We start from the raw sequence: 57,671 nt of genomic DNA, 5'->3' as shown, positions 1-57,671 counted from the left end.
ACTACGGATAATCAAATAATTGTCAATAGCCTGGCCGTCATCCTTGGAATAATGTTGTGGGATACGCTGATGGCCGCTATATCCAGTGGAGCCCGCAAATTATTATCGACCGGATTCATAAATACGATTTCCATCATCTCATCGCTTGCAATGATCGGATTCGGTATTTACTTTGGTGTTCAGGCTTTTCAAGCATTATTTTGAGCTTCTTCCTTCTTCCATTTTTTTCGCATAAAAAAGACTATACTACCGATTACTGCGAGAAATACTAAACTTATAAAAAAGCCTGGACGACTCGTCTGATGTAAAAGTGTTCCGCTAACTGCAGAACTGATTAGTAATATTCCAATAATTCTTTTCACTTTATCGAAAGTAGTCGTCTCAACTAACCTCGGGTACATGACTAAAATAAACAGCCAGTTGTAAAGTAGCATTAATGCTGCAGCAGTCGTTATATATTCGTATACTTTATCCGGCAGTAATAAGGACGTAATGATAGAAAGTACAAGCCCCAAAGATGTTAAAGCAATTGCAGGTAATGGCATTTTGAGCTTCTTTTTCTTTTGTTTACTGAAGATTTTTGGAGCGTCTCCGTCCTCTGATATTGTCACAAGTATGGTGGTAACCGAAAACAATGATGCAGACATTGTTGAAAACCCCGCAATAATAATTGCTGCGATAAATACATGCGGGAAAAAATCGATATTATGGACGCCTGATAAAGCCTCGACAAACGGACTCTTGCTCTCCTTGAACTTATCATATGGCTTCAGTAATAGTGCTAACGAAAGTGCGGTCACATAAATGATTCCAAGCAGCCCAAGCATCACTTTACCTGATTTAGGTGCATCCTCTTTATTTTTAAGATGGATCGCCATTATGCTCATTACTTCGATCCCGCCATGGGCATAAAATGCGAATATTAAAGCGCTCCAAAATCCGATGAAGCCTTTCGGGAAAAATTCATTCACGGATTGGGGGAGGTCCGGAGTTGATTTTTCGCCAATCACACCTGTCAGCGCTAAAGTTGCAATTATAATAAACATAAAAATAGCTGCAATTTTCATCACAGCGAATACGCTTTCCAATTTTCCAAATGCTTTTGCTCCTATAAATAGAACAATGAGACCGAGAACTGCATAGATTGCTGCGAAAATCCACAATTTAATATCAGGAAACCAAAATTCAGTTAATAATGAAATTGCGGTAAGTTGACTGCCTATAATTAAGATTTCTGAACACCAGTAAACCCAACCACTGCTAAAACCAGCCCAACGTCCGTATGCTTTTTTAGCATAGGTACGAAAAGATCCTTTCTGTGGATCCGATGCAATCATTTTAGCAAGAGCCTCAAACACAATATATGTTGCTGTAGCAGCCATTATAAAGGCCAAGATAACAGAAGGACCTGTCATTTTAATCGCTATACTTGAAGCAAGAAAAAACCCTGTACCAATAGTGCAGCCTACTCCAATAAGAGATAATTGCCACCAAGTAAGATTTGCTTTTTCGTCGTTAGCACCCGACGCTTTATTCCCCATTTCTACACCTCCACATGAAAATAGCCTTCCACAAAAAAGTGGATTTATGTGCTATTGAGATGATGAAAGCACTTCTAATAAGGGAATAAGTTGGACATTGCTAAAACAACAATTTATTATGCTGTCTCCATTCACTTTCCCACCTATCTTCTAAACTCCTTTATGCGCGTGATTTCAAAATTCTTTAACCATACTTAAGCAGTCTCCCCAATCTGACCTGATAATTGTATAAAAAGTATGAGTGTTGAGAAGAATGCATTTACTTAGTTTTCTTAATACTTCTTATAAAATTTTGATACACACAAACTGGAGTTGGTATTAAATAAGGTAATTTCTAGTATGAGCAACTAACTTGAACACTAACTTAAATAGGAATAATATAGTTATTGTAAGATAATCTCACTATTCGGAGGGGTTTAGTATGAATAATACACCAATTACAGTTAACGCTATTATTAATGGCGAAAAAATACAAACAGATAAAAAAATTACGCGTGAAAATCCAACACACCCGGAGCAAATTGCTGGTTACGCTCCAAATAATACGAGAGAGGAAACAATCCAGGCAATCGATGCGGCATACGAAGCCTTTAAAACTTGGGCTTGGAGTGATGTGGAAGATCGTATCGCAAGAATGCAACGTGCCATTCAGAAGTTAAAAGAAGCAACGCCTGAAATCGCTGAGTTATTATCTCGTGAACACGGGAAAGCGCTTTATGATGCTCAAGGAGAAATTGCTGTTTCTCTTATGTGGATGGAATTCGCCGTTGACAATGTGAAAAAAGTGACAGCTCCCGAAGATCGTAAACATGAAACAGGTCGAACAATCATTACACATGATCCAATCGGTGTTGTATCCGCGATTACGCCATGGAACTATCCGATTTCCCTTTCAACAATCAAAATTGCTCCTGCTTTGTTAACAGGTAATACAATGGTACTAAAACCAAGTCCTTTTGCCCCTTTAGCGGTAAGTCGTGTAGCTGAAATTATTGCGGACGAATTCCCTGCTGGTGTACTGAACTTAGTTAACGGAGATGCAGAAGTTGGAATTGAACTTACTTCCAACCCTAAAGTTGCGAAAATTGCCTTCACAGGTGGTACAAATACTGCTAAACATATTATGAAAGCAGCTTCTGAAACGATTAAAAAAATGACTCTTGAACTTGGCGGTAATGATGCAGCAATCGTATTAAATGACTTTGATGTTAACGATGAACGCGCATTACGAAGAATGGTTATTTCCAACTTCCTAACAGCAGGTCAAATTTGCATGATTGCAAAACGTGTCTATGTCCACCGTTCAATCTATGATGCGTTTGTTGAAAAATATATTGAAGCAGCAAACAAATGGATTAAAGTAGGCGACCCATTTAATCCAGATGTTACAGTCGGTCCAGTAAATAACAAAAACCAAGTAGAATATGTAAAAAGTTTAGTGGAGGATGCCAAAAATAAAGGAGCAGAAATTATTCCATTAGGGACAATTATAAACCCTGAATTAATGGATAACGGTTACTTCCTACAACCAACACTCGTATTAGGTGCAGATGTTCACGACCGTGTGGTAGTAGAAGAACAATTTGGTCCTACTGTTCCAATCCTTCCATATGATGATGAAGAACAAGTGATTCAATTACACAATGAAAGCATTTATGGTTTAACAAGTTCCGTTTGGGGAGAAGAAGAACATGCTATAAAAGTGGCTCGTCGCATTGAAGCAGGTACAACGATGATTAACACTGCCGCAATTCAAGGATTAGATGTTCGTTTCCCATTTGGAGGAGTTAAACAATCAGGTGTAGGTCGCGAATACGGATTAGATGGCATCAAATCTTACACAGAAACTCATGTCATCAACCTGCCAAACGACTTAGAATTACCTTACATTCCTGAATAAAAGTATTTCAAAAGAAAAGAGCATTAATCCCCAATTGGTTAATGCTCTTATTTTTGTCTATTTACTTATCTGTACCCTGTGCTTTCAGGATCTGATATGGGACATTTAATTTTAAGTACCATGGCTTAACCCATTACTGCTACCCTTCACTTCTTCTCCTGCTTCTTTGACTTTCCCTACGGTCTTAGCTTCTTCACAATTTCTTCTGCAATTTTGCGTATGCAGGGTATGGAACATCAACGAAATATGGGGTTGATTCTATTAATGGTGATGTATAAGGATGTGATAAGTATGCACAGCCATTTTCAGAGAGGTATTTGATAATTTTACATTTTACTGGAAATTTAATAGATTTTTTCTACTTTTATCAATTTATTACGGATATCTATAAATCTCTATCAAAAATTATTTGATTTTTAATATATTTTTATATAACAGTTTTCACTACATAATGTTTGTTTATCTATATTTTATTTATATATTTACACTTTTAATCAATATTTATACTGAATTTTCTAAAAATTGTGTTTACAAATGTAACCTTCCATTACTATAATTTGAGTTATCAGAAATATTGGAGGAAGATATATGTATACACTTCTTGGTTCGATTGCTCTATTAATTGTAGGGTATATCATATATGGAAAGTTTATTGAAAAAGTGTTTATTGTTAATGATGCAACACCGACCCCAGCTTATACAAAAGCTGATAATTTAGATTATATGCCCATGCCTGCCTGGAAGGGCTGGATGATTCAATTATTGAATATCGCAGGGCTTGGACCTATTTACGGTGCCATTGCAGGTGCATTGTATGGACCCGTTGCAATGGTTTGGATCGTATTTGGTTGTATTTTTGCAGGTGCCGTTCATGACTATTTTGCAGGGATGTTATCATTACGTCATGGAGGCGCACAATTCCCAGCACTTGTTCAACGTTATTTAGGTAAAGTAATGCGTGTCTTCACTGATATCGTTTCAGTAGTATTAATGGTTTTAGTAGCTGCTGCCTTTACTGCAGGACCTGCTGCTGTTCTTTCGTCAAAATTAGGATTTACATTTATGACAGCACTTATTGCGATTTTCATCTACTTCTTATTAGCAGCAATTTTACCGATCAATCAAATTATCGGTCGTATTTATCCACTATTTGGTGCAGTATTAATCATTATGGCCGGTGCGGTATTAGTATCACTAGTCACTTCAGGTATTGCGATTCCTGAAGTATCTTTAACTAATATGCATCCGAATGATTTACCGGTTTGGCCATTATTAATGATCACGATTTCTTGTGGCGCAATCTCTGGCTTCCACTCTACACAAAGCCCGATAATTTCAAGAACAATCAAGAAAGAATCGGAAGGTCGTAAAGTCTTCTACGGTGCCATGATTGGTGAAGGTGTCATTGCATTAATTTGGTGTGCGGCTGGTATGAGTTTCTATGGCGGTACAGAAGAATTATTACCAAAAATCTCCGAAATTGGTGCAGGTGGTGTAGTAGATGAAATTTCAATTGCATTACTTGGTACATTTGGTAGTATTTTAGCAATATTAGGGATTGTAATTTTACCAATTACAACAGGTGATACTTCATTACGTTCAGCACGCATGATTGTGTTAGACTTTTTAGGCTCTCGTTTTTCAAAAAATAGTACAACACCAATTTTTGCAACAGTTGCAGTTGCAGCACCCGCATTTTTCCTATCAACAATTGATTATCAATTCTTATGGCGTTATGTAGGGATGACGAATCAAATGGTTGCAACAGTTATGCTTTGGGTTGCAACATCGTATTTATTGAAATCAGGCAAGTTCCACTGGATTGCAGGTTTACCAGCCCTATTCATGACCTCTGTAGTATTTGTATACTCAATGGTAGCGCCAGAAGGATTTGCGCTTGCTTATGAAACTGGTGTCGTCATTGGTTTAAGCTGTACAGTCCTAGTTTCTTTCATTTATATTTATCAAATCTTTAAGCATAAAGCTTTTACAAATCCGGTATTTTTAACAGAGAAATAAGGGATTCAGACTTTTGCTAACTAAAAAATCTCGCTTTTTTATAATTCCTAAAAATGCGAGATTTTTGTTTTGAGTATGCTTCGACTTTATACTAAATGAATTCAAAATCTAAATTAATTTTACGTTAATCAATTAAAATTTCACGGAAGCTAAGCACTTTGGCTTTGCCCATTACTGCTTCCCTTCACTTCTTCGCCGGCTTCTTTCACTTTCCCACCGATGTCTTTTAATTCTGTCGTAGCCTCTTTGGCATGGGAAAGTATTTCACTTGACTCGTCCTTTACCATAGTAACTGGGAGAATAATATTCTCGTTAACTTTTTCATAAAGATTTTGAGCATCGCTTATAGCTTCTTTTAATACGGACGAAGCGGATTTAAGTCGCTCCTGCAAGTCATCCTTCACTTCTGAAGGATTATTTTTAACTTGGCTGTACATATCCATTGTTGAATCTTTCATATTTTTGGTTGTCACAGTTACTTTGTTTCTTGTATTTGCATCAAGCATTGAAAGCGCACCACCAATAACTGCCCCTATTATCATTCCTATTAAAAGCTTACCATTATTATCATTTTCAGTTGTTGTCGATAAGTTATTATACGAAGTTTGTGTCATAATGAATGCTCCTTTTTGGTTTGAATTTGTTAACTTATACCTTAGTTGCCCGATATTTTTCTCATCTAAACATTTTCAAAACCAGGTTATTCTTCTTTCCTTTAAAAGTAACCTAGAAGGATTTTTAAACTATATGAGCATATATCATCCATAAAGCGCCTTAACTCGATCGTTCATATTTATTGTTTTTGCTAGTATTCAGCCACTACGAAAAAAGGTACATCTCTTTTAAAAAAATAATAGGATTCATGCCTTTTATTGATTTTCTTTGTGTAAACCCTTATTTGAGTATGTTATATGTATAGCAATTTTTATTACTGCTTAAAATCTTCATAAGCACGGGAAGTTCTAAATAATCATCAATTACTCCATCTGCTTCTACATCAGTCCACTGATTATCTTTTTTCCAAACACTTGCCATACCTACACTTTGAGCAGCTCTCACATCGTTTTCAGGATGGTCTCCAATAAATAGGCTTTCTGAAGGTTCTATATTTAACTTTTCCAATGCATTTATAAAGATTTTGGGATCAGGTTTCTTGATTCCTTCCCATTCGGATACTAAAATTACGTCAAAATAACTTTCAATATTTAAAGCTTTAATGTTATCCATTTGGAACTGACCATATCCATTTGTAATCATACCTAAAGCGATTTTATTATTTTTTAACTCCTCCAGCATTTCATGAATATGAGCAAATCCCACACAATGATGTTTGAAATTGTCCAAATAATCTTCGAGAAGTTCTTCCCAAGTTACTGAACATATATTAAATTCTTCAATTAGTTGTTTGTACACTTTATCTTTCCATACATATCCATGATTATCTAGTTCAATAAACCGTGATACAAATTGCTCTTTTGGAATATGAGAAAGTATCTTATTCAGTCTTTCATATTGGTGGTTAATAAAAAAAGCTACTGACTTATCGCGATTTAATAAAGTTCCATCTAAATCAAATAATACAGCTTTAAACATGTTGAACTCCCCCTAAGCATATTATAGAATGTTATTCCACTATATAGCCGTGTAATTGAATAAAGCATATTTCTTATTTGCGAAAAGCGCATGATTGCGGAAATCTTATTCAGAATATCCAGCTACTATTTGAGAGCGTTGACTTTTCTCAGGTGCTATCTGAAATTCATCTACTACTATCTTTTATCCTTTTGGGTATATTACCTGCACAGTTTGTCTTAATTGTGTTTGCTTCTACACTGTTTACATCCATATGAAGTAGTTCCTCTCGATTACCAATTTTATGTCTCTCAATAATGGATGAAACTTTTATTGTTCATTATATTACCCTTCCGTTTCATTTCAGTTATACCAACAGTATAAAAATAACCCCATTTGTAAAAGCTTATCTACAGTTGGAGAGATTAAGAAGAACGTAGACAAGGAGAGCTTGTTATTCAAGCGATGAGTGACATTAATGAAAAACATGTTCAATATCAAACGAATGTTGTTGGTTATTTTATTATTAAATCTAATTGATGGCATTTGTACGGCTTGGGGACTCAGTAATGGATGGATTGAGGAAGCGAACCCACTGATGAGTTCGTTTTCGCCCTTAACAATCCTTGGAATAAAAGTCACCTTATCTGGTGCCATTTTGTTACTGTGGAAATCAAATTTCCCTGCAAGGTTAACCAATGTTTGGCGAATAGTTCTTTCTTTTGTTATGTTCTTATATACCGGGATATTTGTTCTACATATGACCTGGATAACTATGTTGTTGTAAAAAAGCAGAATTGATTCTGCTTTTTATTTTGGACAGCAATATAAATTCTCCTGTCCTCCCCTTCTAATCCCCCCTGATTTATTAAACAAAAACATAATCAAAATACTTCATATTCGTACTTTGTAACATGAATTTATTTTCTCAGTTTCCAAGCATTATTTTAAATAATACAACACCTGGCATTAAGACAAAATTCGACATTTCTAAAATTCAAATTCATTATGAAAAAGCGAAAGTTTAATAAAAACTTGAATACTAGTTCAATATATACAGATTTTTCACAAGGCTTTCTTCCCCCTCAAATTTATCGGTAAATTAGTTGAAAATAACATTAAAATAAACAACCAATTCTTTAACTCACTTTAATTCCTGAGTTTTCCAACAAACTACAAAAGAAGATTTTTCACTTTTTTGAATTAAGAATAATAATTAAATATTAGTTAGATACATAAAAAGTCCCTTATACAACCTAAAAGAAAAAAATGACCTTTAGACCTATTGCTCTTTTTATAGGTTAAACTAATCTTTTTGCGTAAAGGAAGATAAGATTTATTATTTTTACGTAATCTAAATAATCAGCTAAACCTTACCATTACTGATTTCCGCAATTATTCAACCATGTCCCATTGCCCTCTTTACCCTCTAAAAAATAGTTAATTAATTCCAAAAATATTTTCCAACTGAAATTTTCGACATAATACGATAAACAAATTTTTTTCCATAACCTAACATAGTACTTACATCTAGAGAATTCAAATTCAAAATTTAGTGATTTCTACCTTTATAACATAAAGAAAGGAGGAAAGGTTGTCCTTAAATTACAACCTACAGCTAAAAATTAAGTTTTAGATGTAGAAAGTGAATTAAAAATCGAAGGAGGAGTAAAATTGATGAAGAAAAAAAATTCTAAAAAAGCACTTAGTATTTTTGCTACTGCAGCGATGACGTTTTCTTTACTGACACCAGGTGTTGCTAACGCTCAAACAACTTCCAATCAACTCTATGAATCTTTTAGAGATTCGAGTTCGAGTAGTATTTTTAGTTCTGCACGCGAAAAATTGAATAAACGCTTACTTGAAAATTTCAAAGAGGATAACAGAGTAACATTCTTAGTAAAATTTAAAGATAAGGCAAATTCTACAGAAGTTGCCACGGCTGCTCGTCAAAAAGCGGTTGATTCAAACTTATCTGCTCTAAATGCAAAGTTGATTCAACGTTCTGCTGTTGTCTCTGAACTAAAGGCAACCTCTATTGAATCTCAACAATCAGTAATGCAATTCCTTGATAAAGAAGCGGCAAGTGGAAATGCAACAGATATAACATCCTTTTATATCGTAAATGCAATTGCTGTTACAGCAACTCAGGAAGTTGCAGAAAAAATCGCTACATTCGAAGAAGTTGAGAAAATTTTACCAAATGAAACACGTCAGCTCTTTACAACCAAAACTGAAAATGCTGTAACACCAAATGCAGAAGTTGCAAACGTTGAGTGGAATATTGAACGCGTCAATGCACCTGAAGTTTGGGAAATGGGTATAGATGGCTCAGGTACAGTAGTTGCAAGTATTGATACGGGCGTTCAATGGGATCATCCAGCTTTAAAAGAAAAATACCGCGGCTATAACTCAGCCACTGGAGAAGTTTCTCATGATTACAGCTGGTATGATTCGACTTCTGCAGGAAGAGCTACTCCATATGACGACGTAGACCATGGAACACATGTTACTGGTACAATGGTCGGTAGTGAACAAAATGGCTCAAATCAAATTGGAGTTGCACCTGGGGCGAAGTATATTGCTGTTAAAGCTTTCACTGCAAGCGGTGGAACAGATGCCGATCTATTAGAGGCAGCTCAGTGGATTTTAGCACCAACAGATGCTAACGGAAACCCGCGCGTTGATATGGCACCAGATGTTGTGAATAACTCTTGGGGCGGTGGCGCTGGATTAGACGAATGGTACCGTGATGTTGTTATTAACTGGCGTGCAGCAGAAATCTTCCCTGAATTCTCAGCAGGTAATACAACGTTCACTAATCCAGGTGGGGCTGGATCTGTTGCTGCACCAGCCAACTATCCGGAATCTTTTGCCACAGGCGCAACGGACATAAATAACTTAGTTGGTAATTTCTCTCTACGTGGTCCTTCCCCTTATGCTGAAACTAAACCAGACATTTCTGCACCTGGTGTTAACATTCGTTCATCTGTTCCAGGGGGAGGTTATGAAGGTGGTTGGAACGGTACATCGATGGCCGGCCCTGCTGTATCAGGTGTTGCTGCCCTCTTACGTCAAGTGAATGCAAATCTAACAGTAGATGAAATGGAACAGATTCTTCTAGACACTGCCAATCCACTAACAGACAGTCAATACCCTACTACACCAAACCATGCATATGGTTATGGATTAGTGGATGCATATGAAGCTGTTTCTTCAATTATTTCCGGATTAGGTACACTTGAAGGTCAAGTCACAAAAGCAGGAACTGATACTGAAGCACCTCAATTCGATCATACAGCACCACATGAAACTTATGCAGGGATGGATTTAAATTTAACCGTTTCAGTTAGCGATAACATTAGTGTTTCATCAGTTGTACTTAACTACAAAGATGAAAATAATACATGGCAGCAAATCCCTGCTGGACGTAAATCTGGTGATCATAAAGCTGGTGAATTCGCTGTAGTTATTCCGGGTGATTTAATCTCCGGCAATTCATTTACGTACAAATGGACAATTAATGACTTCGGTAACAATGAAGTAATCAGTGACGAGTACATTGTGGAAGTAAAACCAGGCATCACTGTTGGTTATTTCGAAAATTTTGAAACACAACCTATTGGCTGGTACTCATTTGGTACTAATGATAGCTGGGACTGGGGTGTACCAACATCTGGACCAGGAAATGCAGCCTCAGGCGAAAAAGTGTATGCAACCAACTTATCTGGAACATATGCAAACAGCATGAATGCGACACTCGTTGCACCTCCAATTGATCTACCTGAAGGAAACTCGTACCTCCAATTTAAACATTGGCATAACTTCGAACAAGCCAGCTCTGGTAGAGCGTATGATTATGGACATGTATTCGTGTCAACAGACCAAGAAAACTGGACACAATTATTAATGGTTCAAGGTCTATCAAATAGTTGGTTAGACGCAGAGGTTGATCTATCAGACTATGCCGGGCAACGTATCTATATTGGTTTCAATGCATTCTCAGATTCTAGTGTACAACGAGATGGCTGGTATATTGATGATGTAGCATTAGCTAACGTATCTCAAACTGGTAAAGTCTCTAAAGGTAAAAACAATAATAATGGAAACGGAAATGGTAAAGGAATTGACAACGGAAATAAAGGAAATACCAATGGCAACAATGGCAACAACGGGAACAACGGCAATAAAGGAAACGGGAAAGAAAAAGATGCATTAAAAGAAGCTGTAGATCCAAAAACAATTAAACCTGATGTACTTTCAAAAGATAAGGCACCTGAGATCGAAGTAATCAACAATCCAACACTTCTTCCATTAGGCGCTCAAATAAGTGTAATAGAGTCAGGACGTTCGGTTTATTCAAGCCCAGCAGACGGTTCGTACAAACTCACACATGGTACGGGCACATTTAATGTAAAAGCAGAGGCTTACGGTTTCGAATCTGAAGTACAAACAGTCACAATCGAGGCTGATAGCACTTCTACTGCTAATTTTACATTAGATGAAATTGAACAAAATACAATAAGCGGTACAATTACTGACGAAACAACAGGAGAAGCGATTGAAGGTGCAACAGTTATTTTAGTTGAAGACGCAAATATCGCTCCTGTACAAACAGATGCTGACGGTAACTTTGCCCTTACAGCATATGTAGGTACGTACTCATTAAAAGTAATTGCTCGTGGCTACCATGGAAAAGAAATCCCTGTTTCTCTTACAGGTGAGTTATCACCTATAAACATTTCACTTGAGCCGTTCTACACATATCCAGGTGGAGAAATAGGCTATGATGATGGCACTGCTGAAAATGCGCGTGCATTCAATGCAGCCGGAAATGCATGGGCAGTTAAAATGTCTCTTCCTGAAGGTAAAGAAAGCGGTATTGTAACAGATGGTGTGTTCCGTTTTTGGACAACTGAATGGCCTACTCCAGGCGGAACTGCATTTGCAGTGGAGGTTTGGGATGCTACCGGAGCAGACGGTACGCCTGGCAAACAATTAGCTGGCCCGATTGATGCAACGGCTCTTCGAAATGGTGAATGGACAGTCGTAGATTTAACAGATCACAATATTGTTGTAAATGGTGACTTCTATATGGTCTACCGTCAAACAGTTGCAAACCCGAATACACCAGGTCTAGCAACGGATGAAGATGGTAAAAATGCAGCAAGAAGCTATCAGCATGTATCAGGTGCATGGTCTACAGCTCCTGCAAGCGAAGGAAACTATATGATTCGCGCACGCGTTAGCTATGAAGTAGTTGGCCCAGTAATCACTTCTCCAGTAACAAACTCAATTACAAATGAGGCTGAAACAACAATTAATGGTACTGCATCTCCAACAACAACTGTTGAATTAAAACAAAATGGAGAAGTCGTTACAACAGCAGTAGTTGGAGACGACGGCAAATTTGAAATTAAAGCAAACCTAGTTGAGGGCGCTAATGAATTTTCAGTTTTTTCAAAATTAGATGGTCGCGTAACGGGCGAATCAACTCCGGTTTTAGTGACTTTAGATACGATAGCCCCTGAACTAACAATCGACAAACCTTCTAATGGCGAAAAAGTAAATCGTGAAACAGTAACTGTAGAAGGTTTAATTACTGATGAAAATATTGACACAGTAACTGTTAATGGCTTTAATGCAAAGATTAGTAACGGAAAATATTCGCACCGTATTCTTCTTGATAATGGAAAGAATGAAATATTAGTAGTTGCTACAGACAAAGCTGGCAACAGTATTTCTAAAACAGTTACTGTAACAGCAGATTTCGATGCTCCGATCATTTCAAATTTAACACCAGCTACAGACGTTACAATTACAACTGGTAGAACAGTTAAAATTGAGTTTGATAGTGAGCCAGGGTTAAAACCTACTTTTGTAATCCATATGCCACTAACAAACTTAGTTCAAAATGCAACTGAATTACCGATGATGGAACAAGGTAATGGTCATTATGTGGGCTACTGGACAGTTCCTGCTGATACCGTTGCAAATGGTGCAGTTATTGAAGTAATTGCAATCGATGACTTTAATAATGAAACTCGTCAAAAAGCTGAAGGTAAATTATATATTAATTTACCTGTAATTACAGAAGAATCTGGCGATGCAGCTGCTGAGGAACAATCTTCTAAAGAGGAAGATTTAATCGAAATGCCGAACTTAAATGATGAAAACTTAACAGTGACACCGTAACCAAAAATGAAAATATCCCAAGTTTAACCTACTAGAGCTACACCCCAAAAGTTTGAATAAAAACAGCCAGTATAAGTCGGAAAGGAAACCGAGCTTATACTGGCTGTTTTGTTGTATTTATAAAATAGTTATTGATCATTCTATATCTGACTTCTATGTTCGATTTCTGAATCAATATTTCTATGTTTAATTTAATAAATTATTTTTTAATAAACATTTGTGTCCAATAGTTACCATCTTCAACGTAACCTACACCAATATGCGTAAATTTTGCATCCATAATATTTGCTCGGTGGCCTGAACTATTCATCCATGCATCCATTACTTGCGCAGCTGATTTTTGACCTTTTGCAATATTTTCACCTGCCGCTGTATAGCTGATACCGAATTTTTTCATCATATCGAATGGTGACCCGTAAGTTGGGCTTGTATGGCTGAAATAATTTTTGTCATGCATATCTTGTGATTTATATTTCGCAACACGTGCTAGCTCCCAATCGATTTTAAGTGGTGCTAACCCTTGCTGTGCGCGTTCCTTGTTTACTAGGCTTACTACTTGCTCTTCTACTGCTTGTTGTTCATTTTCTGAAATAGTAATTTTATCTCCGACATAGATCATATCCGGATTTTTTAATGTAGGGTTTAAAGAAATTAATTCGCTTAGACCAATTTGATTTTTAGAGGCAATTTTCCAAAGCGTGTCCCCACTTTTAACTGTATAAGTAGCTGCAGATGCAGTAGCTGGTAGCGCAAATAGCATCATACTAAAGAACAACACGATACTTTTTTTCAACATTATTGAATCATTCCTTTCTAGTTGTCTGTTACAAGCTTACTAGAGAAAGATTGTGATTTCACTAGGGAATGAATGGCGCTTCTTTTGCAAATCCATAACAAACATTACAATTGTGACAATCGCTTGCTGAAAGTGGAAAATTCGTTTTAAGAATGGAAGCAAAAGATGGTAGTATGGGGTTTGATTTTGGTGGAACATACGATGAAGTAAAATTACATGAATTGATTTCTTATACAATGGGAGATGGAAGGAAAGTTAAAATCATCTTTAAAGGTCAAGGAGCCAACACTGAAGTAATTGAAACGTTTGACGCTGAAACTGAAAATCCAATCGAGTTTCAACAACAAGGATGGCAGGCTATTTTAGATCATTTCAAACAATACACAGAGCAAACTACCTAATAAATGAATATCTATGTTTACTCTGAAATATTGTTCTTAGATGATTTATCATTCTATCCAAATAAAAATCTAACAAAAAAAGCTGTATGAAAAGCTTATTTGCTCTTCATACAGCTTTTCTGCTTTTCATAATGAGTTAATCAACGTACTATTTAAATGCTTGCGCTGCCTTTACAGCTTTGCCCCAGCCTGTATATAAAGCTTCGCGCTCTTCTTCGCCCATCTCAGGCTCAAATTTATGATCTAAATTCCAGTAATTTGAGATGTCATCTAATGTCTCCCAATAGCCTACTGCTAAACCAGCCAAGTATGCTGCCCCTAAAGCGGTTGTTTCATTTACAACCGGGCGATCTACTGGCACATTTAATAGGTCTGATTGGAATTGCATTAAGAAATTATTTCTCACCGCGCCGCCGTCAACACGCAACGTGCTTAACGGAATTCCTGAATCCGCTTCCATTGCACCTAATACGTCACGCGTTTGATATGCAAGTGACTCAAGTGTAGCACGTACGAAATGCTCTTTTTCTGTACCGCGCGTTAAGCCGAATACTGCACCGCGTACATCCGAATCCCAGTAAGGCGTTCCTAGTCCAACGAATGCCGGTACAACATACACGCCTTCAGAAGATGTTACACGTGCTGCATATGCTTCACTTTCCTCCGCTTTACGGAACATACGTAACCCGTCGCGCAACCACTGGATAGCAGAGCCCGCTACGAAAATACTTCCTTCTAGCGCATACGTTACTTTGCCGTCTAAGCCCCATGCGATTGTCGTTAATAAACCATGATCAGATTTTACCGCTTTTTCACCTGTGTTCATTAACATAAAGCAACCAGTGCCATATGTATTTTTCACCATTCCTTGCTCGAAGCAAGCTTGCCCGAATAATGCTGCTTGTTGGTCGCCCGCAATACCTGCGATTGGAATTTCTTGACCGAAAAATTTATCTGCATCCGTATGACCGTATACTTCAGAAGAAGATCGCACTTCTGGAAGCATCGAAGCTGGAACTGTTAAAATATCAAGTAGCTCTTCATCCCAATTCAAATCATAAATATTGAACATTAATGTTCGGGATGCGTTTGAATAATCGGTTACGTGCACTTTACCGTTCGTTAATTTCCAAATGATCCATGTATCAATCGTACCGAATAAGAGATCCCCATTTTCCGCTTTTTCACGAGCGCCTTCTACATTGTCCAAAATCCATTTCACTTTTGTCCCTGAGAAGTACGCATCAATGAGCAAGCCTGTTTTATCGCGGAACGTATCATTTAAGCCACGCGCTTTTAAATCTTCACAAATTTCTGCTGTTTGTCGTGATTGCCAAACGATTGCATTGTAAATTGGTTTACCCGTATTTTTATCCCATACGACTGTCGTTTCACGCTGGTTTGTAATACCAATACCTGCGATTTGACTTGCGAGTACATTTTTCTCAGATAACACTGCCGCGATACATGAAAGCACGGAAGACCAAATTTGTTCCGGGTTATGCTCTACCCAACCTGATTCTGGGAAATATTGCGGGAACTCTTGCTGTGCTGTATGAAATACCGTACCATTTTTATCAAATAAAATTGCACGTGAACTAGTTGTACCTTGGTCTAGCGCCATCATAAATTTTTCTGTCATCTTCAAATCCTCCTACTCTTCTACTCTTCTACTTTCGATACTGTCATTTGTGCAGCTACGAATACCGCCGCTACTACTACACTGAAAATCCAGAATAATGTTGCATCTGCTCCATTCCAGATAAAGCTAAAAAATACTGCTCCGTAAACACCGCCGATAATCGGGGCAACTACAGGTACCCATGCATACCACCAAGCTGAATCTCCTTTACCTGGAATCGGTAATAGCGCATGTGCAATACGTGGACCTAAGTCACGGGCCGGGTTAATCGCATAACCAGTTGGACCACCCAATGCCATACCAATAACAACAATTAAAATACCGACTAAAAATGGATTTAATCCTGAAGTAATTTCGTTTGTCCCTAAAGCTAAAATCCCTAATACTAATGCGAATGTGCCGACCATCTCAGCAATCATGTTTGAAGGAATATGTTTTACTGCTGGAGTTGTTGAGAATACGCCAAGTTTTGCACCTTTGTCTTTTGTGCCTTTCCAATGCGGTAAATAAACAAAGTAGACTAACACAGCACCTAAAAACGCTCCTAATAGTTGTGCAACGATAAACAATGGCACATCCGCCCATGCAAAATTGCCAATTGTTGCAAGAGCAATTGTTAATGCCGGGTTTAAGTGTGCTCCGCTAATGCCCCCTACTGCATATGCTGCCATCGCTACGGCAAAGCCCCATGCAAAAGTGATGACGACCCAACCGCCACCTTGACCTTTTGATTTGTGCAATGAAACACCTGCTACAACGCCACCACCGAATAATATTAGCAGCATCGTGCCGACCAACTCGGCTGTAAATGTTGACATTCCATAACCTCCTTAGCTCATGTATATTCCGTTAATAAAATAGTTAGAAGAAAAAAAAGTCCGCAAGTAACAATTGTTTCACGTATTTACGTAAAACAATTGTACATGCGGACTCCTTTACTCAACCACGTATTTATTGACTTAGTAATCATAATAGTTTGAAATTATTCATTAGTCAACAACTTTTTGGAAACGTTTCCACAATTCTTTATTGGAGGTAGTAATGGCAATTGCCCCTGCATCAAATGCCAGCTTAATTTGCTCATCCGTTCGAATTAAGCCCCCTGTAATAACAGGAATACCTGTTTGCGTAGATACTTCCTCAACCATTTCCGGGATAACACCTGGAAGTAATTCAATAAAGTCCGGGGCCGTTTGTTCAAGGAGCGAATAACTTTTTTCAAGCGCAATTGTATCAATTAAAAAGACACGTTGAATCGCCAATATACCGCGGGATTTCGCTTTTAAAATCATATTGGAGCGTGTAGAAATAATGCCTGCCGGGCGAATATCATTACATAAATAATCCGCGGCAAAATTATCCGTCTTCAGACCGTGTATTAAATCTGCATGAATAATTAATTTTTTTCCATGACGATCGGCCTCTTGTTTTAGCGAGCGTAATTGACTTAAATGCACTTCTAGCAATACGATATATTCGAATTCACTTTTTACTACTTTATCAAACTGTTTAATTGTTCGGGCAGCAGGAATAATTTTCTGATCATTAAACGGCATAACATCCTCCTATATTTAGAAATCTGTTTATATTAATATGGCTCATCGGCTGCGTTAATTCAAATCTCCCACGCAATCGATGAGCCAAAATTATATCACAATATCATTTTACATTATTTTGCGGTTGTTGCACGCTTAATTTCAATGTTCAACAGTTCTGTATACTCCGATAATTGGGCATCTGACCAATTTAACTGCTGTGCCATATGTGCAATGACTGCATCCTTATGTGCCAATACCGAAGCAATATTAAAGAACATATTACCTGTACGGCGGACGAAGAAATCGACAGGTGTCGTCACAAGCTCATGCTCGATACCATATTGTAGCTGCGCAAATAAAGCTTTCGGCATCGTGTCTTTTGCTTTTGCCACATAGCTAAATACTTTTTCAACATTCGAGCCATAATGCTGTGCTAAATACGCCGCTTCTTCTTTCGTTAAGCCCGCTTTCACACCTAACTCTGTCTTTTTCGAAATAAACGTTTGGATATGTTTTGAGCCGCCTACTTCACCGCCAGAAATCGGGATGTTTTTTGTAATACAAGGTTTGCTCTCTACACCAAATTCCGCTTTTAGGCTCGCTGAAATTTTATCTACAACTGCTTCCGCCATTTTACGATAGCCTGTTAATTTACCGCCCGCAATTGTAACTAAGCCTGAATCAGATTCCCATACTTCATCATGACGGGAAATTTCTGATGGTCCTTTTCCTTCTTCATGAATTAACGGACGTACACCCGCCCAGCTTGATTCAATATCCGCATCCGTCACTTTTACATTCGGGAACATATAGTGGATGGCGTTCATAATGTAATCGCGATCGGATTGTTCGATATCCATATTGCGCGGATCCCCTTCATAAAACGTATCAGTCGTACCAACATACGTTTTACCGTTACGCGGAATCGCAAATACCATACGGCCATCCGGTGTATCAAAATAAACCGCCTGTTTTAACGGGAACTTTGACTCATCAAATACGATGTGCACACCCTTTGACAAAATTAAATGCTTACCGCTTGTTTTGCCTTCAATGCTACGAACATCGTCTACCCATGGACCCGCTGCGTTCACGACTTTTTTCGCATGAATTTGAATTGTTTCATTCGATAGTAAATCTGTCGCTTCAATGCCGATAATCTTTTTCGCATCATTATATAAAAAGCCTGAAGCTTTCGTATAGTTTGCTAAAACGACACCTTTTTCAATCGCGGTTTTTGCAACTTCAATTGTTAAGCGTGCATCATCAGTACGGTATTCAACATAAACACCGCCGCCTAATAAATCGCCTTGCTTAACTAACGGTTCTTTTTCCAATGTTTGCGCACTATTTAACATGTAGCGGCGCTCTGATTTTTTTACCCCTGCTAAGAAATCGTACACACGTAACCCAACAGATGTAGAAAATTTACCGAATGTACCACCTTTATGGAACGGTAATAACATCCATACAGGTGTTGTAACGTGAGGACCATTTTCATACACGATCGCACGCTCTTTTCCTAACTCGGCTACTTCTTTAATTTCAAATTGTTTTAAATAACGTAAACCGCCGTGCACTAATTTTGTTGAGCGGCTTGACGTACCTGCCGCAAAATCCTGCATTTCAACTAATGCGACTGATAATCCGCGCGTAATGGCATCGAGTGCAATCCCCACACCTGTAATACCGCCACCGATAACTAAAACGTCATATTCTTTGCTCTGTAAATCATTCATGATGACTGAACGTTGTAATGATGAAGCTGTTGACATAATAATTCCTCCTTAAATGTAGACAAAAAAAGAGAGACCTTAAAGCACCACACAAATATCGCTTTGTGCGTTCTTTAAGGTCTCTCTTTAACTCAAACCGGTCTATTAACTTGACCTTATCTTAACGCCACAGAAGGAAAAATGCAAGACATTTACATTATTAGTTCTGATTTGATCAAATCCGGTAAGTCAAAATTAACATTATATTTAATCTTTTAACCAAAAAACAGGTCAAAAATATTTGAGGCTGAAGACGATTTTTTATTATAGAACTCTGAATATCCACAGTTATTGCAGTAAACGACTATAAACTGATTGTGCTGAACATCAAACATTTTGGATAACCCTGTACCAGTCATCGCCACCTCTTTCTTGCTCGCATCCTTACTTCCACATTTTATACAGCCTTTTTCAGACATATATAGTCCCCTCTCCCACTTTACGATTTGTTATACTTTTATACGGAATCGAGTGGAAAAAAGTTTCAGTAATTACGAGTTCGATAAATGGAATCAACGCTATCCTTAAAACGCCTTGCTAATCGTTGTCATGATAAATATCGAATTCAAATTCCCCATTTACTTGATTGGCAAATGCAATTGCCTTTTTATTCATAACAAGCCCACGTGTTTGCTGACAATTAAAACAAACAACCGTAACTAATTTACATTTCAAATTGTAATTATCTTTATATTTTTTAATAATCTCTGTTGAGTTATATAGTGTATTTACAATGGTATGAATTTGTTCCTCAGGATGGTTTGTCATTATGTAATCTACCCCGTACTCCCATGCAGTTTCAAATCTTACATGTTTTGTTTTACCTCGAATACATTCCTCACCTTTTCTGTATGCTTCTGTTGGAATGATTCCTATTTCTCTAGTGAATTCCTCCAAAGGAAAATCCTCTCCAAATAAAGTAAAGTATGCTCTCGTTTCTGTACAATATTCTTCGATCTTGAACACCTCAATTTTATGCCCTCATTGGGTTCTGAAAAGACTTACATTCACTTCAAGTAGAGTTTCTCCAACCGATAATCCTCAATCAAGTCAATATTTCTTTTATTAGCAATATAGTTCTTTATTTGCTGTGTTATATTGGGCAGCAGCAAGATTGAGTCCAATTCTATTATAGGAATCCATTTCACCGCCGTTTGATTAAGGTCTGGATTTTCGGGTAATTTCGGGATCGATCGATTCTTTAAAGTACATTCAAAAATAAGGTGAAGTCCATGTTTGGCATTCACATCATAATCACCTGATTGCTTATGCGGTGGAAACTCATAAATTAATGCTAACGGTCCAACTTCAACTTCTGCCGTAGTTTCTTCAAATACTTCTCTAGCGACACCTTCAATTATTGTCTCCCCGGGTTCCAGCCCCCGCCTGGTAAATTATAATGGATTCCATTATCATCATACTCTACTAACAGTACCGAATTGTTTTCGATGATCAATCCTGTACATCGTATTCTTACATGTGACATTTTCCCACCTCTTTTTCTTCTATTTAATTAGATACTCAGTGTTTTTCCATACAGTACATTTTTGCCATTGTGTATGCATGTGATGTAAACAGTTGTGTATTGATCTGCTTCGACTTAATCAAACTATCCATTTCATTAAAATTAATTAAATTAATTGTAAGCTCTTCTGTGTCATCTAAATCTTGTTCGAATTTCTTAAAAGCATCAAGCAAGAGAAAAGTAATTACTTTGTTATTTTGTATAGCGGGGTTAACCATGAATTCTCCAAGTAAAATAGGCTTGCTTTCTGAAATATAACCGGTCTCTTCCTTTACTTCTCGGATTATCGCTTCCTCATACGTTTCATTTTCTTCGATTTTCCCAGCAGGGACTTCAAGGTAAAATTCATTGCCCGCATAACGGTACTGTTCAACAAGGACAATCTTGTTTTCCTTTGTTATTACGACACCGTTTACCCAATCAGAATATTCGTTTACATAATAATCATCTATCACAATACCGTTAGGAAGCTTGCATTCGTCTTTTCGAATATTGCCAAAAGGACTTTTATGTATATACTCTGATTTTAAAGTTTTCCATTTATCCATAATTACCTCCATAAATTCACGCCAAAATCCAGGCTTTTTAATCGAGCTTTCCATATGCAATACCTCATAAATTTTAACATATTTATCCAAATAATACTTGTTTTTCAATCCTTGATTCATAAAAAAACGAGCATGAATCCTTGTAGCAGGTTCATGCTCGTAAATAGATATGGATATTTGCTAAACCAAACCTCTAATAAATCCCTTTTGTCATTTCCGCCTACCCGCCTACTTCCAAAAGAAATTCAAAGGAAAAAGACATAGATTATTACGAATAATCTATGTCTTTTATGTCAATTATTTTGAAGATCATTTATACGATAAAGGCAAAGTATAAAAGAAATAACAGGCAAAGCACATACATAATCGGGTGAATTTCTTTAGCACGCTTTTGTGCGATGAGACAAATAGGATACAGCACAAATCCTAACCCAATCCCGATAACCACACTAGAAGTTAGCGGCATCATAATAATTGTTAAAAATGCCGGAATGACGATTTCTAACTTTGTCCAGTTGATTCTACGGATTTCCATGGCCATCAGTGCACCGACAATAATTAATGCGGCGGATGTTACTTCCACAGAAATAACGCTAACAAGTGGTGAGAAGAATAATGCAACGACGAAACATGCTGCAATAACTACTGATGTAAAGCCGGTTTTTCCTCCCACAGCAATACCAGCAGATGATTCAACGCTTGTAGCAGGTGTTGATGTACCTAATACAGCTCCAATAACACCGGCAGCTGAATCAGCAAGTAACCCTTTTCCGATATTCGGAATTTTATTGTCTTTCATCATGCCTGCTTGACTTGTTAGTCCAATTAATGCACCTGCTGTGTCAAAGAAGGCTACAATTAGGAACGTGAAAATCACTGTCAGAATTTCTGCTGTAAAAATTTCATCTAAATGACCAAACACAACACCAAATGTCGGTTCAAGGCTTGGAATACTACCAACGATTGAAGAGGGTACTTCGATTTTACCGAAAAGCATACCTACAATTGTTGTAATGACCATAGCGTAGAAAATACCGCCGTTAATGCCTTTTACTAACATGATGATTGTAAGGAAAATACCTAGAATTGCTAATAAAGTCATCGGTGAAGTTAAATCGCCAATCGCCACAAATGTATCTGGATTACCAACAATAATGCCACCGTTTTTCAATCCAACAAATGTGATGAAAAAACCAATACCAGCAGCGATTGCGAACTTCAAATCACTTGGAATAATATTAATAATTTTTTCGCGAATTTTAAATAAACTTAAAATCAAGAAGATGATGCCGGCAACAAAAACACCTGTTAACGTGACTTGCCAATCAATGCCCATCCCAATACAAACTGTAAAAGTAAAGAAGGAGTTTAATCCCATACTCGGTGCAATAGCGATCGGGAAGTTCGCAAGTATACCCATAAGCAATGTGCCGATAATAGCAGTTAGCGCAGTTGCAGTGAATACAGCTCCGTGATCCATTCCAGATTGACTTAGGATAATGGGATTGACGATCAAAATATAGGCGATCGATAAGAAGGTCGTGATTCCTGCAAGTGTTTCCGTTTTATACGAAGTACCCCGCTCTGCAAATTTGAAAAAGTTTTTCATGTTGTAATCTCCTAGTTGCTATAATGTTAGCAATTAATTTATTATCCTAGAACAAAAAAAGCTTTGACCAATAAGTGGCCAAAGCTTCTCTACAAAATGGAATAAAAATAGACTTAATTTCCCATTACTTGTAGTCAGCTATTATCGGTAGCTGGTAGAAACTTTCAAGCCATCTTCTTGAATTTATACAAGGTATATTATATTTTCTAAAAACAATAGTAGAATAATACCAAGTTAAATTTAAATCGTCAATAGAATAAATAACCATATTTTTTTGTTTTATTAATATATAAATATTCAAAAAAGAGCAAAAAATCAGCACTATCCAAAACTTGTAAGCAAAACCAAAATTCCGTTTTAATACCGTGAATCAACACAGACGGTCACATCGAATTCGTGTGCAAAAATGATTTCTCTAAAAAAAATTTACAAGCATCACATTATAAGCAGGGATAGTGGAGCTGATTACAATTGCTCTGTAAAATCCGATGCGAATGCGTACTCATCGATACTGAACGGTGCATTGAATATGCGTCAGCTAATGTGTGTAATTAATTCTTTGTAGACGCATCATATATCTTATAAAAAGGCTCGATGCCAGTTAATGCAATCGAGCCTCTAATTCATTATTTAAAGGTAGTTAACTCTTTTGATACTGTATTTATAAAATCATTATCAAACCTGTAAATGTGTTTGCCTTCAGTATTATTTACAGTAATTGCATCATTAATCATTCCGCCACTTAAAGATATTTGTTTGAAAGATTTAATTTCCTTTTCTAACAAATGTTCAAGAGATATATTGTTTAATGTACGTCTTAATGATTCTTTTAACTTAGTTGAAGAAGTTTCATTTTCCGCTTGATCTATTACTGCTTCCATCAGCTTTAAAAGGTTACCTTCATCTAGATTGTTAGGCTCTGTAGCAGCCATCATTAATGCTACGATCCCTTCTCCATTTAAATGATTTACCCCTTCTTTAAAATTCAATGACCCTTGAGTAATCCCTCTCACTGTAATATTATCCTGCAAACCATACTCTACACCACCTATAGAATCAATGAGCGAAGAAAAACTTTTCAAATCAATTACTGCATGACAATCAATCGGTATATCAAAAAGTTTAGAGACAGTTGTTCTTACATTTTTAGAGCCACCATAATTATAAGCAAATAACAGTTTATCATTATAAGTAGTCCCATCATTATTTACAGCGACAGGTGCATATGTATCATGAGGGATTGATACTACTTTAATCATTTGTTTGTCTGTACTGTACGAAAGTAAAAGATTGAGGTAAATTCGATTATCCATTTCTTCAGACATAACCGTAATTAGAGTTGTTAACACTTTTGCCTCTTCTATTCCTTTTGTGCTTGCAACTGTTGAATTCGTTTCTTTACTTAAACTAATGCTGTTTATTTCTTTATTAATAAGTCCAGGAAACATTGATGGAAGTAATAAAAATAAACAGAGACCTACAATTAATAAAGCGGTTGTGATCGGAATAATTTTGCTTGGTAGAATTAAAGACCTTTTTTGTATTCCACCTTTTTGTAAGCTATGAATTTTTTCGAACACTTCATTACGGTCCTCTTTAGTAAAGTTCAATTCTTCATCTGATATATCATTAAATTTACCTCTGAATCGTTTATCTCCCATTAAGTTCTGCCTCCTTTATCATCGGCTCTAACCGGTGTTTCGCTCTTCTTAACCGAGTTTTTACAGTATTCACAGAGATATCTAAAACACCGGCTATTTCGTCTGTGTTTAATGAATTATAGTAGTATAGAAAAACAACTTCCCGATATATTTTTGGAAGAGATAAAATGATATCTTTTATTTCTTCATCTTTATATTTATCAATTACTGTTTTTTCTATTGATGGTAGTACAGCCTTGGTTGTTTCATTAATAATGCTTTTAACCTGTACCATTTTGTAATGCCAGCTTTTTAAATAATCCTTGCATTCATTAATTGTTATTCGATAGAGCCATGTTTTGATTTGCGCTTCAAATCGATATGAATCCAGATTGTTATAGCATTTAATAAACGTATTTTGAACGAGGTCCTTCGCAATTTCTTTATCTCTCACATAGGATAATGCAAGCCGCACCAGTTCAGTTCCATATTCGATCATTATTTTTTCTAATAAATGATTCTTTTCTTCACAGTCCAATATACTGCCCCCCCTTACAATTAGTTTCAATTCCGTTATTAGACGATTGTCATTTAAATACAGGTTCAAATTTCCACTAAAATAATTATGTAATATTAAAAAAACCTGTATCTTTGATTATCGAGTAATCATAGATACAGGCCGTATAATCTTTTATTTCTTACTGTATTGCTAAAGAGATCATAACGATTGAAGTTCATCCACTGTTACAAATTTATAGCCTTCGTTCGTGAGTTCTCTTAAGATCGTTTCAACTACTTGCGAAGTCCCGCCGGTTCGATCATACATTGGGTGAAGCAAAATAATTGAGCCCGGTTTAACGTTTTCCAGTACATAATCTACTTTATCATCAACGCTTGTATAATACGTTTCCGGTTCTAAAGAACACATAATGGTCTCCCTGTTGTACTTATTTAAATAATACGGTAAGCCTATCAATTTTTTTCCGTAAGGTGGGCGAAAATCGATTTCTCCCTCATACCCGATGTCTCTGATTAGTTCATCTGTTTTTTCTATTTCTTTTTTTATAAATGAAGGCGATTTTAAAACCATTCTTTTATGCGAATAAGTATGATTTCCAATTTGATGGCCAGCTTCTACTAATTTTTTTGCTTCATCAGGATGTTTTTCAATTTCATTTCCGATAAGGAAAAACGTAGCTTTTGCCTTGTATTCGTTTAGTAGAGGCAAAATTTGATCCACATTCTTTGTTGGACCGTCATCAAAAGTTAAGGCTATTACCCTTTCCTTTGTTTCTGCTTGGTAGGTCAACCCTCCAAAAAATTGAAACGTTCTTAATTTCGTAACTTGGAATAGAACTGCAAATAAAAGAGCCATTAATATAAATGCAATTATTAATTTCTTTGTCATCTTCGGTTCCTTTCATTACAAACCTTTATACAAAACTACTGTACAAATATACGCATTATTATTAATAACGAGACCCACTACCATGCCAATAAACCAAAAAAATCTGTCGTAAACACTGCGAGTAAAAAAACTGAAATAACCACTAGTTGTACAGCCGTAAAAATGTAATCATTCTTGTTTTCTGCATATCTCTTCTCCATAATGATTCTAACTAGTTCTGTTAATATAATAAAACCGAACATAAGTATATGCGTTTGTAAAAACCAAATGTGCTTTGAAGGATCTTCCCTGACGTTAATAAAAAAAACGAATAACACAAAGACAATAAAAGTAATTCTAATGACCCAATCTATTTTTTTATGTTGTTCATTTACATGGTTATAGGAAAAGAATTTTTTCTTTTTCACGTTTAACCGTTTTCTTAAGAACTTGTTCATTAAAAATAGTACAAGTCCAAAAATTGATGATATTAAAACTAAATTTGTTATAACATTATCCACGATTTTTCACCACCTAATTTCTACTTCACAACTGCGCATTGTTTTTGAATTCATCTTTTAACAATCCATAGTAGGTCAAATCATAAAACTGTCCAAAGCGTGATACATGTTGTTTTAAAGTACCTTCATATTTCAAACCGATTTTCTCCATTACCTTCCATGAACCAGTGTTAGATGTAAATGAAGCTGCAAATATTTTATTTAATTTAAGCTGGTTAAAACCATATTCCAACAATGATTTAGCAGCCTCTGTGCCATAGCCAATTCCCCAATACTCTTTACCAATCCAATATGCTAATTCTCCTCTTAGATACGGAATGGATAAATTTAAATTTATCAGTCCAATTAACAGTTGTGATTCTTTATGAACAATCGCAAACATTATAACTTTATTATTTTGTTCTGCAGATTGGATGCTTTCTATAAACTGACAGGCAGAGCCTTTCGGGTATGGATGTGGTATGTTTAGTGTAGACTTTGCTACATCATACTCTCCGGCCAATTCTTCAATTCTGTCTGAGTCTTCTAATGTTAATGGTCTTAATAGTAATCTTTCGGTTTCTAATATGTGCATCATCATTCCTACTTTCTCTTTATATATATTGCTAGATGTTATATTAGTTTTAACGCTTACTTCGAATTTATATAGTAAATAAGATGATCTTTCCACTCGTCAAATTCATAGATAAACCCTTTTCTTATACATTCAAATTGAAGGCCAACACTTTCTGCTAGCTTAATGGATGGGAAGTTATCCAGATTTATGTGTGCTTCGATCCGATGATAATTCAGTTTATTAAAAGCTAGCGTAATCGCAGCTTTTACAGCTTCCTTTCCATATCCTTGTAACCAAAAATGGTTGTGGATCGTATAACCAAATCTTGCCCACTGAAATTCATCTCTCAACATTGTGGAAAAATCAACTGAACCAATATGCGCAAGATCCTCTTTCCGGAAAACCCCAAATACATAAACTTTATCCTCTGAAGCAAGCCTTTGATGGCGATCTACCAAATCTACAAACCAATCCTTTGTACAAATGCTCATATCTATTTTACCTTCATCGTATTGATGTTGTGATGGCAATCTATTTTCAAACGCGGAAAACCACGTTGTGTAATCTACTTCTTCAAGCGGTCTTATTACTAGTCTATCCGTTTCTATGCAGTCATTGAATTCCCTCAAAAAAACACCTCAATTTTTCAATCATTTTTCTATTTAGTCCTGCTTGTATTTTTTAATTTAATTTATATTTTGAATTGTTTATTATTTCACTTATCACATATTGCATATCATCAGACGAAGTATTGCTTGTATCAAAAATATGTTTTTCATTTAATCCTGATTCTATAAATTCATCCACCAATATCGCGCATCGTTCGCCCATTCTAGCGCTTGGCATCCTCATATTATCCCTAGTCAATAAAGTCTTTTTATCAGTCCATAAAACCACATAAATTACTTCCACATCTAAACTTTTAAGATTCTTGCTAAGCCTCTCTGCTTCTTTAGGGAAGGTTACATAATCAACGATGACGTCATTGCCATAGTTAATAAAGTTCATTGTCAGACTTAATATGTTATCCCAAATCAATACTTCTTCCGAGCTCTCCCATGGATTTTTTCTACCGTTTATGTGCATATGGCTAATATCATCACCAGAAATATAGGCACTGTTCCTAAATTTTTTCGTCAGTTCTTTTGAAGTAGTTGATTTCCCTACCCCAGCCGGACCTGAAATAATGTAGACCTTATTCGCTACTTTTTTGTTCATTTATTCAACTCCTTAAATTAGAGCATTCCTCAAGTCTGTTTCCCAATAAACCCATTTAAGTTATAATTTCCTTATTATTCTACTAGAATGAGGTGCGAAATGTTATCTTTATTTAAATATAATTGGCAAGTAAGGGAAGATTGGTTCAATTGGTGTGAATCATTACCTGAAGAAGAGTTTCATAAAGAACGGGTTGGCGGTATGAAAAGTATACGAGAAACACTTACCCACGTAATAGACTGTGAGTTGCTATGGTTGAATTCATTAGTTGATGAAAAAGTAGTTTTTGAAAGACGACAACTCCTTACTCATCTGAGTGAGATAAAAGAATATTCGACTTTTGTCCAATCGTTTACCGAACATTTAATTGAACAACTTCCTTCAGAATATGAAAATAAAATTATAGAAGTACAGCGACGAAACGGTTCAATATTAGAATTTACACAAAAAAAGATTCTCGCTCATATGATTACACATGAGATTCATCACATCGGCCAACTGTCGGTTTGGGCTAGAGATATGCAGCGAAAGCCGATTTCTTCGGATTTAATCATAAGACATTTCGAGTAATTCATATTCATCATCAAGCCTTTCCTCTTTATCCTTAATAAAATGGAAAATTTATGTTAAAATTTTCAGGAATGTATTTTAGGGTATATTAGAGTCATTTCAGTTCGTGGAAAACATAACAGGGGGTAATTAAGTGGATGTTTTGATGTTAAACGGATGGACTCCTTTATTATTGTTGGGAATTTTGTTTGCATTTATCATGTTTTTTATTGCCCGTAAAGTTTCAAAAAATGTTCTATTTTTAAATTCTGCTATAATGAGCCTAATTTGTTTCGGATTAGTACTTTTCAGCATATTTGTTGTTGGTGGTTGGGAAGGCATGGGTCTAGGCTTCTTTGCTTTTTCTATTTTTATAGGCGTTTGGATAGGTACTATTTTTGGGATTATTTATCAAAACACGAAGTAAGGGCTTTAGTTGAATAAGCAGATTGAACGCTCAGGGATATTTATAAACTGAGCGTTTTTTATATTCTCTACTGCCATATTACAGCTGACTTATATATGAAATTACATTACCAAATCTATAATTTCTTTTACCCATTCGGGGTTCTCATCAACTCCGTATTGCACACATAATTTCTTATGAATTTGAATAAATTCCGGGATGATATTTTTCATTACATTTAAAATTTCTTCTTGTTCTCTACTGCATTGCCACTGAATTAACAGTGATAATTGCCGTTCACTTAGTTTACTTCTATCCCCTTCTAATTTTGCCCAATCCCCAAAGGTATTCGGTTGTATGCCTGCTTCCATATACCAACCAGTTATCATGGATAATCTTAAATTATCTATATTGTGAAGTGCATAATAGATTTCTTTTCTCATCACTCTTCTGTATGCTTCATGCAAATAAGCAAAAAATTTTGTTCTCCAATGCTCTATTTCTTGAACAGAAGGTCTATACGTTAAATCCGCTGATTTTGTTAATACATCATGGATCAAGCCTGTTGGATCATGAACAATTTTTAATTTCTGAGTCCAGATAGAGGGCTTCATATCCACCTTTTTATAATAAAAGCTGTCCACTTTTATAAATGACCTGTAATGTGCCGTACTGTAGATTGCCCAATGAAAGTCTTCAAAGAAAAGAGCATTTTCCCAGTTACTGGCCCGTTGCTTTTTGTTCAACCTATACTCCTCATATACTTCATCTTTTACAACAATACGGAGATCGATATCAGAATATAAATCTGTTTCCTCGTTCCCTATGGACCCCCCGTAAAAAACGGCCAAAACATTTTCATCATTGATTAAATCAAGTTCGATTGCTTCCATTAATTCCTGACGATGCTTTGGAAGACAAGCATCTCGTTCTCTTTTTTTAGTTTCTAATCCCACACATTCTAAAACAGCTCCTTCGTTTCTACCTTATTATTAATATTCGAAAATGGAAGTCGAAAGTCCTCTTTTTGAATGTTGCAGTTTTTCACAGCAATCGGGGAATTAGCCACCATACTACAAGAAATATACTAAATACTCCCCACGCTACGGTAGCCATTATCCACCTAAGGATTAATTGAGTTGCAGAACTATCATGGATTTTATTTTTCAAGTTTCTCATTTTAATTGCACATACAACCATTCCCGTGATGATGAGTACAATTGCTAGCCCGGATAGGACATCCATTATTCAACCTCCATTCTCCCTTTTAAAGGAGTTCATTTATGGCGTAATCCATCATTTTAGAGCTTTTACTATTAATATAAAGGGGTTAAGGTGTTCGAAACAGAAATATTAATATACTAACGTTAAAATTTGTTAGAAATTGAAATTATTAAGGAGTGCTAAATATGTGGGAACGAAAAATGATTGAAACAACTAGAGGTACTTTTGAATATTTTACGTGCGGGAACGGAGAACCACTTGCCATTGCCCATTTTTATAGTGCTTTTAATGAGAAAGGTAATTGGTTTGCCAATCCATTTACTAAACAATATCAAGTATTTTTACTCAATGTCAGAGGTGCGGGTAACTCCCCTGAAATTATTTGTGATGAAGAGTTAAAATTACATAACGTTATATTGGATTTAGAGGCAATTCGGGAAGCCTTATCTTTTGAGAAGTGGACATTCGCCGGACACTCTACAGGTGGTATGTTAGCGCTACAATATGCAGTCGATAAACAACAATCTTTAACGAGTATCATATGCGGATGCAGTGCTGCCAGCAAAGAATATGCAAGTCATCCAAAGAGTATTTATTGTACTCAAAATAAAAATTTTAATCGTATTATTGAAATTATGGAAAGCTTGAATAACCCTGAAACACCGCTAGAAAAACGTAAATCCTTAGACTTTGAATGGGCACTTATGTCTTTCTCGAGTGAAAATAAATTAAAGAATGCACTTACAATACCTAATAGTGGGCGTATAGTTGGACGTGCGCTTGATTATTTCAGAAAAGTTGCTGTTAAACAATTTGATTTACGTCCTTCTCTACAAAAAGTTGAAATACCTAGTTTTATTTTTGGTGGACTTTTAGATGCCCAATGTCCGGTTGAATTCAGCTATGAAATTGCTGAATTGATCCCAAATTCATACCTTACAATATTCAATGATTCGAACCATTACCCGTTTGTAGAAGAAGCACAAGCATTTAATGCTTTTGTTGAAGAAACCTTCAATACGCTTAAGTATGTATAAACCTTTAATCAAATAAGAAATAATTTAGTAATAGTAAAATTAGCGCTAATGCAGAAAAAGAATACAACGCTGTGTTGGTTTTACTTATCTTTTTATTTTCCATTAATCATAACCTACTTTTTAATGTATTTTTAAAAATAAAAATTCTACTTGGGAGGCTATAAAAATCTCCTCTCCCTTTTCATTTTATTCTTTGTATTGATGAATCGATCTAGAAACAAAACGATAAACAAAATAAGATACACCACTTAAGCCTAAAATCCCGGTAATTGTCAGCAGCGTAAAGTCGTCTACATGCACCATGCTTAAAGCAAACAGTAAAAAGGAAAGAACGATTCCTGCGATAGCTAATAATACTCCCCGCATCATAGCCAATCTTTCACATATGCAACCAAACCTATTACGCCACCAATTGCAGCTCCAATAAATCCAGGAATAACATAACTCGGCTTTTTATTTTCACTATTCTGTGAAATAATTTTCTCTTTCATTAAATGATCACCCTTTATAAATTTATACGATCTGATTCTATAAAAGTTTCAAAATTCCGTTAAATAATCCATACCTCAGTCATACATATCTTTTTATACAGAATTCCCTGTAGCTTCTTTTGAAAATCACTCGAGATCATGAGCTAAATTTATTACGACAGTTGAATATAATGTGCTCGTTTAATAGGATTTTGCTTTTCCAAATAATATTCTTCCGCCACCCAATATCGTAAAGTATATTTATGTAATATTTTTTCTTTATCTCCGATATATGTATCTCGTTGAATTACACGCTTGTACCTCACTTCTTTAGGACAATCCAAGAAAACGATATAATCATAAAAACTTTTCCATTCATCCCGTAAAAGAAAGATGCCTTCTATGATTATCATGCTGTAGCCAGATATATTAATCGTTTTGTTGAAATGCGTATCCTCTTCTTTATTATAAAAGGGTAGTTTTATTGATGAAACATTTTGTCGTATTTTTTGAAAGAGCTGCTCTTTCAAAAATTTAGTGTCCCACTGTAATTGATAATACTCAAACCATTGCGCATGCCCTGTATTATAACGCTTGGATCTTTCAACAATATGGTCATCAATATGAATTACAACCACATTTTCTAAAATGTGTTCAAAGTGCTTTACAAGCGTAGTTTTGCCAGCACCCGATAAACCATCTATAGCAACGATATAAGGCCTTTTTTCAATATGCTTTTCATATCCCTCATTAATTTGACGAATTAAATTATCTAAATATTCCATTGAATGAAATCCTTTCAGCTATTAGTTGAAATTTTTTAAAATCTGTAATCATTTCGCTAAGTATATAAATATTCCTATATTGGAGATATCTTTTAATTTAGAGGATTTAGGTTGAAAAATCTAGAAATAAGTTAAGTAGTACGTTAAAAAAGTTAGGTGGTAATTGTTATGATAGAGAATTTAAAAGAGCATTTACAGCAATTAGAGGAAAGTCATACCGGGTTAGAAGTTAGAAGGAGTAAAGAAAAGCTTGATGCCATTTTAGCAGATGAATTTTTTGAGATTGGCAGCTCCGGTTATATTTATGATAAAAAAGAGTGTCTTGAAACTGGTGTTGTTTTGACAGAAATGAAGCTGCACAACTACGAAATCTACCCACTCGCTCATGACATTGTCTTAGCTACTTATTTTTTAGTTGATACAACTAGAGAAAGAAATACATTGCGTAGTTCGATATGGAAATTGATTGACGGGCACTGGCAGCTATATTTCCACCAAGGAACGATAACGCCACTTCAATTAAAAAATTTTATTAGCAGTTCAACTACAAAAAATTTGAATGTATCTAAATTGTGAGAAGATGGCTATGGGTAATCATAATCGGCGTCATTGTTTTTGGTTGGTTTATCTTTGATAGTTGGCAAGAGTATGGTAGAGATGCCATTATAGGAAAAGCTTTGAGTAGTAATATTGATACTATTTCAGTAACAGACCACAAAACAAATGAAGAACTTTTAGTATTTAAGATATCGGATGTTGCTTTTACTCCTATGGTTGAAATTTATCGATTCCCATATGTGCAGTTGGAACGGCCAGATAATAAACTTTTTAAAGAAGAGCCATTGCTCGATATCGAATACTTACAAGAAAACGAAATCAAGTATGTAGTGAGGGTCTATCAATTTGATAGTAAGCCAACACTAGAACAGCCTTTAGAAGACAGTTACATGTATTCACCTAAAAATAACGATAAAGTCTATCTTTTTGGAGTAAAAGGCAATGATCAGCTAGTAGAAGTGAATGAAGGGTTAAAAACGCTAGTAGATATCATCACTTTAAATTAAAAAAAGCGACAATCACTCTGTATAATGATTGTCGCTTATTATATTTTATATAGTAAAAGTTATGCTTTCACTTTAGACTCTACAAATCGGCTGAAGAATGAAAGGATTTTTTGGTAAACCGCAATTTCGTTTTCTTTTTTAGAGAATCCATGACCTTCATCTTCAAGAAGCATATATTCAACTTCACGGCCCTTATCTTTTAACGCCTGCACAATTTGATCCGACTCCTCTTTTACAACGCGTGGATCATTTGCTCCTTGGATAACGAGCATTGGTTTTGTCATTGTCTCTAAATACGTAATTGGAGAATATTCGATAAATTTTTCTTTGTCTCTTTCAGGATTTCCTACCCATTGATCCATCATCGGCTTCCAGTCTTCCGGAACCGAATTGACAAATGAAAACAAATCCGATGGTCCAAAGATATCGACTACCGCTTTGAAATAATCCGCATGACGTCCGTGAAGCAGTAAAGCCATATAGCCACCATAGCTTCCACCCATCAATAAAATATTGCCTTTTTCTGCATAACCGTTATCAATAAGCCAATCGAGACCTGCGACATTATCAAGTCGCGGACCATAACCCCAATCTCCGTTTACCATTTTCGTGAAAGCTAATCCATAACCTGTTGATCCACGGAAATTTGGCGCAAATATACTATAACCATTATTTAAAAAAAACTGGAACGAAGCTCTAAAGAATTTTCGCTCTGCAGCTTGCGGACCACCATGTGGCCAAAAGATGATTTCCCCATTATCATTTTCCTTTTTCGCTTTGAAGAATAAAGATTCAATTTCCAGCCCATCAAAAGAAGTATACGTAATGACTTCAGGCTCCACTAATTCGCTTTGGTCGACACCTGGAACTGTATATTGTGTAATAGAAGTCCACTCATTGTCTGTAAATCGGTAAATATTAACCGGTTTAGTAGCACTACCGCCTAACAGATATAAATTTCCTAACTTCGTCACAACAAGCTTATCGATAGTGCTACATGGCGTTTGAATTTTCTGCCACTCATCTGAGGACAAATCATACATGTATACAGTATCTTCTACACCTTTTTCACTAACAATATATAAGCGCTGTTTGTGTTGGTCATATTTCAGAGTAGTGAAGCTTTCATTCTCTAAATCTTTTACTTTAATAAATTCATCTGTTTCTAAATTATAGGAAGCTAAGTATGTAAAATCTGCGTTGTAGTCCGTTAAAAAATAAATAAGATCATCTGTTGCGAAACATGCATCACTTACCGTGTGCTGGGAATCGGTAGATGGTGTCAGCAAAATATGGTCATTCGCCCGTTTTGCATACAACAGTGTATGTGTATTTGAATACGCCGTCATATAAAGGAGGGTTTCTTCATTCGGGCTTAAACCGATCGTTAATGTAGGAGTAGTATTTCCTTCTAAAACTAATTCTTCCGCCCCTGTTTCCAGGTCATATTTATAAGTATTCAAAAAAGAAGGATTTCCTTTTGATGATGTGTAATAAAGCTTTTTCCCGTCTTCCGAAAGAATCATTCCAGTATTACGCGTTCCTTCTTCATTAATAATTGTTTTTAATGTACCGCCATGAAGCGGCAACCCGTAAAATTGCGTATTTTCATTGCCGTCATCATCAAAACCTGCAATGATGAATCTTCCTTGTTTGTCATACAAAAGACCATGACAGCTTTGGTTATTGAATGTCAACTGTGTCGGGAATGTACTTGGCAGATTCATTGCCCATAAGTTATACTTTCCGCTTAAATTTGTACTGAAGACAAGTTGTTTTTCATCTGGACTTACTGCAAAATCTCCTATTGAAAATGTCCTTAAAAACTGCTCTGCCCCTGGCTTAGGAAATGAAACCATATGAATATTCCTCCTTAATAATAGAAAACTGAATTATTACTAAATTACCATAAATAAACTATTATAGAAAGAAATAAGTAATTCACGAGAAAATTGTAAGTATTAATTCCTAATTACCTACTAAAAAAGCAAACCAGCACAATGCGAAGTTTGCTGTTTGAATAGTAACTATCTCTTTAACCATGCAAGGCAATGTTAAAACTCGATCAGTCATAAAAAAACGAACACTGATTCTTGTTACAGAATCGCGCCCGTTACGTGTCCCTAAACACACCCCTAAATATGGGTGATGGTATCTTTACTTAAAACGCTTTACGCTGGTAAATGCTATTGGTAACAAACCAAGAACTAACATAGACTATGATGACGGCAATTGTTGCTCCTGTATATAAAGCAGGGACGGATAAATTAATAATAAAATCCTTTATTACTGTCAATTGGTCAGCTAAAAATAATACAATTGCTGGTCCGATCGCTGATAAAAGGAGAAAACTAATCATAACAGCCGGAAAAATATATCCTGGTTTAAATAGATAAAATAATGGGAATGTAAAGGAAGCAAATAATAAAAATAAACTACAACCAATTGCAATATGTGTTAGCGTAAAAGGTTTATTGAAAACAAATAATGTGAGACTCGTCACTCCGATCGCTAAAACCATATAAATAATAGCACCGATATAGCGAGATGCGATAATTTCCGTACGAGTATAAGGTAAGGAATTTAATAATATGTTTGTCTCCACTTTTTCATCGTAAGCATATGTGTTAAAGGGAATAAGTATGCTGGCAATGAGAAAGATCAAAGCTGGATTCGCTTCCATTATTATAAAGAAAATGACAAAAGGAATAAAAAGTAATAGCTGTTTTTTCTGTAGTATGACATCACGTCTGATAAGATTAAACATGTTGTATTCCTCCTTTCAAGTAATACATAATATCTTCAAGAGAGGCTTGATCAATGGCAACGGTGTCTCCGAAGATTCTTTGTACTCCTTTAATATTATCCGTTAATGCTTCAAATCCTGTTGATGCACGGTGAACATGAATAAATGCTTTTTCAGTGTCTCGATCCAGAAGATCCAATCTTCCTTTAACGAGCGCATAGTTTTCACCTACATCAAGAATAGACTGATTAAATATTAATTCACCCTTCTGAATAAGAGCAATATAATCTGCAATACGGTCCAAATCGGATGTAATATGTGTGGAGAAAAAAATGGTACGATCTCCATCCACCATTAATTCCTGTAAAAGATCCAACAGCTCTCGTCTAAAAATGGGATCTAAACCTGCTGTTGGCTCGTCCATGATGATAAGCTCTGCCTGATGGGATAGTGCTATTGCCAAAGACGCCTTCATTTGCATACCTTTTGAAAAGGTCTTCATTTGTTTATTCAGCGGCAATTCGAATTTTTCCAAGTACTGATAAAATAGTGATTCATCCCAGCGTTTGTATGCAGGTCCCACGATACGTTTTATGTCTTTTAAGTTCAGCCCTTCAAAAAACACATTGCCATCGTATACAAACCCAATGCGCTCTTTAATCGCCTTCTCATGTTTCATGTAATCCAAACCGAAAAGCTTAATTTCCCCGACATCCGGTCTTAATAGATTCATCATCATTTTAATAGTCGTCGATTTCCCCGCACCATTTGCCCCAATAAATCCTGTTATAAAGCCTTTTTTCACTTCTAAATTCAGATTTTTAACAGAAAAATCTTTAAATTTTTTAGAGACATTTGTAAGTTCAACAACATTCTCCATTTGATTCACTCCTCATATAAAATTTTTAATAAGTCTTGTAATTCTTCTAGTGAGAGGCCAATTTCTCTGCTATTGATGATGACCGAGCTCATTTGTTCCTCAATGACTTTCAATTTCTTTTCTCTTATGACTTCTAAATTTTGCTCTGCAACAAAGGAGCCTTTTCCGACAATCGAATAGATAAAACCCGCCTTCTCTAATTCCTCATAAGCACGCTTTGTTGTGATTACACTGATTTGCAGTTCTTTGGCAAGATTACGCATGGAAGGTATTGCTGCACCCTCCTGCAGTTCACCTGCTAAAATTGCGGATTTTATTTGATTTGTAATTTGTTCATAAATTGGTTCCTTTGAAATGTTTGAAATAATTATTTGCATGCACAGCCCTCATTTTTTACTTATTCAAAAATACTTAAAATCTTGTTCTTTATTACTTGTTTTTACAGTTAAGCCGTAATATGAAATGTCAGTAGAAAAATTCAAATAATCAAACACCCTTATATAATGTATATACACTATAAGTACATTATATACATGCATTCAATATTTGTTCAACCATTTTTTGTAAATATATCTTTTTTATGTAAGACGAAATGTTGCTGCCACCGTAAAAAATACGCAAAGAAGCCAAAAACATTTTTTCACAATGTTTTTGGCTTCTTTTTTATTTGCAAATTTCGGAATTTAAACAGATAGATTGAAAATAAAAAGAGTAATACAGATGCCTGTTTACTCTTTTGTTTGGAATTTGCCCATAAATTTTTTTCGTACATTGGTTTAGATCCCCTAATTATCTATTTCCTTTTAAAAAGTACTTTCGCTCAAATTTCCCCTACTATGTCCTGTAGTGTTTGTATCTTTATTTATTCCATTTAATATCATTTCCATATAAGTACTCACAAGTTCTTCTTCTGTTACTTCTCCATCCGGATTATACCAATTATATGAACGGTTAACCATGCCAAGGATGCCAAAGATAACAATATCACTTCTAAGATCTTCCCTGAATTCTCCTTTTTCAATACCTTCATCAAAAAGTTTTTCGAGATTAATACGAAATTCTTTTCGATAACCATTTATTAACTTTAATTGCTTATCATCCAGATGCCGAAACTCCCGATGAAATACTCTTGCGCTCTTACCATGTACTTTAATATTTTTTATAATTAAATGAACCAATTTATTGATTTTTACTATACTGCTTAGATATTCATCATTTAAGATCACTGCCTGTTCAGCTAACAGCTCTTTAATATAATTTAAATGTATATCCATTAATAATTCCTGTTTACTTTTAAAGTAATAATAAAAAGTACCTTTTGTCACACCGATGGTATCAATAATATCTTGAATGGAAGTTTTACTGAATCCCTTTTTATCGAAAAGCTCTATACTTTCTTTTATAATTCTTCCTCGCATAATAGTGTGCTCCTCAAGTCTTAGATTTTAGTTAACTTTAATTCGATTCCCTTTCGATTACTAAAGAGATTCCTTGACCTCCACCGATACAAGCAGTAATAAGAGCGAATTTTCCAGCTGATCGTTTTAATTCATATACAGCTTTTGTTATTAAAATTGCTCCTGTAGCACCTAATGGATGGCCATGCGCAATAGCTCCGCCATTAACATTTAATTTTTCCGGATCGATTTCCAATTCTCGATCACAAGCAATTACCTGGGCAGCAAACGCCTCGTTCAATTCGATAATATCCATATCAGATATAGAGAGGTTCAACTTTTCTAATAGTTTTTTTGTTGCCGGTACTGGACCAATTCCCATAATATTAGGGTCTACTCCTGCAACGGCTGAATCTATAATCGTTGCTAATGGTTGAATCCCTAATTCTTCTGCCTTTTCTCGAGACATAATTACCATTGCAGATGCCGCATCATTAAGTCCGGAACTACTTCCAGCTGTCACAGTTCCATCTCTTTGAAAAGCTGGAGATAGCTTTGCTAATGCAGCTAACGTTGTGTTCGGACGTGGGTGCTCATCTTTGTTAAAGTGAATCGGCTCTCCTTTACGAACTGGTATACTAATTGGAACAATTTGCTCATCAAAACGGCCTTCTTCAATTGCCCTTGCCATTCTCTGTTGACTTCTTAAAGAATATTCATCTTGTTCCTTTCTAGTAATATCGTATTTTTTTACAAGGTTTTCGGCAGTAATTCCCATGCCTGGATTACCGATTTCTTCGGGAGCAAGGAGGGTTTTACGAGATTTTGGTGGGATGGAACTGTATGCTTGCTCTGGACGCTCATATTGATAGGGTGCACGGCTCATGCTTTCAACCCCACCGGCAACATATATATCCCCTGCACCAGATTGTATCGCTTGAGCAGCTAATGCAACTGCATTAATCCCAGAACCGCATTGTCTATCTATTGTTAATCCTGGAATATTGACAGATAAACCGCCTTGTAAAGCTGTCAACCTAGCAATATTTCCGCCACCACTTAAAACATTCCCTAAAATCACATCATCTATCATTTCTGGATTAAGATTTACTCGCTTGATTGCCTCTTTAATAACTTCTCCTCCATACAAATGAGCAGGAAGACTTGCTAATGCCCCACCTTGTTTTCCAATTGCTGTACGAACAGCTGATACAATAACAGCATCTCTTTTCATATATATTCTCCTCATTTATCATTTTAGATTAAAAGGATTTGCCCCCATCCTATTTTAAATAGAGACAAACCCTTTTTGATTAATAACATTCAAATATTAATTTCCCCTTAACCACAGCTTTTTGATGTTGGTTTATAGCTTTCACATCAAAGATTAGTGATTGATTTGCTTTATCAATTAAATCTGCCTTTAATGTAAGTACATCATCCAAAAATACCATTCCTGAAAACCGAATGTTGTAGTCCTTTATATAGCCCTCTTCAAAATAAGGCGTAAACAGCTTGGAAAGATTGCCCATCGTCCACATGCCATGTGCAATAATACCAGGCAGACCAGCTTTTTTAGCTTCCTCGTCAATTGTATGAATCGGATTAAAATCGCCGGAAGAACCTGAATACTTGATCAAATCCATTCTTGTTACTGGTTTAAGTGTCGTTTCAAGAGATTCACCTTTGCTTATCTCTGCTAATATTGTCATACGTTTAACGACCTCCTTACCGTTTCAGTGATGATTGTAATCGATTCTTCCGTAAAAATTAATTTTCCATCGCTGTCTTCACCGTATCTTGTCATCTTCAAGAAGCCCATTTTTCCGGTGCTGCCCTCTTTTTCATAGTAATCTTCTATTTTCGAGTAGCAATAGACTTCCTCTCCTACTAAAAGAGGTCGTTCATAGTGATAAATTTGTTCACCGTGTATTAATCCTTTTAGCGGTAATTTTAGTCCCTCGATATAGCCGGATCTTAACACCCTTGGAAATGTGGGAGGAGCTATATTTGTGCCAAACCTCGATTTTTCACCAATCTCTTCATCTATATAAATTGGGTGATTATCTCCAATGGATTCCGCAAATCTTCTTACAAGCTCTCTTTCAACTACATTTCTAACTTTGTTAGAAGTTAGACCAATATATTCTGTATACAAGTTGTCCATCCCTCCTTAATTTGTCGGTCCGCCGGCTACATAGAGTACTTGCCCGTTTACAAATGAAGATTGTTCATCCGCAAAGAAAGCAACTGCATTGGCAATATCACTTGGCTTTCCAACTCTGCCAACAGGAATTTTACTAGCACCTGCTTTTAAGAAATCCTCAAATGGTATGCCCATTCGATCTGCAGTAGATTTTGTCATATCTGTCTCGATGAAACCAGGTGCAACTGAATTTGCAGTAATGCCAAACTTCCCGAGTTCTCTTGCCAGTGTTTTTGTCAGACCTTGTAAGCCTGCTTTAACCGTTGAATAATTTGCTTGCCCAGGGTTTCCTAATGCTGAAGTTGAAGAAATATTGATAATTCTTCCATACTTCTGGTGAACCATATGCTTTTGTGCTGCACGCGTAGTATTAAAGGCCCCTTTTAAATGAACATCGATTACCTGATCCCAGTCATTATCATTCATTTTAAACAGTAAGTTATCACGGATGATACCTGCATTATTGACTAAAATATCAAGTGATCCATATTCCTGGATCACTTGTTCCATTGTTGCCTCTACTTCCTGTGAATTTACAACATTTGCCTGAAGAGCTAAAATATCGAATCCCTTATCTCTAAATTCAGACTGTACGTTTTGTAAAGCTTCTGCATCGATATCAATTATGGCTATTTTTGCGCCATCTTCGGCAAAATTCTCTGCAATACTTTTTCCAATTCCGCGACTACCACCAGTAATAAATGCAACTCTATTATCAAACCTTTTCGTCATATAAAATCCTCCTGCCTTTTCTACTAATATTTTGTGTCTTAACATTTTATTAGTAGGTTTAAAGAATTATTCAGTCAAACGAAACATTTTAACAGTCTAATATATAAGCATTTTTTCACTAATTATTTACCAATCGGTACTTAAACACTCCATTTTGTTTTTCTGTAATGATAATATTTCGTTCTTCTAACAAATCCAGTACACTTATAATTTCAAACAAAAATGTAATCACGGCTTTCTCATATCTTCCACGGTACATATCTTGTATAATTTCAAATCCGGTGGCAGCACCATTCACTTTTTTCAGTGTATTGATTACACGACTTACACGTTTTTCTATATTGCTTATATGGCCATCTATCGCTTCATTTAAATTAGAAATAATTGGTCCATGTCCTGAAAAAGTATAATTAGCAGGTAGTTTTCTGCATTTTTCTAAATTACTTAGATATTGCAATAAAGGTTTTGCTCGCTCACTTCCTGGTTTAGGTGCATCTAAAAACATCCCCCCGTGAACACCCTTGATAATATGATCTCCACAAATGAATTGCTGCTCAACTGTACAATAAAAAGAAATATGATCCTGTGAATGACCTAAGGTTTCGATTACTTGAAAGGAAGGCAGACCCGGCACCGTTTCTCCCTCCTTCAGCACCTTATCTACAGTCGCTATTTGGAAGTAATCACGGTGTCCTTTTCGAAACGCTGACTGGATAGCCATATCTTTCGTTAAACCGGATTCCATGAATAAGTTATAAAAAAATTCGGAGCTCCATTCTAAATAGCTTTCATCTTTTAGCATCATCTCGGTATCTTTATGAGCAAAGATTTTGATGCCTGGATTCTTCTCCAAAATCCAATCGACTAGACCGGTATGGTCATTATGGTGATGTGTTAATACAATTTGCTCAAGATCGGTTAGTTCAATTCCTATACGATGGAGGCCATGATTGAGATCAGCCCAACCTTGTTTATTTTTTAAACCGGCATCAATAAGGGTTAATTTCTCTCCAAACACAACATATGAATTTACCGGACCAATAGGGAAGTTGGTTGTTAACTCTAATTTTTCTATTCTTTGCAAAGTACCCATTCCTTCTTTTATCGGAATTTTTCTCACATACCTTCCATGTGACGATATATTTTTAAAACAAATTGTATTCAACCTTTTATAATGATTAGTATGTTATTTATCCAACCAAATATCTTTTAAATAGCCGTATCCGTAGGAAGCGTGTGGATATGAATCCCTGACATAAGGCTGTATCGGAGTCTTCGTATAATAAGTAGTGATTGGAATTGGATTTACTACATTTTCTAAAACATAGCGTTGAATATCATAAACATATTTTTTTCTTTCCTCTACATCCATAATTGTTCTCTGTTCATCAAGCATTTTGTCTAATTCAGGGTCACTGATGTTATACCAGTTTCGAGAACCATTTGTGTGTAGTTGTGTACGAAGCCATTCATCCGGCTCCTGGAAATATGTTTGATAGCCTACCCCCATGTCATAATCGACATTTGGCCATTTTTCCGAGAAATAGGCAGCATATTCAATTACTTCAATTTTGACATTTATGCCAACGTTTCTTAAATCTTCCGCAACCCATTGTGCGACCCGCACAAGTTGTTCTCCGTAGCCATTCGTGACAATCATGGTAGTGTCAAAACCGTTCGGATACCCAGCCTCTGCCAGTAGCTTTTTTGCTTCCTCCGGGTTAAATGACAATAATTCCTCTCTTTCTTCTAAAGGTAAGGCCCAATCCCCTAATGAAGGATTGACTGGTCCACTCGTTTCACCGCCACCGTAGATAGCCTTAACCATTGATTTTCGGTCAACAGCCATGCTAATAGCCTTCCGTACTCGTATATCCGTAAATGGTTCTCTTTTCATATTCATATATAATTGTTCCTGTGTAGCGAACAGCGCTTCAAAAATTCTGATATTTGGATTTGTTTTTTGCAATTGAGCTATTTCTTCCGGTGATAAGCCACCTATTGAATCTGCCTGACCTGTTCGAAATGCTGCTATACGAGACCCTTGTTCCGGTACAACTTTATAAATTATTTCATCCAAATACGGTTTGCCTTCTTCATAATAATTTTGATTTTTTTTGTATGTTGCCTGCACATTATCTTCCCATTTTTCTAACACGAAAGGACCTGTTCCAATTGCGTTAATTGCTAAATCAATTTGCCCATCGATTGCTTCTTTAGGTAAAATCCACATGAAATGGTTTGCCATGAAATTTAAAAATGGTGCAAATGGCTGTTTTAATGTAAAGACAACCGTTTGCTCATCTTGTGCAACGATACTTTCTACTACAGACAAGAGTGCTGCTTGATGACCAGGTAGGTTGATGATTCTTTCCATTGTCGCTACAACGTCTTCTGCCGTTAACTTCCTGCCATTTACTGGATCTACATCATGCCAATATGCCTCACGAAGATAAAATGTATAGCTCTTTCCGTCATCAGATATCTCCCAACGCTCCGCAAGATCCGGCACAACATTATAATCTGTATAAGCAGCATTTGGTCCTGTTTCATAAGTTACTAGCTTGTTATAAACTAATCCTGCAAGCATATGTGTATAAATTGATGACTGACGATGAGGATCAAGCATATCAGGATCTGCTGGTGTAAGAATTGTATAGGTTCCACCACTTTTTGGTGCGGTAGAGCCTTCATTCTTGTCATCTGGCCCTTCATCTGATGTTTTATCAGAGGAGCAAGCACTAATTACTAGTGCTAATAAACCTAACATCAACACATAGATTATGGATCTTAGTTTTTTGTCCATAAATATTTCCTCCTAAGGGAAAATTGTTATTAACTATCTAATACATTTTTGGATCAAGGAAATCTCGAAGTGCATCCCCAAATAAGTTAAATGCTAAAACTAATATACATAAAGCTAAACCAGGGAAAAGCACGAGCCACGGTGCACTTTCCATGTATCTACTCGCATCACTCAACATTAATCCCCAGGATGGATTCGGTGGGGGTGTTCCTATTCCAAGAAAACTAAGTGATGCCTCAGCAATAATCGTCTGACCAAAAGCAAGACTTGCCATGACAATAATTGGTGCTGTTATATTTGGTAATCCATGTCTCATAATGATTCGAAATGAACCAGCCCCTACCGATCGGGATGCTTCAACATAATTGGATTCACGAATTCTCATCATTTCCCCGCGAACAATCCTTGCAAAACGAGGTATTTCAATAATAACCAATGCTATAATCACATTCTGAATGGCAGGTCCTAACAAAGCGGCAATAAACAAAGCAAGAATTAAAGCTGGTATTGACATAATTGCATCCATAATTCTTTGAATCACTAAATCGATTACCCCACCAAAATATCCTGAGATCATTCCAATAAAAGTTCCTATTACGATTGAAATGACGACAGTTGCAATTCCAACAAGTAAAGATATTTGTGAACCAAAAATTAGGCGACTAAACACATCACGTCCTAAATCATCAGTACCCATTACATGTTCTGAGCTTGGAGCTGCCAAAAAAGCGGTCCGATCTTGACTAATGGGGTCAAACGGTGCCAGCATAGGTGCGAATATTGCGACAGCGAATACTAAAAGAATAATTAAAAGAGATACAAAGCCAATTTTTTGCGTACAAATAAAGCGTTTGCAATCCTCTTTAAATTTTTCCAAGTGTATGTTCTTGTTCGCCTTTATACTCTCTTTTGGCAACTCAGAGTCTATTTGTATTTGAGACAAATGAATCACTTCCTTTTCTTGAAACAAGAATATTGAGGCAGTTTTTTATTTAGTTCGAATCCGTGGATCTATCCAACCGTACATAACATCCACCATCAAATTGACTAATAAAAACATTGCTCCAAAGACCAGCACGGTTGACTGAACAATTGGATAGTCTCTCACTAATACAGTTTCAAAAATCAAACTGCCTAGCCCTGGTAGTGCAAAAATCGATTCAAGCACAACAGTTCCACCTAACAGATATCCGATTTGTAAACCAATCAATGTAATAACTGAAATCAACGAGTTCCTAAGAGCATGTTTGAATATTACAACTGCTTCTTTCGCACCTTTTGCCCGTACTGTTCTTATAAACTCTGAATGCAATACTTCAAGAACAGCAGATCTAGTCATACGCACAATACTGGCACTCAGCGTAATTGCTAAACAAATTGCAGGTAAGAACATTTGCTGGAGATTAACAACAGGATTCTCAGCGAATGATTGATACCCTAATGGCGGAATCCAATTTAAAGCCAGCGATAAAACAGTTAGTAAGATTAGTCCCAGCCAAAAACTTGGAATAGATAATCCGCCAATTGAGATTACTTTTAAAAAGTGGTCAATAAATGTATTTTGTTTAACAGCAGAAATAACTCCAATCGGAATTCCGATAATGATGGCTAAAACAATCGACATTATTGCTAATTGTATAGTCACGGGAAGTCTTTCTAATATAATCTGGGATACTTCCTTCCCTGACCAAAGAGAATTTCCCAGATCTCCTTGAATCGCATTTTTACCCCAATCTATTAGTTGACCGAAAACACTTTTATCTAGACCTAATTCAGCCTTCAATGCTTCCATTTGCTCAGGTATAGCTCCAGAATTGGCCAACTGAAGGGTCACAACGTCACCAGGTACTGCTCTCATTATGATAAAAATAAAGGTTGTCATAATTAGTAGTACGAATATTCCGAAAATTAAACGTCTAACAATATATTCAATCATATTCGCGATTCCTCCTTATAGAGATGACAGGAAACTGCATGACCTTCAGTAAGGTCCGATAGTTCCGGTTTTTCTTTTTTACAAATATCCATTGCAAAAGGACATCTAGTATGAAATTTACAACCAGTTGGAGGATTTGATGGACTTGGAACTTCGCCGCTTAGTATAATTCGGTCTGGTTCAATATTAGGGTTAGGAATTGGCACAGCGGAAATGAGTGCCTTTGAATATGGATGGAGCGGTTCTGTAAATAAGGTTTGCGAATCGGTCACTTCTACTATTTCTCCTAAATACATGACAGCAATTCTATCTGAAATATATTTAACTACCGTTAAATCATGGGAAATAAATAGATAAGATAACCCTAGTTTTAATTGAAGATCTTTTAATAAGTTAAGAATTTGGGCTTGAACAGAAACATCTAATGCTGACACTGCCTCATCACAAATCAGAAGATCTGGTTCAGTTGCCAAAGCTCTTGCAATACCAATCCTTTGCCTTTGCCCTCCTGAAAATTGATGAGGAAATTTATGCATATCATTTTTAGAAAGCCCTACAATTTCAAGCAGCTCTCCTACACGTTGGCGCTTTAAATTTCCTTTTGCTAAATTGTGCACTTCTAAAGGTTCACCAATAATATCTAGAATTGTCATCCTCGGATTTAAAGAACTATAGGGATCTTGAAAAACAAATTGAACCCGCTTCCTTAAAACTTTTTTCTCTTTTCTATTTATATTTGATAGTTGTTTCCCATCGAAACTTATTTCTCCATTTGTGGAATCAATTAGACCTGTTATTAGTCTTCCAAAAGTTGATTTGCCACAGCCGGATTCACCTACAAGACCAAGAACTTCACCTTTATGGATATTTAGTGTTACCCCATCCACTGCCTTTAAGTGTCCTACTGTTCTTGCCAAAATTCCTTTAGTAATGGGAAAATATTTTTTTAAGTCTGTTACTTCCAATAAGTTATTTTTACTGACTAAATGTTGATTGATGGCAAATGCAGAATCATGTTCTTTTATTAAAATTGGAACCTCCCAACTTCCTGGTAGGTTTGGATCTGCAATCCAACACTTACTTACTCGCTGATTTGATAATTCAAAAAGTGCCGGCTCCTCACTTCTGCACTTATCAGTAGCATAGGAACATCTCGGATGAAAACGGCAACCAGTTGGAATTTCTTTTAAACTAGGTACATTTCCTTTTATCGTGAGCAGTTTACGGTCTTTACTTGTATCAATTTTTGGAATACTTTTCATTAATGCTTCTGTATACGGGTGTTGGGGTTTATTAAACAGATCCTTCACATTAGACTGCTCTACAACTTGCCCCGCATAGACAACAACTACTTTATCAGCCATTTCTGCTACAACGCCTAAATCATGCGTAACAAGAATAATCGCTGTTCCAAACTGATTTTGTAAATCTTTTAGTAATTGCAAAATCTGTGCCTGGACAGTCACATCAAGGGCTGTTGTAGGTTCATCAGCAATAATCAAACTAGGTCTACATGCAAGTGCAATGGCAATCATTACCCTTTGCCTCTGACCACCTGATAATTGATGCGGATAGGCATTTATACGACTCTCAGGGTCTGGCAGTCCAACTAACGTTAGTAATTCCAATGCTCGTTCCTGCAAATCTTTTTTACTAAGATTTTCGTGAATTTTAATGGTCTCGATGATCTGATCACCAATCGTATATACAGGATCTAGGCACGTCATCGGATCTTGAAAGATCATGGCAATTTCGTTTCCTCGAATTTTCCGAATTTCATTATTACTTATATCTTTCAAATTTAAATCATTAAACATGATTTTCCCGGAAGTGACTTCTCCGTTGCTGTCCAGCAATCGTAAAATCGAAAGTGCGGATACGCTTTTACCAGAACCTGATTCACCGACGATCGCTACTGTTTCACCTTTAGAAATACTAAATGAAATACCATCAACAGCTTCTAGGTTACCTTCTCTTGTCTTAAAAACTGTTTTCATTTCCTCTACTTGGAGTAATGTGTTATCTTTCTGGATCATTCAAAGGCCTCCTTTCATGTATATAAACTGCTTTTATTAATCTAATATCAGGTTAGCAAATTGCTCTCTTAACTTTATTTTCATGACTTTTCCAACGCCATTTTTCGGAAGTTCCTGAATGAATTCAATATGACGAGGCGTCTTATATTTCGCTAAATTTTGTTGGCAGTATCCGATTAATTCACTTGCACTTATTTCTACATCCGGCTTTTTTACAATACATGCAACAATTTCTTCACTCATTTTTTCGGAAGGAACACCAATCACTGCAGCTTCTAATACAGCTTCATGCTTAACTAGCAGTTCCTCTAAATCCCGCGGATAAATATTAAATCCGCCTCTAATAATTAAATCCTTTTTACGATCTACAATATACAGATAGCCTTCATCATCCACTTTAGCCATATCCCCTGTATGAAGCCACCCATTTTGTAGTGCCTTTTTTGTTTGTTCTTCATTTTTAAAATAACCAGGCGTTATATTATCGCCTTGCACTAATAATTCGCCGACATCCCCAACTGGCACCTCTTGCCCATTTTTATCCACAATTTTAATGTTCACTCCTGGCATTGGTACTCCCACAGAACCTTCTTTGATCGGCATATCATTACGCTGTGTTGCAACTCCTGGCGATGCTTCAGAAAGTCCATAGGCATCTCTTACCTCTGCCCCAAATTTCTCTTTAAATTTATGACGTAAGCTAATCGCTAGTGCAGCAGCCCCCGATCCAACTGTTTCTAAACTTGATAAGTCATATTTATAAGCATTCGGATGATAATACATGGCATGCACCATAGCCGGAACAGCAGCAAAGGATCTTACTTTATATTTTTCAATAACCTTAAATACTTCTTCCGCATCGAATTTGTCAAAAATAACAACTGAGCTCCCTAGTAGAAACATACTGTTCATAATGCCAAAACCATAAATATGAGCTAAAGGAAGAACACCTAGTGTAGTACTTCTTATTTCGTCCTCCGCTCTTAGTTTTAATCCTGACATTGAATTTGAGTAGAGATTTTTATGAGTTAACATAACTCCTTTTGGAATACCCGTTGTGCCGGATGTATATAGGATAACGGCTACATCTGATTCTTTTAACTCTAAAGGCGTATCTTCATAGATTGGTATAGTTGAAAGAGCCTTTTCCCATTCAATGATTTCAAACTCTCCCTTTATATCTGCTTCACTTGTCTGATCGATGCATATAATTTTCGGTTTAACGGTTAAATCACTGGATGCGTTTTTTAATTTTTGCAACAGAATAGATGAGGTAATAATTACTTTTGCTTCTGAATTTTTTAAAATAAAGTTGATTTCATTTTCATGTAAAAGATACATTGCCGGTACAATAATGCCTCCGACTCCTAATACTCCTTGGTAAGAGAAGATTACTTCCGGGCAATTTGGCATGCAAATTAAAACCCTATCTCCTTTTTCTACTCCCAAAGAATTAACAAGACTGGAAACTTTTTTACAAATGATTTCTGTCTCACAATTTGTATAAGCTTTATCATAAAAATAAAGAAGGTTATACTCTCCAAAATTCTCAATATTTTCACCCAATAATTCAGTTAGTAACATGTTACCCTCCTATCTTTTATTTACTATTTCCATAGTTTTTTTACATTAAAGCGCTTTCATTTTATAGAGCCAATATTTTTTGATTACGAGTTACTAGTATCATTGTGTCGAGTTATTGAAATTTCAATTTTTTGTTGAGAGGTAATTAAAAATGCAATGCCCAGTAGAATTGCTGTAATAACTGCAGAAGTTATAAATGGAGCCGACATGAGATATATGAATACCCAGCCCCCCCAAAGAGGTCCAATTATTCTTCCTAAACTATCCATTGATTCTTGAAGACCTAAAGTTATCCCCCGCCCCATCTCGGTACGTTTTGATAACATTGCGATAGTAGTCGGCCGAACCAGTGATTGCCCAAAACCAGTAAAAACACATCCTAAAATTGCTACCCAAATTAATGGAGCAAAACTAATTAAACAATAGCCAATTGTCGTAAAGAATAAGCCAATTTTTGTAATCTTATCTTCATTCCATAATTCATAACATTTTTTTAATAAAAAGAATTGTACCAAGACAGAAGTTCCAGCTTGTGCGCTAAAGGCCATACTTACAAAGATTGGGGTAGCTTCAAATTTTGCTATTAAATAATATCCAAGTAATCCGAAGAAACTTGAAGCTGCAATAGACAATCCAAGGATGATCATATAATGATTCCAATAACCGGTTTTCGTTACCATTGTGATGGATTTCCAGAAAGAAACTGTTTCATTATTTCTAGCAAATGTATTCAGAGTTTCTTTGGCATCGTCATTAATCGAATCTTGGATGTAAAAAAGGGCAAACGGTAGTGTTACTAGTGCTAATGATCCTGCAATAATGAAAGGCACTATGACTCCAAAAGGAGAAAATAGCCCTCCAATAGCTGGACCACATAAGAAGCCGAGTCCATTCACCGCACCCATTTTCGCAATTGTTTGATTCCTAAACTCTTTTTTGGTTTGATCGGCTACCATTGAAAAAGCAGCAGTTTGAGTACCAGATGAAATCGCAGCACCAATTAATCTGACTAATAGCAGTTGCCAATAGTTTTGAGCCAAAATTAATAATAGGAAAGCTACGCCAAATCCAAATACTCCGATCATTAGAACGGGTTTTCTCCCTATTTTATCTGCTAAACGTCCCCAAATCGGTGCAGTGATTAACTGGGAAACTGCCCAAATAATGATTAATGATGACATCTGAACTGATGAAAGTCCCAAATCATCTGCTAAGAATGGTAATGTAGGAAGTACTATTCCATAACCTGTCATCGTTAAAAACATTATGAAGCCTAGAAGGAAGAACGCCTTCCTTTCCATCATCAATATTCATCTTCTTTCAATTTAATAGAAAAACGGGGAACGCTGCTTAGCTCTGACATGCGTTTAAGACTCCATCTTAAGAGTCGAAGCGCATGTCGGTGCTGGCATACTAGATAATTTGAAAAATTGGTAAAGCATTTCATATTTTAACTGCTCTATCTCATTTAAATTTTGATACGGCAAACTAACTATTCACCTAGAGCTGCACTTATTAACTAACCGGTTAGTATTACTACTGCAAAATAACCGACCAGTTAGTATGTTGAAGAAACAGTTAAACAGGTCCATCTTTAATTAAAGTAACTCTCCGACTTTTGCATGTCCTTTTAATATATTTCTTGCAATCGTTCTGCGTTGAATTTCATCTGTACCTTCGAAAATTCTATATAGTCTTAATTCTCTGTACCAACGTTCAATTGGTAATTCCTTCGTATACCCCATTCCACCATGGATTTGAAGAACACGATCGACCACTTGATTTGCCATAATTGCTCCATTTAATTTTGCCATAGATGACTGATGACGAGGATCAATACCATTTTCAGCCATCCATGCAGCTCTAAATACAATCCATTTTGCTGCTTCAATTTCAACTGCTGAATCTGCAATCATCCATTGGATTGCTTGACGTTCTGCAATAGGTTTACCAAAAGTAACTCGTGTTTTCGAATAGTCGATGGCTATTTGTAATAAGCGTTCTGCAGCACCGATTGCACCAGCAGGAATCATATATCTACCTTGACCTATCCACTGCATCCCTAAGTTAAAACCTTGACCTAGTTCACCTAAAATATTTTCTTCAGGAACACGAACGTTATCAAATACTAATGTCGCTGGTCCCCATTCACCCATTGTATATATATATTCAGACTTCCAACCCATTTCTCTATCTACAAGGAAACACGTTACTCCGCCATCCGCACCTTTTTCTTTATCTGTCACTGCAAATACCATGGCAAAGTCTGCTTCATTTCCGTTTGTAATAAATACTTTTTCTCCATTTAACACCCAATGGTCGCCATCTTTAACTGCTTTCATCTGAATACTTCTTGCATCAGATCCGGCATCAGGTTCGGTTAAAGCAAAGCAAGAACGTCTATCCCCGTTAATAGTAGGAAGTAAATATTTCTGTTTCTGTTCTTCGTTACATAAATAAAGGATATTATCCGCAGAACCGCCGAAGTTGAATGGTACAAAAGTTCTTCCTAATTCCATCGCAATTAACACTGACATAATTGGTCCTAAATTAGCTCCACCGTATTCCTCAGGTGTATTTATGCCCCAAAATCCAATGTCCTTTGCCTTTTCTCTTAATTCTTTTATTTTTTCATTAGAGATACCAGGTCTGCCTTCTCTTTCATTTTTTAATACTTCTTGCTCCAAAGGCTTCAATTCTTTATTAACAAAATCTCTTACTGTTTTTTGAATCATTTTTTGTTCATCATTTAGCGTAAAATCCATTAATAACAGCTCCTTGTTAATGAAATATTTGAGTACTAAATTGTCAAATTCTTTTCACAATTTTACAGAATACTCAGTTACAACACGTTATGAATCTAACAGTTTACATATGCAAAAAAATCGAAGCGCTTTCATTTTATGTAGATTTGATTTAAAGAAAAAAAGAAATATCCTTAAGAATGAAAACTTTTCGGATATCTCATCAGCATTAGTATTATTTGTAATTGTTGGAGCTCTAATATGAATAAGTCGATTATTGTAGAGTCTTCTGCCGGTCATTTGGAATTCGCCTCATACTTACTCGGAAAATTTGTTGGAGCTCCCTTCGTCTCTGCTGAAGAACCCTGAATGTCTGTTGTATTATTCGTATCAGCACACGCTGCTAGTAGAAGAATGCTCACTACAGAAAAAAGCGCTGATTCCAATACAGAATCGCGCTGTCCTTATATTATTGGGTTTAGTTAAGTTACGCGAACTACATTCGATTAAAGCCAAGATACCTTGTTCCTTGGAAAGTTAACTTTCCGATATCTCCTTCCGCAAGCATACCGTACTCTTTCCCAGAAACATGAAACTCTGACCGGTCACCACTCTCGAACTCAAATGTAATAAAGTACTTTGTAGAGGTACTGTGCGTGTGGTGGTTATTATCAGGATGGTGATGTGTATGTCTCTTTACATTTGTTCGTTTGACTTTTACGATGGCCGGAACTGTTAGTCGAGGTGAGTTCTCATTTTCCTTCCATTGCTTGAAACCGCTGAAAATATTCCCAATTATCAAGATGAATATGATAATAAAAATAAGGGTCATAAATATTGGACCGAAGTTGAATAGCCAATCCCCACTCCCTGGCATGTCATACATGATATTACCTCCTAGCTATAATAATTAAATTATACGGATAAAATGGAAGAAAGTTTCATAATAGTATTCAATTAAACCTTCCCGCACTACGCACTTATCAAAAGCATCAGATTTCACTTTTTGTTATGGATAAAAGGGTAATCCTCAGTGGCTAATAACTAACATAAATTCTTTAATTACTATCCTGAAAGAACATGTTGGAAACCAATTAAAAAACGAGTGTTGATTCTTATTACAGAATCGCACCCGCGCACATATACAATATTGAATAAATGTAATCATACTAATGAAAACGACGCAATTGGTTCATATTTCGGTGTATTTTCTACATTTGATTTATATAGGACAATCTCATCTACTTCAAAAGATAAAGGCTTTTCTTTAAAAGGATTATACGTGACTATATAGTCCATCATGAAATCCTCATTAGCTCCCCATTTTCGAGCTAATGTAATATGCGGATGATAAGGACGTGTTTCTAACTTAAAGCCTTCATCTAGACAAGTTTGATGGACAATTTCCTGAAGTTTATATAAAACATCTGTGTCATTCACTGCTCCCCAAAATATACGCGGTGATTTCTGAGCTCCAAACACACCCAATCCTTTAATGTTCAACATAAAAGCTTCTTGATTCTTTATGGACTCCCCAACTGATCCAATAACGGATGTAAGTTGCTTTGGATTTACAGCGCCAAGAAAAGCAAGCGTTATATGATAATCATTTAAATCCACCCATCGCTTAAACTGGAATATTGGTTTAATTCGTGTCAGTTCATCGTAAATAGTTTGTTTTACTTCATCCGGAATCCGGACCGCCCAAAAATAGTGCGCCACTCTCTCCATTATTTCACCTCTTTCGCTTACAGAATTGACATTATTTAATAAACTAATACAAATACAATGATGGAATAAAATGTGTTTTCACCGAATGCCCATTTATTTTATTCATAAGAAAATATCGAAGTTCTATTTCATTTAATTACGTATTTCCGATTGAAATTGACAAGCTGAAGAAAATAAAATTTATAGAGGTTGATAGTATAGCCATAATGACATATAATCGGCTGTTCTTAACTTCAAAAAATATAGCAGCAATTCCAACAAGAATTAAATAAATCCAGCATACATTCCAAAGTAAATTGCCAAGCTGAGTAGGAACATAGGTAAAAATTCCACCTATAAAACATATCCATAGAATAAATGTACTGATTAGGAAAATGAACATTATTTTAGTAGGTTTTAAATTGTCGTTTTCTATATAAATAAAGACGAAAATCATACAGATTATATTTAAAATTATTAAAGTGAATATCGTCGACAATATACCCTCCCCCTTAATTGAAATGTACTTTAACTAACATATACTTGCTTCGATCATTTCAATTTCGCCATTTTGATTTACGGTGTCTATCCCACGTTCACAGTTATCTTTTATTTCCCAATGAATGTAGTATTTATTATTTTTTAATTCAGCAGATAGTATTTCAGTTTTACCATGATTACTTATATGATTATCTAAGATCATTTTTTTTGCTTCGTCTTCAGTGATGACATTTTGAATAGACGAGCAGCCTGATTCTAATAAGACTGTAATTATCAAATAAAGTTCAAAATATATTTTCGCACCTTTATGGTTTTTTCTCATTCTTACACCTTCTAAATACGTTTCGAATAAATAATCATCGTTAGAGGAATGGAAGTAACCATAATACAAAATAAAATCGTTAAAACTTCTGATGCAGTGCGAGTTTTAGCCACTGTAATAAATAGCAGTGTGATTGTTGCAAATAGTGTAAAATAGTTTGCTGTCATACTTTTGCCTATAATTTCTTTTGTACGCTCATCTTTCGGATATAAATGTGGCGATAAATAAGCCATCATTAATGCACTTGTTCCCAAGAAAAAAGTCATCACTCCAACCGGAAATTCACCATTTGCGATATAAGGGTAATTAGTATAAATACTTAATGGAATTATAATAATAGCTAAAAATAAGTACCCCATTTGATTTTTCCGAGCTTCTTTCACTCAATTTCCCCCTCATAAATAAATATATCTTCAATCTTGCATTTGAAAGTTTCTGCCAATTTAAAAGCTAAAGTAATCGAAGGATTATATTTTTCTTTTTCTAATGAAATAATGGTTTGTCTAGAGACAGAAAGTTTTTCAGCCAACTGGTCTTGTGTCATACTATGTTGAGCTCGTAAAACTTTTATATTATTTTTGATAGAAAATCCACCTCGCATGTAAAGTAAGTTTTACTTAAAGTAAAGTTTACTTTACGTCCCATTGAATAGCAAGTTTTCAAAAAATTATCTTCTTTCATCGCCAGATAAAAACAAGCGCTGATTCTAACAACTGAATCGCGCTTACTAGCCACCATATAGATCATCTATATCTACTTAAAAAATAGATTTATTTCATCCTCTCTTTTCGTGAAGCTGACGATGAAGTTGATGGACTTCCTCTGCTAGTTCAGGAACCGGCCCATCTACTATTGCATCATTAATAACCTCTTGAATGGACAGATTGCGTACACGTGAAGGGGCTTGGCCGAATTCTGCTAGCCATTTTGCCAATTGTTTAGAGGAACTTGCATAAACAATCCGTCCTAAACCAACCCAACCGTGAGCTGCGGCGCACATCGGACAATGTTCACCGGAAGTATATACTGTCGCTTTGCTTCTATCTTCAGGCTCCATATTATTTGCTGCCCATCGCGCTATCGCAAACTCGGGATGCTGTGTATGGTCACCGCCTGCTACGTGATTATGATCTTCAAAAAGCACTTCTCCATCTTCGGAAACAATTACTGATCCAAATGGCTCGTCACCTTTCTCAAGCGCAATTTTTGCTAATTCAACACAACGTTGTAAGTGCTTTAAATCTATATTATTTATCATATTAGTATCCTCCTTAGCCTGTATGTAGAATTATTTCCAACCATTATTATAACAGAATTATTAGACTGTTTTATGCCCGTAATATCAGCCATTGTCTCCTGACCTTAATGTTTTATATAAAATTGGCTATTTCAATATGGTCAATCTTCATTATACTTAGAGTCATTACAGGAATGGAGGTTATTTACATGGTACAAGTTGGAACGAATCGAGTAAAACGAGGAATGGCTGAAATGCAAAAGGGCGGCGTTATTATGGATGTCATTAACGCTGAACAAGCTAGAATCGCAGAAGCTTCAGGTGCAGTAGCAGTGATGGCACTTGAACGTGTGCCTTCCGATATCCGGAAAGCTGGCGGTGTTGCCCGTATGGCGGATCCTCGGATTGTGGAGGAAGTGATGAATGCCGTCACGATTCCTGTTATGGCAAAAGCACGAATTGGTCACATTGTAGAAGCACGTGTATTAGAGTCAATGGGTGTGGACTATATTGATGAAAGCGAAGTTTTAACACCGGCTGATGAAGAATTCCATTTACTTAAGAGTGAGTATACAGTGCCATTTGTTTGTGGTTGCCGTGATTTAGGAGAAGCGGCTCGACGTATTGGTGAAGGGGCTTCTATGCTTCGTACTAAAGGTGAACCAGGTACAGGCAACATTGTGGAAGCAGTTCGTCATCTTCGAAAAGTTAATGCTCAAGTACGACGTGTTGTTGGAATGAATGTGGATGAATTAATGACAGAGGCCAAAATTTTAGGTGCCCCATTTGAATTACTATTGGAAATAAAGCGTTTAGGACGTTTACCTGTTGTGAATTTTGCCGCGGGTGGCGTGGCAACACCTGCAGATGCTGCGTTAATGATGGAACTTGGTGCTGATGGTGTATTTGTTGGTTC

Annotated in this window: 59 protein-coding genes, 1 pseudogene and 1 riboswitch (1 of these 61 running past the window's edge); of the genes and pseudogenes, 12 read left to right on the top strand and 48 right to left on the bottom strand. The window is 36.1% G+C overall.

The window, feature by feature from the left end:
- Positions 1-204, top strand: partial view of a LysE family transporter gene (locus tag ABS917_RS16270; RefSeq protein WP_350479991.1) — the final stretch only. 426 nt of this gene lie to the left of the window's left edge; the window shows 204 of its 630 coding nt (coding positions 427-630); its start codon lies beyond the left edge, outside the window; the stop codon is at positions 202-204.
- Here the strand turns inward: ABS917_RS16270 and ABS917_RS16265 are convergent.
- Positions 189-1,541 carry an amino acid permease gene (locus tag ABS917_RS16265; RefSeq protein WP_350479990.1) on the bottom strand — a complete coding sequence of 451 codons (1,353 nt, stop codon included), beginning with the start codon at positions 1,539-1,541 and terminating at the stop codon, positions 189-191. The two genes, ABS917_RS16270 and ABS917_RS16265, sit on opposite strands and share 16 nt — an antisense overlap.
- Positions 1,542-1,962: 421 nt before the next feature.
- On the opposite strand from ABS917_RS16265, the gene ABS917_RS16260 reads away from it, so the two are divergent.
- Together ABS917_RS16260 and ABS917_RS16255 are read left to right on the top strand one after the other, a co-directional pair.
- A complete protein-coding gene (locus ABS917_RS16260) occupies positions 1,963-3,441 on the top strand; it encodes an aldehyde dehydrogenase family protein (RefSeq protein WP_350479989.1) in 1,479 nt (492 codons plus the stop codon).
- 588 nt (positions 3,442-4,029) lie between these two features.
- A complete protein-coding gene (locus tag ABS917_RS16255; RefSeq protein WP_350479988.1) occupies positions 4,030-5,460 on the top strand; it encodes a carbon starvation CstA family protein in 1,431 nt (476 codons plus the stop codon).
- 149 nt (positions 5,461-5,609) lie between these two features.
- Here ABS917_RS16255 and ABS917_RS16250 read toward each other — a convergent pair whose 3' ends face one another.
- On the bottom strand, positions 5,610-6,074 hold the full coding sequence (locus ABS917_RS16250; protein ID WP_350479987.1) for a YtxH domain-containing protein: 465 nt from the start codon (positions 6,072-6,074) through the stop codon (positions 5,610-5,612).
- Between the two features lie 280 nt (positions 6,075-6,354).
- Positions 6,355-7,053, bottom strand: a complete 699-nt coding sequence (locus tag ABS917_RS16245) for an HAD family hydrolase (RefSeq protein WP_350479986.1) — start codon at positions 7,051-7,053, stop codon at positions 6,355-6,357.
- A gap of 457 nt (positions 7,054-7,510) precedes the next feature.
- Between ABS917_RS16245 and ABS917_RS16240 the strand changes: the two genes are divergently transcribed.
- Positions 7,511-7,819: a DUF5658 family protein gene (locus tag ABS917_RS16240; protein ID WP_350479985.1), complete on the top strand. Its 309-nt coding sequence runs from the start codon at positions 7,511-7,513 to the stop codon at positions 7,817-7,819.
- 890 nt (positions 7,820-8,709) lie between these two features.
- A complete protein-coding gene (locus tag ABS917_RS16235) occupies positions 8,710-13,227 on the top strand; it encodes a S8 family serine peptidase (RefSeq protein ID WP_350479984.1) in 4,518 nt (1,505 codons plus the stop codon).
- A 199-nt stretch (positions 13,228-13,426) separates the two neighbouring features.
- Here the strand turns inward: ABS917_RS16235 and ABS917_RS16230 are convergent, their stop codons facing one another.
- Entirely contained in the window at positions 13,427-14,023 is a 597-nt protein-coding gene (locus ABS917_RS16230; RefSeq protein ID WP_350479983.1) for a CAP domain-containing protein, read from the bottom strand.
- Positions 14,024-14,145: 122 nt separating this feature from the next.
- Here ABS917_RS16230 and ABS917_RS16225 point away from each other — a divergent pair.
- Positions 14,146-14,424, top strand: a pseudogene (locus ABS917_RS16225) (SRPBCC domain-containing protein); the annotation flags it as partial.
- A 148-nt stretch (positions 14,425-14,572) separates the two neighbouring features.
- Here ABS917_RS16225 and glpK read toward each other — a convergent pair.
- From glpK to ABS917_RS16140, 17 genes are all read right to left on the bottom strand, one after another.
- The gene (glpK, locus tag ABS917_RS16220) at positions 14,573-16,066 is read right to left on the bottom strand and encodes a glycerol kinase GlpK (protein ID WP_350479982.1); all 1,494 of its coding nucleotides are present in this window, start codon (positions 16,064-16,066) and stop codon (positions 14,573-14,575) included.
- Between the two features lie 20 nt (positions 16,067-16,086).
- On the bottom strand, positions 16,087-16,884 hold the full coding sequence (locus tag ABS917_RS16215) for an MIP/aquaporin family protein (protein WP_350479981.1): 798 nt from the start codon (positions 16,882-16,884) through the stop codon (positions 16,087-16,089).
- A gap of 171 nt (positions 16,885-17,055) precedes the next feature.
- The gene (locus ABS917_RS16210) at positions 17,056-17,622 is read right to left on the bottom strand and encodes a glycerol-3-phosphate responsive antiterminator (protein ID WP_350479980.1); all 567 of its coding nucleotides are present in this window, start codon (positions 17,620-17,622) and stop codon (positions 17,056-17,058) included.
- 113 nt (positions 17,623-17,735) lie between these two features.
- Positions 17,736-19,379 carry a glycerol-3-phosphate dehydrogenase/oxidase gene (locus ABS917_RS16205; RefSeq protein ID WP_350479979.1) on the bottom strand — a complete coding sequence of 548 codons (1,644 nt, stop codon included), beginning with the start codon at positions 19,377-19,379 and terminating at the stop codon, positions 17,736-17,738.
- 215 nt (positions 19,380-19,594) lie between these two features.
- On the bottom strand, positions 19,595-19,798 hold the full coding sequence (locus tag ABS917_RS16200) for a zinc ribbon domain-containing protein (protein ID WP_008403962.1): 204 nt from the start codon (positions 19,796-19,798) through the stop codon (positions 19,595-19,597).
- Positions 19,799-19,916: 118 nt separating this feature from the next.
- Positions 19,917-20,345: a DUF4279 domain-containing protein gene (locus tag ABS917_RS16195; protein ID WP_350479978.1), complete on the bottom strand. Its 429-nt coding sequence runs from the start codon at positions 20,343-20,345 to the stop codon at positions 19,917-19,919.
- A gap of 41 nt (positions 20,346-20,386) precedes the next feature.
- Positions 20,387-20,737 carry an NUDIX hydrolase gene (locus ABS917_RS16190; RefSeq protein ID WP_350480001.1) on the bottom strand — a complete coding sequence of 117 codons (351 nt, stop codon included), beginning with the start codon at positions 20,735-20,737 and terminating at the stop codon, positions 20,387-20,389.
- Positions 20,737-20,865 (bottom strand): NUDIX hydrolase, encoded by a 129-nt coding sequence (locus tag ABS917_RS16185; protein ID WP_350479977.1) that lies wholly within the window; start codon positions 20,863-20,865, stop codon positions 20,737-20,739. Before ABS917_RS16185 ends, ABS917_RS16190 begins: the two co-directional genes overlap by 1 nt.
- A 35-nt stretch (positions 20,866-20,900) precedes the next feature.
- Positions 20,901-21,452, bottom strand: a complete 552-nt coding sequence (locus ABS917_RS16180; protein ID WP_350479976.1) for an NUDIX hydrolase — start codon at positions 21,450-21,452, stop codon at positions 20,901-20,903.
- Positions 21,453-21,765: 313 nt separating this feature from the next.
- Positions 21,766-23,061: an NCS2 family permease gene (locus ABS917_RS16175; RefSeq protein ID WP_350479975.1), complete on the bottom strand. Its 1,296-nt coding sequence runs from the start codon at positions 23,059-23,061 to the stop codon at positions 21,766-21,768.
- Positions 23,062-23,172: 111 nt separating this feature from the next.
- Positions 23,173-23,272, bottom strand: a riboswitch (purine riboswitch).
- Between the two features lie 415 nt (positions 23,273-23,687).
- Positions 23,688-24,722, bottom strand: a complete 1,035-nt coding sequence (locus ABS917_RS16170) for an LCP family protein (RefSeq protein ID WP_350479974.1) — start codon at positions 24,720-24,722, stop codon at positions 23,688-23,690.
- Complete coding sequence (locus tag ABS917_RS16165) at positions 24,712-25,239, bottom strand: sigma-70 family RNA polymerase sigma factor (protein WP_350479973.1); 528 nt, start codon at positions 25,237-25,239, stop codon at positions 24,712-24,714. Before ABS917_RS16165 ends, ABS917_RS16170 begins: the two co-directional genes overlap by 11 nt.
- Before the next feature lie 180 nt (positions 25,240-25,419).
- Positions 25,420-26,109, bottom strand: coding sequence for a polysaccharide deacetylase family protein (locus tag ABS917_RS16160; protein ID WP_350479972.1), 690 nt, complete (start codon positions 26,107-26,109; stop codon positions 25,420-25,422).
- Positions 26,110-26,186: 77 nt separating this feature from the next.
- Positions 26,187-26,609, bottom strand: coding sequence for a DUF4181 domain-containing protein (locus ABS917_RS16155; RefSeq protein WP_350479971.1), 423 nt, complete (start codon positions 26,607-26,609; stop codon positions 26,187-26,189).
- A 25-nt stretch (positions 26,610-26,634) separates the two neighbouring features.
- On the bottom strand, positions 26,635-27,183 hold the full coding sequence (locus tag ABS917_RS16150) for a GNAT family N-acetyltransferase (RefSeq protein WP_350479970.1): 549 nt from the start codon (positions 27,181-27,183) through the stop codon (positions 26,635-26,637).
- 56 nt (positions 27,184-27,239) lie between these two features.
- On the bottom strand, positions 27,240-27,794 hold the full coding sequence (locus tag ABS917_RS16145) for a GNAT family N-acetyltransferase (RefSeq protein WP_350479969.1): 555 nt from the start codon (positions 27,792-27,794) through the stop codon (positions 27,240-27,242).
- Between the two features lie 52 nt (positions 27,795-27,846).
- Positions 27,847-28,383, bottom strand: a complete 537-nt coding sequence (locus tag ABS917_RS16140; protein WP_350479968.1) for a P-loop nucleotide/nucleoside kinase family protein — start codon at positions 28,381-28,383, stop codon at positions 27,847-27,849.
- 99 nt (positions 28,384-28,482) lie between these two features.
- On the opposite strand from ABS917_RS16140, the gene ABS917_RS16135 reads away from it, so the two are divergent.
- Positions 28,483-28,953, top strand: coding sequence for a DinB family protein (locus ABS917_RS16135; protein ID WP_350479967.1), 471 nt, complete (start codon positions 28,483-28,485; stop codon positions 28,951-28,953).
- 133 nt (positions 28,954-29,086) lie between these two features.
- Positions 29,087-29,359, top strand: a complete 273-nt coding sequence (locus ABS917_RS16130) for a YesK family protein (RefSeq protein ID WP_350479966.1) — start codon at positions 29,087-29,089, stop codon at positions 29,357-29,359.
- A 101-nt stretch (positions 29,360-29,460) separates the two neighbouring features.
- Here the strand turns inward: ABS917_RS16130 and ABS917_RS16125 are convergent, their stop codons facing one another.
- The gene (locus ABS917_RS16125; RefSeq protein WP_350479965.1) at positions 29,461-30,294 is read right to left on the bottom strand and encodes a hypothetical protein; all 834 of its coding nucleotides are present in this window, start codon (positions 30,292-30,294) and stop codon (positions 29,461-29,463) included.
- A gap of 453 nt (positions 30,295-30,747) precedes the next feature.
- Here ABS917_RS16125 and ABS917_RS16120 point away from each other — a divergent pair, with 453 nt between their 5' ends.
- Positions 30,748-31,599: an alpha/beta fold hydrolase gene (locus tag ABS917_RS16120; RefSeq protein ID WP_350479964.1), complete on the top strand. Its 852-nt coding sequence runs from the start codon at positions 30,748-30,750 to the stop codon at positions 31,597-31,599.
- A 186-nt stretch (positions 31,600-31,785) separates the two neighbouring features.
- Here ABS917_RS16120 and ABS917_RS16115 read toward each other — a convergent pair whose 3' ends face one another.
- From ABS917_RS16115 to ABS917_RS16105, 3 genes are all read right to left on the bottom strand, one after another.
- Positions 31,786-31,965, bottom strand: a complete 180-nt coding sequence (locus ABS917_RS16115; protein WP_350479963.1) for a hypothetical protein — start codon at positions 31,963-31,965, stop codon at positions 31,786-31,788.
- A complete protein-coding gene (locus ABS917_RS16110; protein WP_350479962.1) occupies positions 31,965-32,090 on the bottom strand; it encodes a hypothetical protein in 126 nt (41 codons plus the stop codon). Before ABS917_RS16110 ends, ABS917_RS16115 begins: the two co-directional genes overlap by 1 nt.
- A 152-nt stretch (positions 32,091-32,242) precedes the next feature.
- Positions 32,243-32,854, bottom strand: coding sequence for a kinase (locus ABS917_RS16105; protein ID WP_350479961.1), 612 nt, complete (start codon positions 32,852-32,854; stop codon positions 32,243-32,245).
- 168 nt (positions 32,855-33,022) lie between these two features.
- On the opposite strand from ABS917_RS16105, the gene ABS917_RS16100 reads away from it, so the two are divergent.
- Entirely contained in the window at positions 33,023-33,430 is a 408-nt protein-coding gene (locus tag ABS917_RS16100) for a nuclear transport factor 2 family protein (RefSeq protein WP_350479960.1), read from the top strand.
- Positions 33,427-33,918, top strand: a complete 492-nt coding sequence (locus ABS917_RS16095) for a histone acetyltransferase (protein ID WP_350479959.1) — start codon at positions 33,427-33,429, stop codon at positions 33,916-33,918. The genes ABS917_RS16100 and ABS917_RS16095 overlap by 4 nt, the downstream gene beginning before the upstream one ends.
- A 59-nt stretch (positions 33,919-33,977) precedes the next feature.
- Here the strand turns inward: ABS917_RS16095 and ABS917_RS16090 are convergent, their stop codons facing one another.
- From ABS917_RS16090 to ABS917_RS15980, 23 genes are all read right to left on the bottom strand, one after another.
- Positions 33,978-35,777: a S9 family peptidase gene (locus ABS917_RS16090; protein WP_350479958.1), complete on the bottom strand. Its 1,800-nt coding sequence runs from the start codon at positions 35,775-35,777 to the stop codon at positions 33,978-33,980.
- A 302-nt stretch (positions 35,778-36,079) separates the two neighbouring features.
- Positions 36,080-36,685: an ABC-2 transporter permease gene (locus ABS917_RS16085; protein ID WP_350479957.1), complete on the bottom strand. Its 606-nt coding sequence runs from the start codon at positions 36,683-36,685 to the stop codon at positions 36,080-36,082.
- On the bottom strand, positions 36,678-37,544 hold the full coding sequence (locus ABS917_RS16080) for an ABC transporter ATP-binding protein (RefSeq protein ID WP_350479956.1): 867 nt from the start codon (positions 37,542-37,544) through the stop codon (positions 36,678-36,680). The genes ABS917_RS16085 and ABS917_RS16080 overlap by 8 nt, the downstream gene beginning before the upstream one ends.
- Positions 37,545-37,549: 5 nt before the next feature.
- Complete coding sequence (locus ABS917_RS16075; RefSeq protein WP_350479955.1) at positions 37,550-37,921, bottom strand: GntR family transcriptional regulator; 372 nt, start codon at positions 37,919-37,921, stop codon at positions 37,550-37,552.
- Positions 37,922-38,347: 426 nt separating this feature from the next.
- Positions 38,348-38,962: a TetR/AcrR family transcriptional regulator gene (locus ABS917_RS16070; protein ID WP_350479954.1), complete on the bottom strand. Its 615-nt coding sequence runs from the start codon at positions 38,960-38,962 to the stop codon at positions 38,348-38,350.
- A 37-nt stretch (positions 38,963-38,999) separates the two neighbouring features.
- Positions 39,000-40,175 (bottom strand): thiolase family protein, encoded by a 1,176-nt coding sequence (locus tag ABS917_RS16065; RefSeq protein WP_350479953.1) that lies wholly within the window; start codon positions 40,173-40,175, stop codon positions 39,000-39,002.
- 79 nt (positions 40,176-40,254) lie between these two features.
- Entirely contained in the window at positions 40,255-40,653 is a 399-nt protein-coding gene (locus ABS917_RS16060) for a MaoC/PaaZ C-terminal domain-containing protein (RefSeq protein ID WP_350479952.1), read from the bottom strand.
- On the bottom strand, positions 40,650-41,099 hold the full coding sequence (locus ABS917_RS16055; protein ID WP_350480000.1) for a MaoC family dehydratase N-terminal domain-containing protein: 450 nt from the start codon (positions 41,097-41,099) through the stop codon (positions 40,650-40,652). Before ABS917_RS16055 ends, ABS917_RS16060 begins: the two co-directional genes overlap by 4 nt.
- A gap of 15 nt (positions 41,100-41,114) precedes the next feature.
- Positions 41,115-41,879, bottom strand: coding sequence for a 3-oxoacyl-ACP reductase FabG (fabG, locus tag ABS917_RS16050; RefSeq protein WP_350479951.1), 765 nt, complete (start codon positions 41,877-41,879; stop codon positions 41,115-41,117).
- 118 nt (positions 41,880-41,997) lie between these two features.
- Positions 41,998-42,999: an MBL fold metallo-hydrolase gene (locus tag ABS917_RS16045; protein ID WP_350479950.1), complete on the bottom strand. Its 1,002-nt coding sequence runs from the start codon at positions 42,997-42,999 to the stop codon at positions 41,998-42,000.
- Positions 43,000-43,065: 66 nt separating this feature from the next.
- On the bottom strand, positions 43,066-44,685 hold the full coding sequence (locus ABS917_RS16040) for an ABC transporter substrate-binding protein (protein ID WP_350479949.1): 1,620 nt from the start codon (positions 44,683-44,685) through the stop codon (positions 43,066-43,068).
- A gap of 37 nt (positions 44,686-44,722) precedes the next feature.
- Entirely contained in the window at positions 44,723-45,628 is a 906-nt protein-coding gene (locus tag ABS917_RS16035; RefSeq protein ID WP_350479948.1) for an ABC transporter permease, read from the bottom strand.
- 45 nt (positions 45,629-45,673) lie between these two features.
- Positions 45,674-46,621, bottom strand: coding sequence for an ABC transporter permease (locus ABS917_RS16030; RefSeq protein ID WP_350479947.1), 948 nt, complete (start codon positions 46,619-46,621; stop codon positions 45,674-45,676).
- Positions 46,618-48,657, bottom strand: a complete 2,040-nt coding sequence (locus tag ABS917_RS16025; RefSeq protein ID WP_350479946.1) for a dipeptide ABC transporter ATP-binding protein — start codon at positions 48,655-48,657, stop codon at positions 46,618-46,620. Before ABS917_RS16025 ends, ABS917_RS16030 begins: the two co-directional genes overlap by 4 nt.
- Positions 48,658-48,693: 36 nt before the next feature.
- The gene (locus tag ABS917_RS16020) at positions 48,694-50,241 is read right to left on the bottom strand and encodes a class I adenylate-forming enzyme family protein (RefSeq protein ID WP_350479945.1); all 1,548 of its coding nucleotides are present in this window, start codon (positions 50,239-50,241) and stop codon (positions 48,694-48,696) included.
- A gap of 83 nt (positions 50,242-50,324) precedes the next feature.
- The gene (locus tag ABS917_RS16015) at positions 50,325-51,545 is read right to left on the bottom strand and encodes an MFS transporter (RefSeq protein WP_350479944.1); all 1,221 of its coding nucleotides are present in this window, start codon (positions 51,543-51,545) and stop codon (positions 50,325-50,327) included.
- A gap of 294 nt (positions 51,546-51,839) precedes the next feature.
- Positions 51,840-53,006 carry an acyl-CoA dehydrogenase family protein gene (locus ABS917_RS16010; RefSeq protein ID WP_350479943.1) on the bottom strand — a complete coding sequence of 389 codons (1,167 nt, stop codon included), beginning with the start codon at positions 53,004-53,006 and terminating at the stop codon, positions 51,840-51,842.
- Between the two features lie 475 nt (positions 53,007-53,481).
- Positions 53,482-53,871 (bottom strand): DUF2500 domain-containing protein, encoded by a 390-nt coding sequence (locus ABS917_RS16005; protein ID WP_350479942.1) that lies wholly within the window; start codon positions 53,869-53,871, stop codon positions 53,482-53,484.
- Positions 53,872-54,149: 278 nt separating this feature from the next.
- Positions 54,150-54,716 (bottom strand): RNA 2',3'-cyclic phosphodiesterase, encoded by a 567-nt coding sequence (gene thpR, locus ABS917_RS16000; protein WP_350479941.1) that lies wholly within the window; start codon positions 54,714-54,716, stop codon positions 54,150-54,152.
- A 511-nt stretch (positions 54,717-55,227) separates the two neighbouring features.
- A complete protein-coding gene (locus ABS917_RS15995; RefSeq protein ID WP_350479940.1) occupies positions 55,228-55,518 on the bottom strand; it encodes a hypothetical protein in 291 nt (96 codons plus the stop codon).
- A gap of 11 nt (positions 55,519-55,529) precedes the next feature.
- Complete coding sequence (locus ABS917_RS15990) at positions 55,530-55,901, bottom strand: hypothetical protein (protein WP_350479939.1); 372 nt, start codon at positions 55,899-55,901, stop codon at positions 55,530-55,532.
- A complete protein-coding gene (locus ABS917_RS15985; RefSeq protein ID WP_350479938.1) occupies positions 55,898-56,119 on the bottom strand; it encodes a helix-turn-helix transcriptional regulator in 222 nt (73 codons plus the stop codon). The genes ABS917_RS15990 and ABS917_RS15985 overlap by 4 nt, the downstream gene beginning before the upstream one ends.
- 174 nt (positions 56,120-56,293) lie before the next feature.
- Positions 56,294-56,776, bottom strand: coding sequence for a nucleoside deaminase (locus ABS917_RS15980; RefSeq protein ID WP_350479937.1), 483 nt, complete (start codon positions 56,774-56,776; stop codon positions 56,294-56,296).
- Positions 56,777-56,964: 188 nt separating this feature from the next.
- Here ABS917_RS15980 and pdxS point away from each other — a divergent pair.
- The coding region (gene pdxS, locus ABS917_RS15975) for a pyridoxal 5'-phosphate synthase lyase subunit PdxS (RefSeq protein WP_350479936.1) at positions 56,965-57,671 on the top strand (707 nt) is incomplete at its 3' end.

The organism is Solibacillus sp., from assembly GCF_040273735.1.
Taxonomy (GTDB): Bacteria; Bacillota; Bacilli; order Bacillales_A; family Planococcaceae; genus Solibacillus.
The sequence above is the reverse complement of the archived record's forward strand: the minus strand, read 5'-3'. Positions and strand labels throughout refer to the sequence as shown.

What these genes read in the sequence shown, in the direction of transcription:
- ABS917_RS16025 (WP_350479946.1), bottom strand. Translation starts at nt 48,657, where the DNA reads ATGATCCAGAAAGATAACACATTACTCCAAGTAGAGGAAATGAAAACA.
- ABS917_RS16075 (WP_350479955.1), bottom strand. Translation starts at nt 37,921, where the DNA reads ATGCAAATAATTATTTCAAACATTTCAAAGGAACCAATTTATGAACAA.
- ABS917_RS16080 (WP_350479956.1), bottom strand. Translation starts at nt 37,544, where the DNA reads ATGGAGAATGTTGTTGAACTTACAAATGTCTCTAAAAAATTTAAAGAT.
- ABS917_RS15995 (WP_350479940.1), bottom strand. Translation starts at nt 55,518, where the DNA reads ATGAGAAAAAACCATAAAGGTGCGAAAATATATTTTGAACTTTATTTG.
- ABS917_RS16255 (WP_350479988.1), top strand. Translation starts at nt 4,030, where the DNA reads ATGTATACACTTCTTGGTTCGATTGCTCTATTAATTGTAGGGTATATC.
- ABS917_RS16185 (WP_350479977.1), bottom strand. Translation starts at nt 20,865, where the DNA reads ATGTCACATGTAAGAATACGATGTACAGGATTGATCATCGAAAACAAT.
- ABS917_RS16110 (WP_350479962.1), bottom strand. Translation starts at nt 32,090, where the DNA reads ATGAAAGAGAAAATTATTTCACAGAATAGTGAAAATAAAAAGCCGAGT.
- ABS917_RS16210 (WP_350479980.1), bottom strand. Translation starts at nt 17,622, where the DNA reads ATGCCGTTTAATGATCAGAAAATTATTCCTGCTGCCCGAACAATTAAA.
- ABS917_RS16040 (WP_350479949.1), bottom strand. Translation starts at nt 44,685, where the DNA reads ATGGACAAAAAACTAAGATCCATAATCTATGTGTTGATGTTAGGTTTA.
- ABS917_RS16215 (WP_350479981.1), bottom strand. Translation starts at nt 16,884, where the DNA reads ATGTCAACATTTACAGCCGAGTTGGTCGGCACGATGCTGCTAATATTA.
- ABS917_RS16150 (WP_350479970.1), bottom strand. Translation starts at nt 27,183, where the DNA reads ATGCACATATTAGAAACCGAAAGATTACTATTAAGACCATTAACATTA.
- ABS917_RS16245 (WP_350479986.1), bottom strand. Translation starts at nt 7,053, where the DNA reads ATGTTTAAAGCTGTATTATTTGATTTAGATGGAACTTTATTAAATCGC.
- ABS917_RS16250 (WP_350479987.1), bottom strand. Translation starts at nt 6,074, where the DNA reads ATGACACAAACTTCGTATAATAACTTATCGACAACAACTGAAAATGAT.
- ABS917_RS16235 (WP_350479984.1), top strand. Translation starts at nt 8,710, where the DNA reads ATGAAGAAAAAAAATTCTAAAAAAGCACTTAGTATTTTTGCTACTGCA.
- ABS917_RS16010 (WP_350479943.1), bottom strand. Translation starts at nt 53,006, where the DNA reads ATGGATTTTACGCTAAATGATGAACAAAAAATGATTCAAAAAACAGTA.
- ABS917_RS16135 (WP_350479967.1), top strand. Translation starts at nt 28,483, where the DNA reads ATGTTATCTTTATTTAAATATAATTGGCAAGTAAGGGAAGATTGGTTC.
- ABS917_RS16175 (WP_350479975.1), bottom strand. Translation starts at nt 23,061, where the DNA reads ATGAAAAACTTTTTCAAATTTGCAGAGCGGGGTACTTCGTATAAAACG.
- ABS917_RS16070 (WP_350479954.1), bottom strand. Translation starts at nt 38,962, where the DNA reads ATGCGAGGAAGAATTATAAAAGAAAGTATAGAGCTTTTCGATAAAAAG.
- ABS917_RS15985 (WP_350479938.1), bottom strand. Translation starts at nt 56,119, where the DNA reads ATGCGAGGTGGATTTTCTATCAAAAATAATATAAAAGTTTTACGAGCT.
- ABS917_RS16005 (WP_350479942.1), bottom strand. Translation starts at nt 53,871, where the DNA reads ATGTATGACATGCCAGGGAGTGGGGATTGGCTATTCAACTTCGGTCCA.
- ABS917_RS16060 (WP_350479952.1), bottom strand. Translation starts at nt 40,653, where the DNA reads ATGACAATATTAGCAGAGATAAGCAAAGGTGAATCTCTTGAAACGACA.
- ABS917_RS16115 (WP_350479963.1), bottom strand. Translation starts at nt 31,965, where the DNA reads ATGCGGGGAGTATTATTAGCTATCGCAGGAATCGTTCTTTCCTTTTTA.
- ABS917_RS15980 (WP_350479937.1), bottom strand. Translation starts at nt 56,776, where the DNA reads ATGATAAATAATATAGATTTAAAGCACTTACAACGTTGTGTTGAATTA.
- ABS917_RS16120 (WP_350479964.1), top strand. Translation starts at nt 30,748, where the DNA reads ATGTGGGAACGAAAAATGATTGAAACAACTAGAGGTACTTTTGAATAT.
- fabG (WP_350479951.1), bottom strand. Translation starts at nt 41,879, where the DNA reads ATGACGAAAAGGTTTGATAATAGAGTTGCATTTATTACTGGTGGTAGT.
- ABS917_RS16140 (WP_350479968.1), bottom strand. Translation starts at nt 28,383, where the DNA reads ATGAACAAAAAAGTAGCGAATAAGGTCTACATTATTTCAGGTCCGGCT.
- ABS917_RS16205 (WP_350479979.1), bottom strand. Translation starts at nt 19,379, where the DNA reads ATGTCAACAGCTTCATCATTACAACGTTCAGTCATCATGAATGATTTA.
- thpR (WP_350479941.1), bottom strand. Translation starts at nt 54,716, where the DNA reads ATGGAGAGAGTGGCGCACTATTTTTGGGCGGTCCGGATTCCGGATGAA.
- ABS917_RS16170 (WP_350479974.1), bottom strand. Translation starts at nt 24,722, where the DNA reads ATGGGAGATAAACGATTCAGAGGTAAATTTAATGATATATCAGATGAA.
- ABS917_RS16090 (WP_350479958.1), bottom strand. Translation starts at nt 35,777, where the DNA reads ATGGTTTCATTTCCTAAGCCAGGGGCAGAGCAGTTTTTAAGGACATTT.
- ABS917_RS16015 (WP_350479944.1), bottom strand. Translation starts at nt 51,545, where the DNA reads ATGATGGAAAGGAAGGCGTTCTTCCTTCTAGGCTTCATAATGTTTTTA.
- ABS917_RS16085 (WP_350479957.1), bottom strand. Translation starts at nt 36,685, where the DNA reads ATGTTTAATCTTATCAGACGTGATGTCATACTACAGAAAAAACAGCTA.
- ABS917_RS16100 (WP_350479960.1), top strand. Translation starts at nt 33,023, where the DNA reads ATGATAGAGAATTTAAAAGAGCATTTACAGCAATTAGAGGAAAGTCAT.
- glpK (WP_350479982.1), bottom strand. Translation starts at nt 16,066, where the DNA reads ATGACAGAAAAATTTATGATGGCGCTAGACCAAGGTACAACTAGTTCA.
- ABS917_RS16065 (WP_350479953.1), bottom strand. Translation starts at nt 40,175, where the DNA reads ATGAAAAGAGATGCTGTTATTGTATCAGCTGTTCGTACAGCAATTGGA.
- ABS917_RS16030 (WP_350479947.1), bottom strand. Translation starts at nt 46,621, where the DNA reads ATGATTGAATATATTGTTAGACGTTTAATTTTCGGAATATTCGTACTA.
- ABS917_RS16180 (WP_350479976.1), bottom strand. Translation starts at nt 21,452, where the DNA reads ATGGATAAATGGAAAACTTTAAAATCAGAGTATATACATAAAAGTCCT.
- ABS917_RS16105 (WP_350479961.1), bottom strand. Translation starts at nt 32,854, where the DNA reads ATGGAATATTTAGATAATTTAATTCGTCAAATTAATGAGGGATATGAA.
- ABS917_RS16265 (WP_350479990.1), bottom strand. Translation starts at nt 1,541, where the DNA reads ATGGGGAATAAAGCGTCGGGTGCTAACGACGAAAAAGCAAATCTTACT.
- ABS917_RS16020 (WP_350479945.1), bottom strand. Translation starts at nt 50,241, where the DNA reads ATGTTACTAACTGAATTATTGGGTGAAAATATTGAGAATTTTGGAGAG.
- ABS917_RS16260 (WP_350479989.1), top strand. Translation starts at nt 1,963, where the DNA reads ATGAATAATACACCAATTACAGTTAACGCTATTATTAATGGCGAAAAA.
- ABS917_RS16240 (WP_350479985.1), top strand. Translation starts at nt 7,511, where the DNA reads ATGAAAAACATGTTCAATATCAAACGAATGTTGTTGGTTATTTTATTA.
- ABS917_RS16230 (WP_350479983.1), bottom strand. Translation starts at nt 14,023, where the DNA reads ATGTTGAAAAAAAGTATCGTGTTGTTCTTTAGTATGATGCTATTTGCG.
- ABS917_RS16160 (WP_350479972.1), bottom strand. Translation starts at nt 26,109, where the DNA reads ATGACAAAGAAATTAATAATTGCATTTATATTAATGGCTCTTTTATTT.
- ABS917_RS16200 (WP_008403962.1), bottom strand. Translation starts at nt 19,798, where the DNA reads ATGTCTGAAAAAGGCTGTATAAAATGTGGAAGTAAGGATGCGAGCAAG.